The sequence below is a fragment of the Janthinobacterium sp. BHSEK genome (assembly GCF_056174685.1).
The window spans coordinates 56,886-113,102 of record NZ_JBWBYV010000014.1 but is presented as its reverse complement, the minus strand read 5'-3'; the positions used below and the strand labels follow the sequence as shown (position 1 = coordinate 113,102).

Genomic DNA, 56,217 nt, shown 5'->3' with positions numbered 1-56,217 from the left:
GTCGAGGATCAGCACGCGCGGGCGCGTCAGCAGCATCTTGGCCAGCACGGCCTTTTGCTGGTTGCCGCCCGACAGGCTCGTAATGGGCAGCGACGGGCTGGCCGCCTTCAGTTCCAGCTGGGCGATCTCGCCGCGCACGGCCGTCAATTCCGCCTCGCCATCGATGCGCGTGGCACGCGCGAATTGCTCCAGCACGGCCAGGGTGATGTTCTGCCCCACGTCCAGATCCGGCACGATGCCGTGATGCTTGCGGTCTTCCGGCACCATGGCCAGGCCCATGGCGATGGCCTTTTGCGGAGACGAAGTATCGATGCGGCGGCCATCGAGCCACACTTCGGCCTGGCACGGCCCCTGGTAGGCGCCGAACAGGGCCGAGACGAGTTCCGTGCGCCCCGCCCCCACCAGGCCGGCGATGCCGAGTATCTCGCCACGGCGCAGGGTGAACGACACATCGTCGACCCGCTTGCGCTGCGGGTTGTCGGCATCGATGCAGCTCACGTGGCGCGCCTCGAACAGCACTTCGCCGATGGCCGCAGGCGCATTGTTCCCCACTGCGCGCTGCGGATACAGCTGGCTCATTTCGCGGCCCACCATTTGCGCGATGATGCGTTCCACGTTCATCTGCGCCATCGGCGTGGTGGCGATATGCTTGCCGTCGCGGATGACGACGATGGTGTCGCAGATGGCCGCCACCTCATCGAGCTTGTGCGAAATGTAGATACAGGTGACGCCCTTGGCTTTCAGCGCGCGCAGGATATCGAGCAGCACGGCGATTTCCGAGGCCGTCAGCGACGACGACGGCTCGTCGAGGATCAGCAGGCGCGCATTCTTGTTGAGCGCCTTGGCGATTTCCACCAGCTGCTGGTGGCCGCCGCCGTAATTCATCACGGGCTGTGCCACGTTCAATTCGGGTATCTTCAGTTCGCGCAGCAGCTCGTCGGCGCGCTTGTACATGGCCGCGTAATGCATGCGCCCGCCGGGCAGGGTAAGTTCGCGGCCCATGAAGATATTCTCGGCCACGGACAGCTGCGGCACCAGCATCAGTTCCTGGTGGATGATGATGATGCCCGCGTCTTCCGTGTCGCGGATCGATTGCGCGCGCAGGGGCTGGCCATCCCACAGGATCTCGCCGTCCCAGGTGCCGTGCGGGTACACGCCGGACAGCACCTTCATCAGGGTCGACTTGCCGGCGCCATTCTCGCCGCACAGGCCGATGCACTCGCCGGCCCGCACCTGCAGGTCGATGCCGTCGAGCGCGCGGACACCGCCAAACTGTTTGACGATGCCTTTCATTTCAAGCAGATATTCAGACATCTGAGCTCACATTTATTGACCAGGAAGGAGGCGTAGGTCGGGTTAGCGCGCAGCGCGTAACCCGACACCAGCACTTAATTACCCAGCTGCGCCTTGGTATAGAAACCGTCGTCGACGAGAATGTTCACATTCGCCTTGGTCAAGGGCGTGGGTTTGAGCAGCACCGTGCTGACTTTTTTCAGGCCGTTGTCATAGCTGGAGTTGTAGGCCGGCTTTTCATTGCGCGCCAGTTGCACGGCCAGCTTGGCCGCTTCGGCGGCGATGGTTTTCAGGGGTTTGTAGACGGTCATCGATTGCGTGCCGGCGATGACGCGTTTGACCGCCGCCAGATCGGCGTCCTGGCCCGAGACCGGCACCTTGCCGGCCAGTTTTTGCGCGGCCAGGGCCTGGATGGCGCCGCCGGCTGTGCCGTCGTTCGAGGCGACGATGGCGTCGATCTTGTTGCCGTTGGCCGTCAGCGCGTTTTCCACGATGGACAGCGCTTCGGTGGCGCTCCAGTCCTTCACCCACTGCTGGCCGACGATCTTGATATCGCCCTTGTCGATGAACGGTTTGAGCACCTTCATCTGGCCTTCGCGCAGCATCTTGGCGTTGTTGTCGGTCGGCGAACCGCCCAGCAAATAGTAATTACCCTTCGGCTGCAGCTTGGTCACGCCTTCGGCCTGCATCTCTCCCACTTTCTCGTTGTCGAACGAGATATACGCATCGATATCGGCGTTCAGGATCAGGCGGTCATACGACAACACCTTGATGCCGGCCTTTTTCGCTTCCTTGACGGTGTTGTTGAGCACCGTGGCGTTGAACGGCACGATCACCAGCACGTCCACGCCGCGCGAGATCAGGTTTTCGATCTGCGAAATCTGGCGCTGTTCGCTGGCGTCGGCCGACTGCACGAAGACCTTGGCGCCCTGCTTCTCGGCGGCGGCGATGAAGAAATCGCGGTCGCGCGTCCAGCGCTCGACGCGCAAGTCATCGATGGAAAAGCCGATCTTCGGGTTTTTCGCATCGGCCAGGGCGGCGCTGCTGCTCAATGCCAGCATGGCGGTCATGATGGCTGCACTGATGATCTTGTTCATTACGTGTCTCCTTGTTGGATTTTTTAACTACATTTTTTAACTGCGGGGTACTTCTACAATCACGTCGGGTTACGCGCGGAGCGCTAACCCGACCTACATCAATGGTTGTGGCGCGGCAGGGTCTGGCCCACGGCGCGGTATTTCAGCGCCAGTTCCATGCAGGCGCCCGTTTCCAGCTGGCCCACGCTGGCGCGGTAGATTTCCTGCCACGGCGTGGCGCTGTCGTTGACGGGTGGCGGCAGTTCCATGGCGCGGCGCGCCAGTTCCTGTGCCTCGACCAGCATGTCGCACTGCCCCCCGTTCAGGTCCACGCGGATGATGTCGCCCGTGCGCAGCAGCGCCAGGCCGCCGCCGACGGCGCTTTCCGGCGATGCGTTCAGGATCGAGGGGCTGTCCGAGGTGCCCGACTGGCGCCCGTCGCCCAGGGTCGGCAAATTCAGGATGCCGGCCTTGAGCAGCGCGTCGGGCGGCTGCATGTTGACCACTTCGGCCGAACCGGGCCAGCCCACGGGACCCGCGCCGCGCATGACCAGCATGCAGCTGTCGTCGATATTGAGCGCCGGGTCGTTGATGCGCGCGTGATAGTCGCTTGAACCGTCGAAAACGATGGCGCGCGCCTCGAACACGCCCTCGCTGCCGGGACGCGACAGGTAGCGCTCGCGGAAGGCGGGCGAGATCACGCTGGTCTTCATGATGGCGAAGTCGAACAGGTTGCCCCGCAAGGCCATGAAACCGGCCTTTTCCTTCAGCGGTGCGGCAAACGGGCGGATCATCTCGCGGTCCGCGCTCTCCCGGCCTTGCAAGTTGGCCGCCATGCTCTGGCCCGTGACCGTCAACCGGTCCGCGTGCAGCAGGCCCGCCTGCTGCAGCTCCCACATCACGGCCGGCACGCCGCCGGCGCGGTGGAAGCGCTCGCCCAGATACTTCCCGGCCGGCTGCATGTTCAACAGCAGCGGCACGTCGTAGCCGTGCGCCATCCAGTCGCTCGAGTGCAACGCCACGCCCGCATGGCGCGCCATGGCCATCAGGTGCGGCTGGGCGTTGGTGGAGCCGCCGATGGCCGCGTTGACGATGATGGCGTCCAGGAAGGCCTCGCGCGTGAGGATACTCGACGGGCGCACGTCGTCATGCGCCATGCCGACGATGCGGCGCCCCGTTGCATAGGCGATCTGGCCCCGTTCGCGGTACGGCGCGGGGATGGCCGAGCAGCCCGTCAGGGACATGCCCAGCGCTTCGGCCAGCGCATTCATGGTCGATGCCGTGCCCATGGTGTTGCAGTGGCCGGCCGACGGCGCCGAGGCGGCGGCGATCTGCAGGAATTTGTCGTTGTCGATCACGCCGGCGGACAGCTGGCGGCGGCCCTTCCAGATGGCGGCGCCGGAACCGACCAGTTCACCGTCCATCCAGCCGTCGAGCATGGGGCCGCCCGACAGCACGATGGCGGGAATGTCCACCGTGGCCGCCGCCATCAATTGCGCTGGCGTGGTCTTGTCGCAGCCCGTCGTCAGCACCACGGCGTCGATCGGGTAGCCATGCAGGATCTCCACCAGGCCCAGATACGCGAGGTTGCGGTCCAGCGCGGCCGTGGGACGGCGGCAGTTCTCGAAGATCGGGTGCAGCGGGAATTCCATCGGGATGCCGCCCGCGTCGCGGATGCCGTCGCGCACGCGCTGGGCCAGTTCCAGGTGGATGCGGTTGCAGGGACTGATGTCGCTGCCGCTTTGCGCGATGCCGATGATGGGCCGGCCCGAACGCAGCTCCTCGGCCGTGATGCCGTAGTTCATGAAGCGCTCGAGGTACAGCGCCGTCATGTCGATGTGGTCGGGATTGTCGAACCAGTCCTGCGAGCGGAAGCGCCGCGCCTGGCGATTGCCTGGGGTACTCATGCGCCGTACCAGCCCGCGTCGACATAGTATTCGCGTCCCGCGCACTTGGCCGCGTTGTCCGACGCGAGGAACAGCGCCAGCGCCGCCACGTCTTCCGGCTCCACGCGCAGCTGCAGGCATTGTCCCTGCAGGATCACGGCTTCCGCTTCCGGCGTATGCCACAGCCGCTCCTGGCGCGGCGTGCGCACGGCGCCGGGAATGATGCAGTTGACGCGGATGCCGTCGCCCCCCAGGTCGCGCGCCAGGCCGCGCGTCAGGCCCTCGATGCCGGCTTTCGCCGTCATGTAGATCGACAGGTTCGCCTGCGCCAGGTGCCAGGAAATCGAGCCCAGGTTGAGGATCACGCCGCTGCCCTTGGCGCGCATGGCGGGCGCCACTGCCTGGGCGCAGAAATACTGGTGGCGCAGGTTGACGGCCATGCGCTCGTCCCAGTAGGCGGGCGTGACGTCCTGCAACTGGTGGCGGTCGTCATTGGCCGCGTTGTTGACGAGGATATCCGTGGCGCCCGCGCTGTGTTCGATCTCGGCGAAGGTGGCGGCCAGGGCCGCCAGGTCCGTCAGGTCGCAATAGCGGAAAACGGGCGGCTGCGGCAGGTGGGCCAGCCTTTCCTGCAGCGCCAGCGACGCCTCGCGGGCGATGTCGAGAAAGGTGACGCGGGCGCCCTGGCGGGCGAACGCCTCGACGATGGCCACGCCGATGCCGGTGCCGCCGCCCGTGATGACGACGCGTTTATCAGTCAGGCTGGGATAGGTTGCATGCTGCATGGTGTCTCTCTTTTCAAAAAATCGGATCAAAGCAAACCGCGGCGGGCCAGGTTCTGGTACAGCGCGCGCACGCCGAACGTCCAGGGGGCAATCGCATCGCAGCGCTGCACTTCGTTGACCAGCGCGCCCAGCGCGGCGCTGGCAATCGTCACGCGGTCGCCCAGGTGGTGCGTGAAGCCGCCGCCCTGCGCGCCGCGGTCCTTCACGGGCGAGAACATGGTCCCCAGGAACAGCATGAAGCCGTCCGGATACTGGTGATACTGGCCTGCCGTCTGGCGCACCAGGTCGAGCGGGTCGCGGCTGATCTCGCGCATGAAGCTGGCGCCTTCGAGCACAAAGCCGTCGACCGCGCCCTCGATCAGCAGCGACACTTCCGCCTGGCGCACGGTGTCGAGCGTGAAGTGTTCGTCGAACAGGCGGATGAAGGGGCCGATGGCGCAGGAGCCGTTGTTATCCTTGGCCTTGCCCAGCAAGAGGGCGCTGCGCCCTTCGATGTCGCGCAGGTTGACGTCGTTGCCCAGGGTCGCCCCCAGCACCTCGCCACGGCTGTTGACGGCCAGGACGATCTCCGGCTCCGGGTTGTTCCAGGCCGACGATGGCAGCAAGCCCACCTGCGCGCCGCAACCCACCGACGACATCGGCTGCGCCTTGGTAAACACTTCCGCGTCGGGGCCGATGCCTACTTCCATGTATTGCGACCAGGCGCCGCGCTGCTGCAGCTGCTGTTTCAGGCGCTGCGCCGCGTCCGAGCCCGGTTTCAATGCGGACAGGTCGCCGCCCAGCGTCGTTTGCAGGGCGGTGCGCAGGCTCGCCGCGCGTGCCGCGTCGCCGCCCGCCTGTTCCTCGATCACCCGTTCCAGCAGGCTGACGGCGAAGGTCACGCCGCAGGCCTTGACGGCCTGCAGGTCGCACGGCGCCAGCAGCAAAGGCTCGCCGGCAGGCGCGGCCAGCGCCTGCGCCAGCAGCGCCTGCACGGAGCCGAGCGCGATGCCGGGCGCATGGCGGGCGATATCGAGCGCATCGCTGCGTTCGAACAGCTCGGCCACCGTCGCCACCGTCTGCGTGATGTCGACCACCTCGCCGCCGCGCACGGCGACGACGCTGGGGCCGTCACGCCAGATACGGCCGATGAGGAGAGCCTGCGCCAGGTCGGCGGGCAACAGGGAGGCGGGGGAAATCGGCTGCATGGCAAGCTTTCAAAAGGTCGTGACGGGATGGCTGGTCTTCAAGTCCGGACCGATTCTGCGCGCCGCCCTGTGTCGCCGCAATTACGAAAATCACCAAATTGAATGATGATTATTGGTATTGCAGTGCACCAAAAAAAGCCGCCGCTCGTCCTCCGCTCCCGCCCTGTCCGCAGGCGGGAAGGGGCGCTATGGCGCATCGCATCAATTGGCCTATCGATATCGTTTTGGATATCGGCTATGCGAAAAAAGTGATTGGTGAGGGATGGATGGACAAACTAGTATCAGCCGTGGCCCGCAATCGGCCATCCGCACGGAGCCCGCCCGCTGGACGACGGCCCTGGCACATTCAACTATCGAAGACGGTGGAGACCTGAAATGAAAACAACAATGAAAATGCTGACCGCGAGCCTGGCGCTGGCCATCTCCGGCATGGCGGTAATGCCCGTGGCAAGCGCCGCCGACAAGGGCGCGATCGGCATCTCGATGCCGACCAAGTCGTCCATGCGCTGGATCGCCGACGGCGACAACATGGTCAAGGTATTCAAGGAGCGCGGCTACAAGACGGACTTGCAGTTTGCCGACGACGATATCCCGAACCAGCTGGCGCAGGTGGAAAACATGATCACCAAGGGCGCCAAGGTGCTGGTGATCGCCGCCATCGACGGCACCACCTTGTCGAACGTGCTGCAAAAGGCGGCCGACAAGGGCATCAAGGTCATCTCGTATGACCGTCTGATCCGCGGCACGAAAAACATCGATTACTACGCCACCTTCGACAACTTCCAGGTCGGCGTGCTGCAAGCGGGCTATATCGAATCGGCGCTGAAACTCAAGGAAGGCAAAGGGCCGTTCAATATCGAACTGTTCGGCGGCTCGGCCGACGACAACAATGCGCACTTCTTCTACAACGGCGCGCTGTCGGTCCTGAAACCGTACATCGACAGCGGCAAGCTGGTGGTGCGCTCGAAGCAGATGGGCATGGAAAAGGTCGCCACCCTGCGCTGGGACGGCGCCGTGGCGCAGGCCCGCATGGACAACCTGCTCAGCGCCTACTACGGCAATGCGCGCGTCGACGCGGTGCTGTCGCCGTATGACGGCTTGAGCATCGGCATCCTGTCCTCGCTCAAGGGCGTCGGCTACGGCACGCCGAAACAGCCGTTCCCCGTCGTCACGGGCCAGGATGCGGAGATTCCGTCGGTGAAATCGATCATCCGCGGCGAACAGGCATCGACCGTGTTCAAGGACACGCGCGAACTGGCCAAGGTCACGGCCAACATGGTCGACGCGATGATGAGCGGCAAGACGCCGGCCGTCAACGATACCAAGACCTATAACAACGGCGTGAAGGTCGTGCCGTCCTACCTGCTCAAACCCGTCACCGTCGACAAGGCGAACTGGAAGCAGGTGCTCGTCACCGGTAGCGGCTACTACACGGAAGCGCAAGTGAAATAAGCATCCAAGGTACTGAAGGCCCGGCACTGCCGGGCCTTTCGCTTCACGCACGATCAAGAACAAGACTGCCGCACGACCGCTGCCCACCAGCGCGGCCGTGCCAGAGAGGTTATATGACGAACACTATCCTGGAAATGCGCGGGATACGCAAAACATTCCCGGGCGTCGTTGCGCTCGACAATGTCAACCTGCGGGTACGCAGCGGCGAGATCCACGCCATCGTCGGCGAGAACGGCGCCGGCAAATCGACCCTGATGAAAGTGCTGAGCGGCGTCTACGGCCATGGCAGCTATACGGGCGACATCGATTACCTGGGCCAGACGCGGCACTTCCGCGGCATCAAGGACAGCGAGGAAATCGGCATCATCATCATCCACCAGGAACTGGCGCTGGTGCCCCAGTTGTCGATCGCCGAGAATATCTTCCTCGGCAACGAGCCGGCCCGCATGGGCGTCATCGACTGGGAATACGCGCAAGCGAAGACGCGCGAACTGCTGCACAAAGTCGGCCTGAAGGAGTCCCCCGACACCCTGATCACCAACCTGGGCGTGGGCAAGCAGCAGCTGATCGAGATCGCCAAGGCGCTGTGCAAGGACGTCAAGCTGCTGATCCTCGACGAGCCGACGGCCAGCCTGAATGAAAGCGACAGCGCGGCCCTGCTCGACCTGCTGCTGGGCCTGAAAGCCCAGGGCATCGCCTCGATCCTGATTTCGCACAAGCTCAATGAAATCTCGCGGGTCGCCGATGCCATCACGGTGCTGCGCGACGGCAACACGGTCGACAGTTTCGACTGCCGCACGGAGCCCGTCAGCGAAGACCGCATCATCGAAAAAATGGTCGGTCGCGAGATGGCCGACCGTTATCCGCCGCGCACGCCCACCATCGGCGAGACCATTTTCGAAGTGCGCGACTGGCGCGTCTTCCATCCCGAGCATGCCGACCGCCCCGTCATCAAGGGCATCAATCTGCACGCGAAAAAGGGCGAGATCATCGGCATCGCCGGCCTGATGGGTTCCGGGCGCACGGAACTGGCGATGAGCCTGTTCGGCCGCGCCTACGGCCAGCGCATCAGCGGCACGGTGCTCAAGCATGGCCAGGAGATCGACGTCAGCACCATCGGCAAGGCGATCGCCCACGGCCTCGCGTATGTCACGGAAGACCGCAAGGGCCTGGGCCTGATCCTCGAGGAAGACATCCAGAAGAACACCAGCCTGGCCAACCTGGACGCGATTTCGCGGCACATGGTGATCGACGAGCAGCGTGAGTTCAGCGTGGCCGAGGAGTTCCGCCGCAAGCTCAAGACCCGTTGCTCGAGCGTGGCGCAGAAGGTGGTCAACCTGTCCGGCGGCAACCAGCAGAAGGTGGTGCTGGCGAAGTGGCTGTTTTCGCGCCCCGACGTGCTGATCCTCGATGAACCGAGCCGCGGCATCGACGTGGGCGCCAAGTACGAGATCTACAGCATCATCAGCGAGCTGGCCGCCGAAGGCAAATGCATCATCATGATTTCCTCGGAAATGCCGGAACTGCTGGGCATGTGCGACCGGATCTATGTCATGAACGAAGGCCGCTTCGCGGCAGAACTGAGCGCGGCAGAAGCATCGCAGGAGCGCATCATGCGCGCGATCGTTACACACGGAGAAAACAATGGACAATAAACTGACAGCGGGAGCGGCGGCAGGCACCACCCCCGGCACCGCGCCGCAAGCGAAAAGCTATGCCGGCTTTTTGAAGAACAATATGCGCGACTACGGCATGCTGCTCTCCCTGATCGTCATCATGGGCTTTTTCCAGTACATGACGGACGGCACCCTGATGCAGCCGCTGAACCTGACGAACCTGGTGCTGCAAAACAGCTACATCGTCATCATGGCACTGGGCATGCTGATGGTCATCGTGGCCGGCCATATCGATTTGTCCGTCGGCTCGGTGGTGGGCTTCGTCGGCGCGCTGGCCGCCGTCCTGATCGTCAACTACGAGATGAACTTTGTCGCCGCCAGCATCCTCTGCCTGCTGGCCGGCGCCGTCATCGGCGGCGCGCAAGGCTATTTCGTCGCCTTCTTTAAAATCCCATCCTTCATCGTCACCCTGGCCGGCATGCTGGTCTTCAAGGGCCTGACGCTGGCACTGCTGGCAGGCCAGTCGGTCGGTCCCTTCCCGGAAGGCTTCCAGATGCTCAGCTCGGGCTTCCTGCCCGACCCGTTCGGCGGCGACAACCTGCGCGGCCTGTCGCTGCTGCTGGGCGTGATCGCCGCCGCGGCGCTGATCGTCACCTCGCTGCGCAGCCGCGCCAAGCAACTGAAACACGGCATGGAAAACGAGCCGCGCGCCTTCTTCCTGTTGAAAAACGGCGTGTTCGCTGCCGTGATGGTGTATTTCAGCTACCTGCTGGCGTCGTACCGCGGTTTCCCCAACGTGCTGGCCGTGATGTCGCTGCTCATCGTCGCCTACACCTTCATCACCAACCGCACCGTGCTGGGCCGCCGCGTGTACGCCGTGGGCGGCAATGAAAAGGCGGCGCGCCTGTCCGGCATCAAGACGGAACGGGTCAGCTTCTACACCTTCGTCAACATGGGCATGCTGGCCGCGCTGGCCGGCCTGATCTTCGCCGCGCGCCTGAACACGGCCACGCCGAAGGCGGGCACGGGTTTCGAGCTGGACGTGATCGCCGCCTGCTTCATCGGCGGCGCCTCCGCCTCGGGCGGCGTGGGCAAGGTGATGGGAGCCGTCATCGGCGCCTTCATCATGGGCGTGATGAACAACGGCATGTCCATCATGGGCATCGGCATCGACTACCAGCAGGTGATCAAGGGCCTGGTACTGCTGGCGGCCGTGTTCATCGACGTGATCAACAAAAACAAGTAGACCGGTTCGAGCCTTAGGGGGCTCTGGCCGGCGTTCGCGCCGGCCCTTTTTACATATAACGTCGGACAAAAGCGTAGCGAGCGGCAGCAAGTTGTGGCTGAGAAGCGCAGCTGTGCTTTAGCATGGGGCCGCCGAGGCAGTGAGCATCGCAGGCCGCAAATTGCGACGCGCAGTAGCTTATGTCAGACGTTGGCGGCCAATCGCGCCGCGCGATCCCCCCACCACGCCGCCTCCTCGAACACGGAAAAGCCCGATAAATCCGCATGCGCGAACAGGATGGCGCCGTCGTGCTCGCGCAAGGCCTTCAAGCCCGCGTTGCTGCGAAATCCCGGCAAGGGCGCCGCCATGGCGTGACCGCGCACGGTGATGTCGACGCGCTCGACGCAGCTGGCAAAATCGCGTCCATACGCCGTCTTTAAATCGACGCTGGCCAGCGCCAGCAGTTCTTCGGGGCTGGCCGTGTCGAGCCACTTGCGCGCTTGCTGCGGCGTGCGGTCGGACAGGGCCACGTAGGCGCTGAAGACGGTCTTCTCGGGAGGACGCACGCGGATGTCCTGGTGGGTCGAGACGACATAGCCGAGGCCCGGTTCCTGGTACACCACGTTGTCCCAGCACAGGGGCGCATGCGGCAGTTCGTCGGGAAAGCGTTTAAGTAGAAAATTCGCCACCAGCCACGGCGCATACGCGGGCGTATCGCGTTTCGCATCGAAGCCATAGTCGGCGATGTTCTTCACCACGCGCGATGCCACGTACAGCGGCATGGCGCAGATGGCCTTGCGCGCCTTGACCAGGTAGGTGCGCGGCTGCCCGTCGACCAGTTCCAGGCACAGCGCTTCCACGCCGTTGGCCGTCGTCGTGAGGGAAACCACCGTGCCCGCGTGGCGCCGGACCTTGGACGCCTGTTCCATGGCCGTGGCGACCGGTTGCATGCCGCCCGGCCAGGTCAGCCAGGCGCCATTGCCCGCGTTGGCCGCCTGGCCCCAGCGGCTGCAGTAGTAATGCAGGCCGGCCCAGGCCGAGACCTGGTCGTAGCGCGTGCCGTAATCGTCACGGCAGCAGTAGTTCAGATACCAGTGCAGGGTGGGCGAGGTATAGCCTTCGCGCTCCATCCACTGCTTCAAGGTGATGGTGTCGAGCGCCTGCCAGGCCGGATCTTGCGACGACTCCACGGTAGGAAAGACGAAGACGCGCTTGCCATCGTTGCCATGCGCCTGGCGCAGGCGCCGCACCTCGGCAAAGAAGCGCTCATGCTGCGCCAGTTCCGCAGGCGGCACGCCTTCGGTGGGAATGAAGCCGTCCTGCCAGTGGCCGTTGAACAGCAATCGCTCTTCCGGCGCGTGCAGGATGTAGCGCTCGTCGTAATATGGCTTTTCCGCCTGCGGGTCGCGCTCGATGATGCCCAGGTCGAACAAAATCTCTCGCACATGGGTCGATTCGGGCGAAGGCAATGGCAGATAGTGGCCGCCGGTCGGATAGGCCAGGTCGCCGAAATGGCCGCCGGCCGCGTTGCCATACGGCTGCGGGCCATCGATCATGAGAAAGTCCCTGTGCCCCAGCTTGTTCAGCCGCCAGGCGGCCGTCAGGCCCGCGATGCCGGAGCCGAGGATGGCCACGTCGGTCGTCAAGGTGCGTGTAGGCGGCGGCAGCGCCGTGCCCTCGCGCAGCAGCTTGCGCAAATAATGCCCCTCGCTACGGCCCGGATACAGCACGGTCGGCGTGATTTCCTGCCAGCGCAGATACGCGGCGATGCTGCCGATGCCGGCGGCCGCCGCCGCGGTGCCACCCGCGGCCCACAGCATGAAGGAGCGGCGCTGCATCAGCGGATCACCCGGTTCCAGTCCTGCTCGAATTCATGCACGAGCGACTGGGTATTCAAGCGGTTCGGCGCCATGGGCAGCGGCTGCATGTCGGGCGGGAAGATGAACATCTCGCGCGTGGTGTCCGCATTCAGGTAGCGCATGGGCAGGCGGTATTGCGTCGGCGGTGCGTAGTCGAGCTGGGGCGAGGCAAGGATAAAACCCCATTCGCCGAACGAGGGCACGTAGGCGTGGTAGGGCCAGGTGCGCATGCCCACTTCGCGCAGGGTCGAATTGATGGTCCAGTAGGCGTGCGGGGCAAAGAACGGCGACGTCGATTGCACCACCATCAGTCCCTTGGCCGCCAGATGCTTTTTCACCAGGTCGTAGAACGGCACCGAGTACAGTTTGCCGAGCGCGAAGCTGGACGGATCGGGGAAATCGACGATGGCCGCGTCGAACATGTCGCCGTTGTTGCGCAGCCAGACGGCGGCATCGGCATTGACAACGGTGACGCGCTTGTCCGAGAACGAGTTGTTATTTAACTTTGCCAGTTCCGGGCGCGTGGTAAACGCGGCCGTCATGGCGGGATCGAGGTCGACCACGGTGACGTGCTCGATCTGTGGATAACGCAGGATTTCGCGTAGCGCCAGGCCATCGCCGCCGCCCAGCACCAGCACGCGGCGCGCCCACGGCATTGCTTCGAGCACGGGGTGCACCAGCGCCTCGTGGTAGCGGTATTCGTCGCGCGAGGAAAACTGCAGATTGCCGTTGATGTACAGCCGCGTATCGTCCTTCCAGCGCGTGATCACCAGGCGCTGGTAGGGCGTGGTGGTGGAATACACGATCTGGTCGCCGAACAGGCCGTGCTCGCCCCAGGCCACCATGCGGTCGGACATGGCAAAGCCGGCGACCAGCACCAGCATCACGACGCAGGCGCGCAGGAAGCGCCCCGTGAGGTTCTTCAGCTCCGCGCGGAACACGTAAATCGTCCACAGGCCCACGCCCACGTTGAGCATGCCGAACAAAAATCCCGTACGCACCAGGCCCAGGTAGGGCGACAGCACCAGCGGAAACAGCAGGGAGACGGCCAGCGCACCCAGGTAATCGAAGGTGAGCACGCGGCTGACCAGCTCGGAAAACTCCGTCTGGCGCGAGTTCAGGGCGCGCATCACCAGCGGCACTTCCATGCCGACCAGTGCGCCGATCAGGAACACCATCACATACAATAAGGTGCGAAACGGCGCGGCCATCCACGAAAACGTCATGAACAGGATGGCGGCCGACAGGCCGCCGATCAGGCCCACGGCCAGCTCGATGTCGACGAAGCGCGAGAGCACGTCGTCGTCCCGCACATACTTGGAAAAGTGAGCGCCCACCCCCATGGCAAACAGGTAGCAGCCGATGATGGTGGAAAACTGCAGGATGGAGTCGCCGAGCAGGTAGCTGGACATGGCGCCAGCGATCAGTTCATACGCGAGGCCGCAGGAGGCGACCACGAAGACGGACAAAATCAGAATCTTTTTGTTCATTGGACTTTTTTTTGTTCTAATATGCGTTGACGTTATCAAATACTCATTGCGAGGAAAGCCGTGCCCGCCATCCTAAACTATCTGATCCATCTTATACTGGCCGCCGCGCTGCTAATTGCCTTTTTTATCATCTACACGCGCGTCACGCCGTATAACGAAGTGCTGCTGATCCGCCAGGGCAACCAGGCGGCGGCCCTGTCGCTGGGCGGCGCATTGCTGGGCTTTTCCGCCACTATCGCCTCATCCCTGATGCACACGGCCGACTACCAGCAATTCTTCGCCTGGGCCTTCGGCGCCATGGTGGTGCAATTGCTCGCCTATGTGGTCACCACGCGCCTGCTGCGCATGTCGAAGGACCAGATCGAATCGAACAACAGCGCCTTCGGCGGCCTGCTGGGCGCCATTTCGCTGTCGATCGGCGCCATCAACGCCGCCTGCATTTCCTGACACCGCTTTATCTTATTCAAGGATATCCATCATGAGCCTCGGCAGCTTTATCAAGAAGCAGTTTATCGACGTACTGCAGTGGAACGAAGAGACGGAAGGCGTGCTGGCCTGGCGCTTCCCCATGCAGGATTTCGAGATCCAGAACGGCGCCATCCTGAATGTGCGCGAATCGCAGGTCGCCGTCTTCGTCAATGAAGGCAAGATCGCCGACGTCTTCGGTCCCGGCACGCACAAGCTGACGACGCAGACGTTACCGTTGCTGACCAACCTGAAAAACTGGGACAAGCTGTTCGACTCGCCCTTCAAGTCGGACGTGTATTACTTCAGCACGCGCGTGCAGACCGGCCGCAAGTGGGGCACGCCGCAGCCGATCACCATCCGCGACAAGGATTTCGACATGATCCGCGTGCGCGCCTTCGGCATGTATTCGTACCGCATCGCCGACGCCCGCACCTTCTTCACCGAGATCAGCGGCACGCGCGAAGTCTATACGCGCGACGAGGTGGAAGATCAGTTGCGCGGCATTCTGATGTCGAGCATGGCCAGCTCGCTGGGCGGCGCGAATGTCCCCTTCCTCGACATGGCGGCCAACCAGGCGCTGATGGCGCAGGAAGTCAAGGATGGCCTGGCGCAGGCGTTTGCCCGCTACGGCGTGGGCCTCGATGAATTCAACGTGGCCAGCATCAGCCTGCCCGAGGAATTGCAGGCGGCGCTCGACGAGCGCATCTCCGCCGGCATGAAGGGCGGCCTGGGTGCCGACAAGATGAGCGGCTACACCAAATTCCAGGTGGCCAACGCGATCCCGCTGGCGGCGCAGAACGAGGGCGGCATGGCCGGCATCGGCGCCGGTCTCGGCGCCGGGCTGTCGATCGGCCAGGTGATGGCGCAAAGCATGGGCGGTGCGCTGCAGCAGCCCGCCCCGGCACCCGCTCCGGCGGCGCCACCCGCACCCGCGGAAGAACCGGTCGAGGCGCGCCTGGAGAAACTCAAGGGTTTATTGGACAAGGGACTCATTTCGCCCGCCGACTACGATGGCGCCAAGGCTGAACTGCTGAAAAAACTGATCGGCTGATTAGGGCGAAATACGACTGCATGCAAACTGTTTCCTGTCCCAGCTGCGGCGCGGAAGTGCATTTCCGCTCGCATGCTTCCGTGCTCGCCGTGTGCGAGTACTGCCACAGCACCATCCTCAAGGACGCCGATGCCGTCAGGGACCTGGGCAAGATGTCGGCCGTCCTGGAAGACTATACACCGATCCAGATCGGCACGGCCGGCGTGCACGACGGCGTGCACTTCACCGTCGTCGGGCGCATCCAGCAGCGCTACAGCGCCGGCACGTGGAACGAGTGGTATCTGCTGTTCGACGACGCCAGCACGGCGTGGCTGGGCGACTCGTCCGGCCTGTACACGCTGACGCGCGAGCGCGGCACGCAGGATGCCCTGCCCGCCTTTGGCGAGCTGGCGCCGGGCAGGCGCTACACGATCTGCGGCGAGCCCTACACGGCGGCCGAGATCCGCAATGCCGAATGCATCGCCGGCCAGGGCGAGCTGCCCTTCAAGGTGGGCGCCGGCTGGCGCATCCAGGTGGCGGACTTCCGCAACTACGCCAGCTTCGTCACGCTCGACTACACGGATGGCCCGCAACCGGTCGTCTACCAGGGCGTCGCCGTCACCCTGGACAGTTTGAAGTGCCAACTGCTGCGCGACGACGAGGCCATCGCCAGGAGCGCCGGCAAGTACCGCGGCAAGCTCGATGCGCTCGACTGCCCCTCCTGCGGCAGCGGCATTCAATATGTGCCGGGTGCGGCGGCGCAGCTGGTGTGTCCCGCCTGCCACGCGCAGCTCGACGCCAGCGGCCCGGAAGCGCAGGTGCTGGCCATCGGCAAGCAGGTGCACGAGAACGCCGACATCACGCTGGAACTGGGCGCCAGTGCGAAGATCAGCAATGTGGATTTCACGGTGATCGGCATGATGCGCCGCGCCGACGACGAAGGCAGCGAGTGGAACGAATACCTGCTGTACAACGCGCGCGCCGGCTTCTTCTGGCTGGTGGAAACGGACGAGGGCTGGTCGCGCTCGAACGTGCTGCCGAACTGGCCCAACTGGGCCTCGCTGGACGCCGCCAGCTGCACGCTCGATGGCGCCACCTACCGCAAACTGTATGACTACGGCTCGCAGGTCGTGTACGCAGCGGGCGCCTTCAACTGGAAGGTGGCCGTCGGCGACAGCACGCGCGTGTTTGAATTCGAACAGGGACAGACCAAGCTGGCGGCGGAGCTCACGGGCGAGGAGATGACCTGGTCGCGCTCCGTGCCCGTCGCCTATGACCAGATGGCCGCCTGGTTCGGCGCCGCCTTCCATGGCGGCGCCAAGGCGCAGAATATCCAGCTGAGCCACCGCGGCATCGCCAAGGTCTTCATGGTCATCGTGCTGGTCTTGAACGCGATCCCCATGTTCGTCTCGTTCTCCAGCACCTTGATGTGGAGTTTGCTGGGCTGCCTGGCGCTGTTCCTGCCCGCCGTTTTCCTCGACAAGAATGCAAAGAATCCCCCATGAGTAAATACGTGATCTATGCCCTGATGGTGACGTTTTCCGTCACGGCCGCCAACTGGGTGCGCATGTTCAAGGTGGCCGGCAGCGGCAGTGGCAGCAGCTGGAGTTCGCGCACGGGCGGCGGCGGCGGCAGCTATGGCGGCGGCTCCAGCGGCGGCAGCCACAAATAAGCATGGCGTCCACACCGCATCTGCCCCTGGGCACCCATCTGCTGGCCGACCTGCCGGGCATCGCGCCGGAGCGCCTGCGCGATTGCGCCGCGCTCGAAGGCCTGCTGCGCGCGGCGGCGCTGGCCGCCGGGGCGCAGGTACTGCACGGCCATTTCCACAGCTTTGGCCCCGGCCAGGGCGTCACGGGCGTGCTGCTGCTGGCCGAGTCGCACATCTCCATCCACACCTGGCCGGAATGCGGCTTTGCCGCCGTCGACATCTTCATGTGCGGCGCGGCCCGGCCGCAGTTGGCGCTGGACATCATCCAGGCGGCGCTGCAACCGGCGCATTGCCAGCTGCAGTCCGTGCGCCGTGCCCCGCCCGGGTAGACCTGGCGTCGCTGGTGGATCGCGCGGGGATCGCTTACACTGTCGGCTGATCCCCCAACCGTGACTCCCATGCGCCGTTCCGCCCTCCTTGCCCTGCCCCTGCTGCTGCTGGTTTCCGCCTGCGATGACTACACGGCGCCCAGCCTGTATCAGGCCACCACGCCCGAGTGCAAGACGTGGACGGATGGCTCGCGTTTCGAACTGCCGCGCGGTATCAGCATCTACGCCACGCCGCCCGTCACCTTGAAGGAAGGCGGCACGGAGCTGGCGCTGATCTTTACCTTGCCCGTCGGCACGCAAGCCAGTTTTACGCGCCTGTCCTTCCTGCTGGAAGAACCGAAAAAGCCGCCTTTCGCGGAAGCCAAGATACTCACCATTTACCAGCGCGGCATGAACCAGAAGGCGGAGATCGTCGACGTCATCGAGCAGCTGCCCATCATGTTTGCCGCCGTCGGCAACAGCAAGGAAACCCAGTGGCGCCTGCGTCTGCAACTGCCGCGCCAGCTGCCGCAGCGCTTTGATCTGTCCATGCCCGACATGCTCGTCGGCGGCAAGCGCTATCCGGTGCGCACGTTTACGTACCGTTATTTCCCCGAACGCCAGGCATACGGCATGTGCAGCTGAGCCACACCGTCCATTGACGGCGGCGCGTGCCGCTGGCACACTGGCGTTTTCCATCACACAACAGGAGTAGACAACATGCGCCATTCGGATACTGCCGTGCTGTCGGCTGCCTGATCACTGTTTCCCCAGCTAAGCCTTTTTAGCCCGCCATTCCCCATACGCGTGATCGCGTAGCCGACTTCCCTTCTTTCGTGCCAGTCATTGCGACTGGCGGTGCCTGCACGCGCAGGCTACACGTCCGCACGCGGACGACAGAATCTGGAATAACGCTACCATGATCGCATTCGATTTTGCGCAACTACGCCTTATCGGGCTGCAGCAGGCCATCGCCGGCGCAGCCACCCAACTCGACTTATCTTCCCCCGCCACGCAGCTGATGCGCGTTTGCGCCGTCCACCGCGACAGCCTGCTCGTGCACGACGGCAGCCTGGAACAGCCGGCGCAGATCCTGCCGCGCCTGCTGCACGCGCTGCTGGAACACGACACCATCCTCGCGGTCGGCGACTGGGTCGCCGCCGAACCCGATGGTCACGGCACGCTGTGGATAACGGCGCACTTATCCCCGGTCACGCAGATCGCGCGGCGCGGCAATGACGGCCGGCGCCTGGTGCTGGCCAGCAATGTCGACACGGCCCTGCTGGTGATGGGACTCGATGGGGATTTCAATCCGCGCCGCCTGGAGCGTTATCTGGCCATCGTGCTGGCGGCCCAGGTCAGCCCCGTGGTGGTGCTGAGCAAGGCCGACGTGGCCGACGATGTGGCGCGCAAGCTGGCGCTGCTGAAACAGCGTCTGCCGCCCCACGTACCGTTGTTTGCCATCGATACGCGCCATGCGTATGACGTGGCCATCCTGGAACCCTGGCTGGGTGCCGGCCAGACCCTGGTGCTGCTCGGCTCATCGGGCGCGGGCAAGTCCAGCCTGACCAATACCTTGTGCGCGGCGGATCAAGCGACCAATGGCGTGCGCCATGGCGACGGCCGCGGCCGGCATACGACGACGGCCCGCTCGCTGCACCTGTGTGCGGATGGCGCCTGCATCATCGACACGCCGGGCTTGCGCAGCTGGCGCGCCGATGCCGATGCGCAGACCCTGGCCGCCACCTTTGACGACATCGCGGCGCTGGCAGCGACGTGCCAGTTCCGCGATTGCCAGCATGCCAGCGAACCCGGTTGCCAGGTCCGTGGCGCCGTCGATGCGGACCGCCTGCGCAACTATCACAAGCTGCTGCGCGACGCCCGCCGCAGCGAGGAGACGCCGCTCGAGCGCATTGCCGCGCGCGCCAAGTGGAAGACGGTCTTGAAAGCGGGGCTGGAAAGGGGGAAGGACAAGCGCCGCTAGTTTTTACTGACATCCGTTTGCTGAAAAAAAAGGCAGCCCGCAGGCTGCCTTTTGTATTACTGCATGCGCGCAAATTAATGCTTGCGCAGCTTCTGGATCGCTGCCAGCTGCGCAATCGCGCTGGCCAGCTCGGCTTGCGCTTGCGCGTAGTCGATGCCCGAATCCTTGTTGTGGATATTTTCTTCCGCCAACTTCTTCGCTTCCAGCGCTTTCGCTTCGTCGAGGTCGTGACCGCGGATCGCGGTATCGGCCAGGACGGTCACGGTATCCGGTTGCACTTCCAGCAAGCCGCCGGCAACGAAGACGAACTCTTCTTCAGCCTGGCCGACTACCTTGATGCGGACCGCGCCCGGACGGATGCGGGTAATCAAAGGCGTGTGGCGTGGGTAGATACCCAGCTCGCCCTGTTCACCCGGCAACGCGACGAATTCTGCTTCGCCTGAAAAAATCAGTTCTTCAGCGGAAACCACGTCAACGTGAATTGTGTGTGCCATGTGTGTCCTATCGGGTTGAAGAACCCCGCCGTGTAAGGGGCGGGGTTAGGCCCAGACTTAACTTAGTTAAGTTTCTTGGCTTTTTCGATTGCTTCTTCGATCGTGCCGACCATGTAGAACGCTTGTTCCGGCAGGTGATCGAGTTCGCCCGAAGCGATCATTTTGAAGCCCTTGATCGTGTCTTTGAGCGAAACGTATTTACCAGGCGCGCCGGTAAAGACTTCAGCGACGTGGAAAGGCTGCGACAGGAAACGCTGCATCTTACGTGCACGGGCAACCAGCAGTTTGTCTTCCGGTGCCAGCTCGTCCATACCCAGAATCGCGATAATGTCGCGCAATTCCTTGTAGCGTTGCAGGGTCGTTTGCACGGCACGCGCGGTGTCATAGTGCTCTTGACCAACGATCAACGGATCGAGCTGACGCGAGGTCGAATCCAGCGGGTCCACGGCTGGGTAGATACCCAGGGAAGCGATGTCACGCGACAGCGCAACGGTCGAATCCAAGTGAGCAAACGTGGTAGCAGGCGACGGATCGGTGTAATCATCGGCTGGAACGTAGACGGCCTGGATCGAGGTGATCGAACCGGTCTTGGTCGACGTGATACGCTCTTGCAGACGGCCCATTTCTTCCGCCAGGGTCGGTTGGTAACCCACAGCCGACGGCATACGGCCCAGCAGTGCCGACACTTCGGTACCGGCCAGCGTGAAGCGGTAGATGTTGTCGACGAAGAACAGAACGTCCTTGCCTTCATCACGGAACGATTCAGCGATCGTCAGGCCGGTCAGCGCGACGCGCAGACGGTTACCTGGCGGTTCATTCATCTGACCGTAGACCATCGCGACCTTGGAGTTCTCTGGATTTTCCAGATCGACCACTTTCGCGTCAGCCATCTCGTGGTAGAAGTCGTTACCTTCACGGGTACGCTCACCCACACCGGCGAACACGGACACGCCGCTGTGCGCCTTGGCGATGTTGTTAATCAGTTCCATCATGTTCACGGTCTTGCCTACGCCAGCGCCGCCGAACAGACCAACTTTACCGCCTTTTGCAAACGGGCACACCAGATCGATCACCTTGATGCCGGTTTCCAGCAGTTCTTGCGATGGCGACAGTTCGTCGTATGCAGGAGCGGTGCGGTGGATCGACGCGATCTGCTCGTGCGACACGGGGCCGCATTCGTCGATCGGGTTGCCCAGCACGTCCATGATGCGACCCAGGGTTGCTTTACCGACTGGCACCATGATAGGTTTGCCGGTATTTTGAATCATCATGCCGCGACGCAGGCCATCGGACGAGCCGAGTGCAATGGTACGGACAATGCCGTCGCCCAACTGCTGTTGTACTTCCAGGGTCAGTTCCGAGCCTGCCATCTTCAAGGCATCAAATACCTTAGGCATCGCGTTGCGGGGAAACTCAACGTCCACCACAGCGCCGATACACTGAACGATTTTGCCATCAGCCATGTTCGTTCCTTCAATATAGTTAAATTCGTTTAAACCGCAGCCGCACCGGCGACGATTTCGGAGAGTTCTTTGGTAATCGCAGCTTGGCGGGTCTTGTTGTAGATCAGCTTCAATTCGCCGATCACACTACCCGCGTTGTCGCTTGCAGCTTTCATCGCGACCATCCGTGCCGATTGCTCGGACGCCAGATTCTCCGCGACTGCCTGGTACACCAGCGCTTCTACATAGCGCTCCAGCAATTCGTCGATCACGCTTTGCGCGTCCGGCTCGTAGATGTAATCCCACGAGTGGGCACCCTTGTCGGCGACCATCTTGTCGGCCGTCAGGGGCAGCAACTGCTCCACGACTGGTTCCTGTTTCATCGTGTTGATGAATTTGGTGTAGCACAGGTACACTGCATCGATCTTGCCTGCCTGGAACTCTTCGAGCATGACCTTGACAGGTCCGATCAATTTGTCCAGGTGGGGCGTATCACCGGTTTGAATGGCGTGCGCAATGATCTTGACGCCGATGCGATTCAAAAAACCCAAACCCTTGTTACCGATGGCAACAGCTTCAACCCGGTTGCCAGCTGCTTCCAGCTCGCGCGACTTCGACGTCACCTGGCGCAGGATGTTGGTGTTCATGCCGCCGCACAGACCCTTGTCGGTCGTGACAACGATGAAACCCACTGCCTTCGCTTGCGTACCCTGGGCAGCTGCCAGGAACGGGTGCGTGTATTCCGGATTGGCGGTCGCCAGATTGGCGGCGATATTCCGAATCTTGTCACTGTAGGGACGGGCGGCGCGCATACGGTCCTGCGCTTTGCGCATTTTCGATGCGGCAACCATTTCCATCGCCTTGGTGATCTTCTTCGTATTCTCTACGCTCTTGATCTTGCCACGTATCTCTTTGCTTGATGCCATGAGTCCTTACTCCTTCTGCGCGTAGGGCGGCGCCTCACTCGAGGTGGGCGCCGCCTGGCCGCTTAATATGCGCCGGATTTCTTGAAATCAGCAATGGCCGCCGACAGAGTTGCTTCGCTGTCTTTGTCGAGTTGCTTGGTTTCTTCGATCTTGGCCAGCAGAGCAGCTTGCTTGGTCTTCATGTAAGCGTGGACACCAGCTTCGAACGACAGCACTTGCTTGACTGGCACGTCGTCCATGAAGCCTTTGTTCACCGAGAACAGCGATACGGCCATCAGCGAGATCGACAGTGGCGAGTACTGGGCTTGCTTGAGCAATTCCGTCACGCGGGCACCACGGTCCAGCTGCTTGCGGGTCGATTCATCCAGGTCCGAAGCGAACTGCGCAAACGCAGCCAGTTCACGGTACTGCGCCAAGTCGGTACGGATACCGCCGGACAGGTTTTTGATGACCTTGGTCTGGGCGGCGCCACCGACGCGCGATACGGAAATACCGGCGTTAATCGCAGGACGGATACCGGCGTTGAACAGCGAGGTTTCCAGGAAGATCTGACCATCGGTAATCGAAATCACGTTGGTTGGCACGAAGGCGGATACGTCGCCAGCTTGCGTTTCAATGATCGGCAGTGCCGTCAGGGAACCGGTCTTGCCTTTGACGGCGCCGTCGGTGAACTTCTCGACGTAGTCGGCGTTCACGCGTGCTGCGCGTTCCAGCAGGCGGCTGTGCAGGTAGAACACGTCGCCTGGGTACGCTTCGCGACCTGGTGGACGGCGCAGCAGCAGCGAGATTTGACGGTATGCAACAGCTTGTTTGGACAGATCATCGTAGACGATCAGTGCATCTTCACCGCGGTCACGGAAGTATTCGCCCATGGCGCAACCGGAGTACGGCGAGATGTATTGCATGGCGGCCGATTCCGAAGCGGAAGCGGCGACAACGATGGTGTATTCCATCGCGCCGTGCTGTTCCAGCGAGCGCACGATGTTCTTGATCGACGAGGCTTTTTGGCCAATCGCGACGTAGATACATTTCATGCCCTGGCCTTTTTGATTGATGATCGCATCAATCGCCACGGCCGACTTGCCGGTTTGACGGTCGCCGATAATCAGTTCGCGCTGGCCGCGGCCAACGGGAACCATCGCATCGATCGACTTCAGGCCGGTTTGCATCGGTTGCGAAACGGATTCACGGGCGATCACGCCCGGGGCGATTTTTTCAATCGCGGCCGTCAGTTTGGTTTCGATGGCGCCTTTGCCGTCGATCGGCTGGCCCAGCGCGTTGACTACGCGGCCGAGCAGCTCAGGACCGACTGGCACTTCCAGAATGCGGCCGGTGCATTTCACCGTGTCGCCTTCGGAGATGTGCTCGTAGGCACCCAGAATCACGGAACCGACGGAGTCGCGTTCCAGATTCATTGCCAGGCCAAACGTGTTGCCTGGGAATTCCAGCATCTCGCCTTGCATCACGTCCGACAAACCGTGGATGCGGCAGATACCGTCGGCGACGGAAATAACCGTGCCTTGATTACGCACTTCAGCGCCGCCGTCAAGACCTTGGATCCGGCTCTTGATCAACTCGCTGATTTCAGATGGGTTGAGTTGCATACTAACTCCTAAAAGTGTTTCTCTCAGCTTGCGCGAGGGGTAAGGGTCTGTCTAAGCTGGCCTGCCGAAGCGCGTGTCTTACGACACCAGTGCAGCGTGCAGTTGCTGCAGCTTGGCGCGCACCGAGGTATCGAGCACTTGGTCGCCAACAACCACGCGCACGCCGCCGAGCAGCGATGGATCCACTGTGACGGCAGGGTTGAGCTTACGACTGAATTTCTTTTCCAGCGTTGCGACCAGCTCGGCCGTTTGGCCTTCGCTCAGATCGAAAGCGCTCGTGATCTCGGCGTCAGCCGCACCTTCCACACTGTTTTTCAACGTATGGAATTGCGCGCCGATTTCCGGCAGCAGGCTGATGCGGCCATTTTCGATCAACATGGTGACGAAGTTTTTCACTTCCTCATTGAGCGGCGATTTCAACAACGACAGGATGGTGGCGGCGACGTCGCTTTCCGAGACTTTCGGATTGCGCGCGTACGCCTGTACCTCGGGGTGGCTACCGATCTGTGCCAGTTCGGACACCAGTTCGGACCACGCCGCGAGGTTGCTTGACTCCTTACCAGCTTGGGCTACGCGGAACAAAGCTTCCGCGTAGGGACGGGCGACGGTTGCGAGTTCTGCCATGATTACAGCTCGACAGCAAGACGCTGCAACATTTCGGCATGAGCCGTAGCGTTGACTTCACGCTTCAAGATCTGCTCGGCACCCTTGACAGCCAGGTCAGCCACCTGAGCGCGCAATTGTTCGCGTGCTTTCGACAGTTGCTGTTCGGCGTCCGACTGGGCTTGCGCAATGATACGCGCAGCTTCAGCTTGTGCATTTTGCTTGATCTCTTCAGCAACCAGCTGCGCGCGCTTTTCAGCGTCCGCAACGCGTTGCGACGCTTCTTCACGTGCACTGTTCAATGCCTCTTGCGCACGCTTTTCAGCGACAGCCATCGAAGCCTGACCTTGATCGGCCGCAGCCAATCCATCCGCGATTCGTTTGGCACGCTCATCCAGCGCATTGTTCAGCGCTGGAAATACGAACTTCATCGAGAACCAGACCAACACCGCGAAGGTGATCATCTGGCCGATGAGCGACATATTGATGTCCATACCTTTGCTCCTAACTAAAAGTTTCTCCTAGGGTTGGAGCGAATTACTGAGCAACAGCCGTCAGAGCGGACAGGAACGGGTTAGCGAACGTGTACAGCAGAGCAACACCAACGCCGATCATCGAGATAGCATCCAGCAGACCAGCGATAACGAACAGTTTGGTTTGCAGTTGTGGCATCAGTTCTGGTTGACGTGCCGAAGCTTCCAGGAATTTGCCACCCAAGATAGCGAAGCCCAGAGCGGTGCCGATTGCGGCCAGGCCGATGATGATTGCTGCTGCCAGAACGGTCATGCTTTGTACTTGTGCGATCAGAGCTTGCATAAAATTCTCCTAAATTTAAAAACGAAAGATACTAAAAAAACAAAATATAAAGTTAATGATTAATGTTTCTCAACCGCGAGGCTCAGATACACAACCGTCAACGCCATAAACACAAAAGCTTGCAAAGTTACAATCAAGATATGGAAAATTGCCCATGGACCACCCAACGCCCACTGTGCCCACCAAGGCAACAACGCGATCAAGATGAAAATCAGTTCGCCGGCATACATATTGCCGAACAGTCGCAGCGACAGGGAGATCAGTTTTGCAACCAGCTCAACCATTTGCAGCAAGAAATTGACAGGTGCCAGGGCGATCGTGCCGATCAGGCCGCTCGCATGGAACGGTGCCGTGAACAGTTCCTTGATCCAGCCGCCCAGGCCCTTGGCCTTGATCGAGAAGGCGATCACGCACAGCACCACCGACAGCGACATGGCGAAGGTGTGGTTGACGTCGGCGGTCGGCACGGCGCGCAGTTTATGCACGCCAAACCAGCTCAGGATCTTCGGCAACAGGTCAACCGGCAGGAAGTCCATCGCGTTCAACAACCAGACCCACACAAAAATAGTGATGGCCAGCGGCGCGATGACCTTGCTTTTCGCGTGGAAGGCCCCATTAATAGTGTCATTGACGATTTCCATGACCATTTCGACGAAGTTTTGCAACTTGCCAGGGACACCAGCCGTCGCGCGGCGCGACGCCATATAGAAAACAGCCAGGAAAACAAAGCCCAGAATGGCCGAAATCCAGAACGTATCCAGATTGATCATGCCGTCGGCACTTCTCAGGTGGGCCAGATGGTGACTGATGTATTCTGTGGCGTTGGCCGGGGCAGCATGGCCCGCTTCAATAGCGTGTTCTGTGGTCATAATGAATTTAGATTTGTCGTTTCAGAGCTCAACAGGCCCCAAAACCAATGATTAAACAGCGAGCAATGAAAACCAGTATGCTAAGGTTGCCACCGCGAAACCCAAGATCAGCCATAACCAGGCGGCCGACTGAAACAACACCAGTGCCAATATAAACAGCACCGCTGTGATAAATATTTTCACCACTTCTGCGCGCAAATGCGCCCGGAATGCCTTGTTGGCGTCGCTAGAACCGCGAACCACCAACAGGGCATACACCAGGCTACCGATGACTGCGATAGCGCCGCCGTATGCGGCGGACCAGCCTCTGACACTGCCACCAAAAAACAGGGTAACCGTGGCAAAACTGATAGCGATTGCTAGCTGCAATGCAACTACTTTGTAGACTGGCTTGGCAATACTTTGTTGTGAATCACTCAATTGCCAAGTTCCCAGAAAAATCTACACACGCAAAGACACGGGATTATAGTTGGCTTTGATCTATAGAGTCAAACGTTGCTGCACCGCAGCAGGGCAATTGCTGCGTGAAACTGACGCTTTACCGACTATTCGCCGCCATTTGCACCACTATATGGCAAAGTCGCTTGTCTGGCCGCTTCCAGCCGTGTTATCAAGGAATCACGTGGTGCATCCGGAAAGCATGGCCGGATCGGCCATACCCGCATGGCCCCTGTCTTTGCAGCTTGCTATTTAACCACGCAAGCGGGTCAACAAACCATCCAGTACGTCAAGATCGGCAAAATCAATCACCAATTGGCCACGGCCCTTGTTGCCCATTTTGAACACCACGGGCGTGGCCAGCGCATCGGACAGCTCTTCTTCCAGGCGCGCGATGTCGCCGGACTTTTCCTTTTGCCGCGGCTCGACCGGATTGGCCGCTTCCTCGACCGTGCGGGTGACGAGCTTTTCCGTTTCGCGCACCGACAGGCGCTTGGCCACGACCTGGTTGGCCAGGGTGATCTGGCTGGCCGCATCGACGGCCAGCAGCGCGCGCGCATGGCCCATGTCGATATCGCCGGCCATCAGCATGGTCTGCACGGGTGCGGCCAGGTTCATCAAACGCAACAGGTTCGACACGGCGCTGCGCGAGCGTCCCAGCGCAGTGGCCGCTTGCTCATGCGTAAAATTGAAGTCGGCGATCAGGCGGTGGATGCCCTGCGCCTCTTCCAGGGGATTGAGGTCTTCGCGCTGGATGTTTTCGATCAACGCCATGGCCGCGGCGGCCAGGTCGTCCACATCGCGCACCAGCACCGGTACTTCCGTCAGGCCGGCCAGCTGCGAGGCGCGGAAACGGCGCTCGCCCGCAATGATTTCATATTTGACAAGTCCGCTCAGGGTGTCCTGCCCGATCGGGCGCACCAGGATCGGCTGCATCAGTCCTTGCGCCTTGATCGAGGCGGCCAGTTCATTCAAGGCCCCCTCGTCCATGCGCGTGCGCGGCTGGTACTTGCCGGCTTGCATTTGCGACACTGGCAAGTTCGACGGTTGATGCGTGTCCGGACTGGCGAAGTCGCCGCCGCCGCCGCCCAACAGGGCGTCGAGTCCGCGACCCAGTCCTTTTAATTTTTTCGTAGCCATGCTGTCCTAATCGTGTTTTCAGAGTAAGCGCTCACATCAAACCGTGCAGGCGCCCGCCCCTTGTTTACATATGTTTGATGCGTTCGACCATCTCGGCGCCGAAGGCGATATACGCCTGGGCACCTTTCGAGCTGGGGTCGAAGGTCACGCCGGGCAAGCCGTACGACGGCGCCTCGGCCAGACGCACGTTGCGCGGGATGATGGTATTGAAGACCTTGTCGCCGAAGTGCTGTTCCAGCTGCGCCGACACTTGTTGCGATAATGTCATGCGCGGATCGAACATCACGCGCAGCAAACCGATGATCTTCAAGTCCGGGTTCAGGTTCGCATGCACCTTCTTGATGGTGTTGACCAGGTCGGACAAGCCTTCCAATGCGTAGTACTCGCACTGCATCGGGATGATCACGCCATGCGCGGCGCACAGGCCATTCAGGGTCAGCATCGACAATGCCGGTGGGCAATCGACCAGGATGAAGTCATATTCACTGTCGACTTCGGCCAGCGCATCCTTCAGGCGGCGTTCGCGGTTGTCGAGTTCGACCATCTCCACTTCGGCGCCGGCCAGCTCGCGGTTCGACGGCAGCACATCGAAGCGCCCCGCTTCCGAACGCTGGCGTGCCGTCTTGACATCGGACTCGCCCAGCATGACCTCATAGGTCGACGCCTTCAGGCCGGCCTTGTTGATGCCGGCGCCCATGGTCGCATTGCCCTGCGGGTCGAGGTCGACCAGCAGCACGCGCTGGTTCAACTTGGCCAGACCGGCGGAGAGGTTGACGCTTGTTGTGGTTTTACCAACACCACCCTTTTGATTTGCTACACAAAAAATTTTGGCCATGTATCTTCTAGTTGTAAAGAGATGCAAACTTCATCGTGCGCCCCGGCATCCGACCGAAACGATTTATACTGTTTATTTCATTTATACGATATAAATCGTTTATACGGTTTATATTATTTATACCGTATAAACTGTTTATATGATTTATACCGTTAATTCAGCGACCTTTAAATTCTTGCTATAAAGACCAGATGACGCTCTGCATTTAGCCCTGGCACCTGGATCGCCCGTAATTCCGTCACTTTCCAGTCTGCCGGCAGTCGCTCGCGCTCGTCTGGCGGTGCCACCCCTTTCAAGGCGATGAATTGCCCGCCCTCGGCCAGCACGTGGTGCGACCAGTTGACGAAATCGGACAGGTCGGCAAAGGCGCGCGAGGTGATCACGTCGAATTTCTGCGCCACTTCCAGCTGTTCCACCCGCTTCGTGTACACGGTGACGTTGGCCAGCCCCAGTTCCGCCTTCACTTGCGTCAGAAAAGCCGTCTTTTTATGCACGGTGTCGATCATCGACACCTTCACGTCGGGCCGCGCGATGGCCAGGACCATGCCCGGCAAACCGCCGCCGGCTCCCACGTCAAGCACATTCTTTGCATCCGCGAACGCCGGCACGGCGGCCAGCGAATCGAGCACGTGCAGGGTCAGCATCTGCATCGGATCGCGCACCGACGTCAGGTTGTACACGCTGTTCCATTTGGCCAGCAAGGCCAGGTAATCGAGCAGTTTTTCCGTCTGATCCGCGCTCAGGTCCAGCCCCAGCGCGGCGACGCCTTCATCCAAAATCTGGGCCAATGCGGCCCGGTCAAACTGCTTCATTCAACAACCTCGTCCTTTAAAGTGGTGGTCTGCGCGGCGCCGAAGCCGCGCTTTTTCAGGTGTACCAGCAGCAGCGAAATCGCCGCCGGCGTCACGCCGGAAATGCGCGAGGCCTGGCCCAGGGTTTCAGGGCGCTGCTTGTCCAGTTTTTGCCGCACTTCGACCGACAACGCGCCGATATCCAGGTAATTGAAACCTTCCGGCAAGGCCAGGTTTTCATAGTGTTCATGGCGCTCGATTTCCTTGCTCTGGCGCTCGATGTAGCCCGCATATTTGAGCTGGATTTCCACCTGCTCGCGCACGGCGGGGTCTTCCACGCCGGGGCCGGCCAGGGCCTGGCCTTCGATGCCCGTCATGCTCATCAGGGTGTCGTAGGCGACGTTCGGGCGGCGCAGCAGGTCCGCCAGCGAGTATTCGCGCTCGAGGGCCTGGCCGACGATGCGTTCCGATTCGGCGGCCGCCAGGATGCGCGGATTGACCCACGTGGAACGCAGGCGCTCGAGCTCGCGCGCCACCGCTTCGCGCTTGGTCTCGAACGCTTGCCACTGGGCGTCGCCCACGCAGCCCAAGGCGCGGCCGATTTCCGTCAGGCGCATGTCGGCATTGTCTTCGCGCAGGCTCAAACGATACTCGGCGCGGCTGGTGAACATGCGGTACGGTTCCTGCACGCCCTGGGTGATCAGATCGTCGACCAGCACGCCCAGATAGGCCTCGGAGCGGCCCGGTACCCAGGCTTCCTTGTCCTGCGTCAGCAAGGCCGCATTCAGGCCCGCCAGCATGCCTTGCGCGGCCGCTTCCTCGTAGCCCGTGGTGCCGTTGATCTGGCCGGCGAAGAACAGGCCCGCGACGGCCTTCGTTTCCAGCGACGCTTTCAAGCCGCGCGGGTCGAAATAATCGTATTCGATGGCGTAGCCGGGACGCAGGATATGGGCGTTTTCCATGCCCTTCATCGATTGCACCAGGGCGATCTGCACGTCGAACGGCAAGCTCGTGGAGATGCCGTTCGGATAGAACTCGTGCGTCGTCAAGCCTTCCGGCTCGAGGAATATCTGGTGCGATTCCTTGCCCGAGAAGCGGTGGATCTTGTCTTCGATCGAGGGGCAGTAACGCGGGCCGACACCCTCGATCACGCCCGTGTACATGGGGCTGCGGTCCAGGCCGGCGCGGATGATGTCGTGCGTCTGGCTATTCGTGTGCGTGACCCAGCACGGCACCTGGCGCGGGTGCATGGCCGTGTTGCCCATCACTGAAAACACGGGCACGGGATCGAGGTCGCCCGGCTGTTCCTGCATCACGGAAAAGTCGATCGTGCGGCCATCGATGCGTGGCGGCGTGCCCGTTTTCAGGCGGCCTTGCGGCAGTTTCAACTCTTTCAGGCGGGCGGACAAGGAGATGGCGGGCGGGTCGCCGGCGCGGCCGGCCGAGTAGTTATTCAGGCCCACGTGGATCTTGCCGTCGAGGAAAGTACCGGCCGTCAGCACGACGGCGCGCGCGAGAAACTTCAGGCCGATCTGCGTCACGGCGCCGACGACCCGGTCGCCTTCGACGATCAGGTCGTCGACCGCTTGCTGGAACAGCCACAGGTTGGTTTGGTTTTCCAGACGCGTACGGATGGCGGCCTTGTACAAAATACGGTCGGCCTGGGCGCGCGTGGCGCGGACTGCCGGGCCTTTCGAGGAATTCAGGATGCGGAACTGGATGCCGGACTCGTCGGTGGCAATCGCCATCGCGCCGCCCATGGCATCGACCTCCTTGACCAGGTGGCCCTTGCCGATGCCGCCGATGGAGGGATTGCACGACATCTGGCCCAGTGTCTCAATATTATGCGTGAGCAATAGCGTCTTCTGCCCCATGCGGGCGGAAGCGAGGGCCGCCTCGGTACCGGCGTGACCACCACCGACAACGATGACGTCGAATTCTGTAGGAAATAACATGATAAATAGGTAACAGTGCAAGTAAAAATGCGGGAAGAGAGCTCCGATTATAGAGTCTTTTTGCGAGCGCAACCTTCCACGGGCCAATTTTTGCTTAATTTTTACTCAGCAAGGGCAAGTCAACGGCGATTTTTGTTTCACGTGGAACACGCAGCGGTGCCAGGACAGGGGCCTGCATGGGGCTGCGGCAGGGTGAAATGTTTGCTACAATTGCCCATCGTCCACTACCGTGGTCACGCCAGTGACCATCGCGACGATCATCCAGGAGGACGGCCTCCCCCATCATGGGAACACACCGGGACGGCCCGCTCTGTATAAGGAGCCGCCATGGCCTGGATACTTTTAATGATTGCCGGCATGCTTGAAGTCGTGTGGGCATACTCGATGAAACTCTCCGCGGGTTTCACCAGACTCACTCCCTCCGTTGTCACCGTCGTCATGATGATCGCCAGCTTCGGCTTGCTGTCGCTGGCCATGCGCACCCTGCCCTTGGGCACGGCCTACACCATCTGGACGGGCATCGGCGCCGTCGGCGCCTTTGTCGTCGGCATCGTCTTTCTGGGCGAGCAAGTCAACACCATGCGCGTGTGCGCCGCCGTGCTCATCGTGTGCGGCATCGTGCTGATGAAACTGTCATCGAGCCACTGAGAGGAACCCCCATGCTCCTCGAAAACTATTTTCCCGTCCTGCTGTTCATTCTGATCGGCATCCTGGTCGGCATCGTGCCCATGCTGCTGGGACGCGTACTGGGGCCGCACAAGCCCGATCCGCAAAAACTGTCCCAGTACGAATGCGGCTTCGAAGCGTTCGGCGATGCGCGCATGAAGTTCGACATCCGCTTCTACCTGGTCGCCATCCTCTTCATCCTGTTCGATATCGAGGTGATCTTCCTGATGCCCTGGGCGGCCAACGTCAACGCACTGGGACTTGCCGGCTTCTGGGCCGTCATGGGGTTTCTGGCCGTGCTGGCCATCGGCCTGGCCTATGAGTGGAAACGCGGCGCGCTGGAGTGGGAGTGAACAAGCTGCTGTTTCTCAACCTGCTCATGGGAGTTGGCCTGGCCTATGCGGCCGTGCGCGAATATCGAAAAGATGCGCGCACGTTCCGCCTGCTGGCCGTCGTGGCCAGCCTGTCGCTCGCCGTGACTCTGGCGCTGGCCATCCAGCGGTCAGGCATAAACGGTTCCACGTGAAACATGCGCGGGGCGGGAAAGCGGAGTAAGCTGGGCTTCTGTCTTTCTGTCAGGAGTCCGCATGTCCGCCTTCCAGTTCCGCACCGTGCCGCATCTGATCGTGGAAGCGGGCGCCGCCGCCCAACTGGGCGCGCACATCGCCCACCACTTCCCTGCCGTGCGCCGTGCCCTGCTCGTCACCGACGCGGGCTTTTTGCGCACCGGCCTGGCCAATGCCTCTCTGCACAGCTTGCAAGCGGCGGGCATCGAGGTCCATGTCTTTTCCGATGTGCAAGCCGATCCGCCCGAAGCCGTCGTGCTGGCCGGCGTGACCCAGGCCCAGATGTTTCACGTGGAACTGATAATCGGCCTTGGAGGCGGCAGTTCGCTGGACGTGGCCAAGCTGATCGCCGTGCTGGCACCGGGCCGCCAGGAACTGGCCCAGCTGTATGGCATCGGCAATGTGCACGGCCAGCGCCTGCCCCTGGTGCAATTGCCGACGACGGCCGGCACGGGTTCGGAGGTGACGCATATCGCCATCGTCACCACGGGTGCCACCAGCAAGATGGGCGTGGTCGCGCCGCAGCTGTATGCGGACCTGGCCATCCTCGACGCCAGCCTGACCCTGGGCTTGCCGCCCGCCGTGACGGCCGCCACCGGCATCGACGCCATGGTGCATGCGATCGAAGCCTACACCAGCCGCCTGCAGAAAAATCCCTTGTCCGACATGCTGGCCACCCAGGCGCTGTCGCTGCTGTACGCCAATCTCGTCACCGCCTGCCGCGATGGCAGCAACTTGCCGGCGCGGCAAGCCATGCTGCTGGGCGCCATGCTGGCCGGCCAGGCGTTTGCCAATGCGCCCGTGGCCGCCGTACATGCGCTCGCCTATCCCATCGGCGGCCTGTTCCACGTGCCACACGGCCTGTCGAATGCGCTGGTGCTGCCCCACGTGCTGCGTTTTAATTTGTCCCATGCAGCACCGCTGTATGCGCAACTGGCCACCATCCTGCAGCCCGGCATTGTCGGCAGCGACGAAGCGCGGGCCGTGGCCCTGATCGACGCCATGCAGGCCATTGCCCAGGCCACGGGCATCGCGCGCACCCTGCGCGAAGTGGGCATCGCATTCAGCGACCTGGACCGTCTGGCCGATGAAGCCATGCTGCAAACGCGCCTGCTGGGCAACAATCCGCGGCCCCTCACGCGCGGCGATGCACGCGCCATCTATGCGGCCGCACTGTGAACCAGCAGACGGAGTCTGCCAACCCGCCCTGCTACACTGCCGCCATGACGCCTCCCGATCTCCCCATTCATCCCGACAGCACCAGTTTTCCCTACGGCGCCTGTGCCGGCTGCCATGACAGCGCGCCGCTGCCGTTTGCTTTCGAGTATGCCTATCAGCCCATCGTCGACCTGGCCACGCGCAGCATCTATGCGCACGAGGCGCTGGTGCGCGGCCCCAACGGCGAAAGCGCGGCCAGCGTGCTGGCGCAAGTCAACGACGCCAACCGCTACCGCTTCGACCAGGCGTGCCGCGTCAAGGCCGTGGCCGGCGCCGCCCGGCTGGGCATGCAGGGCTTCCTGTCGATCAACTTCCTGCCCAATGCCGTCTACCGCCCGGAAGTGTGCATCCGCAGCACCCTGGAAGCGGCCAGGCTGCACCGCTTCCCTACTGACAAGATCATCTTTGAAGTGACGGAAGGCGAACGGGTGCAAGACCGTCCCCACCTGGTCGATATCTTCCGCGCCTACCGGCGCTTCGGTTTCCAGACGGCCATCGATGATTTCGGCGCCGGCCATGCGGGCTTGAACCTGCTGGCCGAATACCAGCCCGACATCATCAAGATCGACATGGACCTGGTGCGCGGCATCGATACGCTGGTGCCGCGCCAGGCGATCGTGCGGGCCATCGCCAGCCTGTGCAGTGAACTCGGTATCCGCGTGCTGGCCGAAGGCATCGAGACACGCGCCGAACGCGACTTCCTGGCCAGCTGCGGCATTTCCCTGATGCAGGGCTACTGGTTTTCCAAGCCGGTCTTCCAGGGACTGGGCCGGATCGCCGATACGGCCTGGGAGTAATAAAAAAGGCCACGTGAAACGTGGCCTTAGGTTCCACAGGCATTACCGCCTAGTTGGGAATATCGACCTGCGTCCCCGTCACGCTGATGGCATTAGCGGGCGCCGGCGTTGCCGCAATCGCCGGCACGTTGACGTTCGTGATCAAGGTCGACGCATCGGCACGCGTCACCGTGCGCACCACCTGCGATGGCGGCAAGGCTTGCTTGGCGTTCAAGTGCGCATACATGGCGTCGAGCGCCCGGTTCAGGTACACGTGCAGCGGCACGATCAGGGTCGGCAAGGCGCTGCTGAAGGAATCGAAGTGGTTGGCATTGGTCACCTCGATATAGCGCAGCCGGCTATTTGCCCCTTCCACGGCGGCGTTCAGGCCCAGGTAGGCGCGCGTAGCGTGGTTGACGGGAATCAAGGTATCGCTGCGGCCGTGCACGATGAGGGCCGGCTTGCCCTGCAATTTGCCGCTGGCCGCTACCTCGGCGATGCCCGCCCGCACGCGCACGCTCTGCCCGGCCAGGGTGCCCTGCAAGTTGGCGCCGCTGACGGCGTCGCGCCCCGTCGCCAGGCTGCGCAGGCACAGGAAGCCATCGAGCGACTGGTCCGCCAGGCTGGTCGATGGCGACACGCCGGCCGTGTAGACCTTGGCGCCGCCCACGCTGTTCTCGTACACGACATTACCAGGGATGCCGTTTTGCGCGGCAAAGCTGACCGCCTTTTGCGCCGATGTGAACGCGATCGGATTGCCGCTGCCATCCGTCTGCGCAAACGTGAAACCGCACACTTTATCGGTCACGGAGAATTTTCCGTAGGCATACGCATACGTGACGGCCACGAGGATGTTCGTGCCCGCGTGCGAAGCCTGCAGCGGATCGGAATCGACCAGCCAGCCATACGCGCGCAAGCGCTGCTTCGCGTCCGCCTGCTGCGCCGCCAGGTCGGCACCGTTTAGTAAGCCCTTCGCCACGAGCGCCGTGCAGCGTCCCGCATTGCCGGCCACGGAAGCGATGCACGGCTGATACAGGGCCGCATAGGTGGCGTAGTCGAACAGCGCGCGGCCCGGATTGGCGACCACCACCCCGCCCTGGCGCACGCTGTAGGCGCTCGATGCCGCCGGCTGGATTTGCGGCTCGCTGGCCGCCACGCCGCTGATCAAGCCTTTCGTATCCTGTTCCGCCGCCAGCAGGGCCGAGCCGGCGCCGTTGGAAATGCTCGAGGCGATCGTGATCGTGTTCTTCGGCGTCAGCCGCACGATGCGCGAACTGCCGTCGCGGGCCAGCACGCCGTAGCGCTCGTTCAACACGTAATACGCCATCTCGACCGCCTGCAAGGTGACCTTGCCCCAGTCCTTCTCCGGATTCTGCTGCGAGTGCGCATGCTTGAAGGCGACGCGGTTCGGGTAGGCGCCAGCCCAGGCCAGCCGGTCGGCATCGCCCAGGTCCGGCGCGAAGAGCGCGTTCTTGCCGGCGGCGACTCTTCCCGCGCGCAGGCCGTTCTGCAGGTTGACGCTGTCGTCCTCGAACACATACAAGCCCGTGCCGGAACCCTTGTCGGCATACGCCACGGCGCAGCCCTTCTTCAAACCCCATTCGCCCGAGCTGCCGATGGCGCCGTAGATGCCGCGCGAACCGCTGGACGTGCCCGTGACGATGCAGGCATGGTCCGGGTCGAAGCTGGCCGGCACCTGCACCATCAGGGTGACATTCTTCTTGCCCGTGCCATCGTCGGCATAGGCGAGGTATTCGCTGCCCGCCACCAGGCCCTCGCCGCTGCCCACGTTGCCGGCCGCATCCACGTTCGGTCCGTACAGGGTGCCGTAGCCGCTGTTGGCGGCGATGTCGAGCACGGCGCGGTAATTGGCGTAGATCGCATTGCGGCGCAGCTCGAGCGGCGTCGGCTGTTCAGCATTCGCATACGCGGGCGTGGCGCCCGCCAGCCCCGTCTTGCCCAGCCCTGCCGTCAGCAGATCGTTCGTCTTGCCGTCGTAGTCGGCGCGCGTGATGGTGCCCAGGTAGCTGGGCATCTGGTTCAGTTCTTCCGGCGCATGGTTGCTGCCGCAGGCTGCCAACGCCAGCAGGGTGCACAGGCTCGTGCCAACAGTGCCCGCGCGCGTGATCGTCATTTGCATGGTGGTTCTCTCCGTTGAAGTAACAGTGGACGCACAATGAAAAACGCCGGACGATCCGTCCGGCGTTGCTTGAAAATCAGACAGCGGCTTTGGCCGCCCTGCCGCCGAAACGCGCGATGGCTTCGCCGACGATGCCGCGCCGGAACAGCAGCACGCAGATGACGAAGATCACGCCCGTGACCATGCCCACCGATTCGCCCAGGGTGCCGAACCATTCGATGCCCGTGTGCGTGGCCAGGTAGGTGCCAACATCGCCCAGCTTGTTTTCCAGCGCGATGATCAGCACGGCGCCGAGGATGGGGCCGGACAAGGTGCCCATGCCGCCCACCAAGGTCATCAGCACGACCAGGCCCGACATGCCCCAGTACACGTCGGTCAGGGTTTCAAAGCCCAGCACCAGGGTCTTGGTGGCGCCGGCCAGCGCGGCCAAGGAAGCCGACAGGACGATGGCCATCAGCTTGTACTTGTTGACGTCGTAACCGAGCGAGATGGCGCGCGGCTCGTTTTCCTTGATCGCCTTGAGGACCTGACCGAAAGGCGAGTGGATGGTGCGTACGATCAGGGCGAAGCCAGCGACAAAAATGGCCAGCACGACGTAGTACAACACCGTGTCATTGCCCAGGTCTATCGTGCCCAGCAAGGTTCCACGTGGAACACCCTGCAAGCCATCCTCGCCGCCCGTGAACGGCAGGCGCAAGGCCAGGAAGTACACCATCTGCGCCAGCGCCAGGGTGATCATCGTAAAGTAGATGCCCTGGCGGCGGATCGCCAGGCCGCCGATCACCAGCCCCAGCAAGGCGCCCGTGGCGACGCCGGCCAGCAAGCCCAGTTCCGTCGGCCAGCCCCAGGTGCGCAGCGCATAGCCGGTGACATAGCCGGCGCCGCCGAAGAAGGCCGCGTGGCCGAACGACAGCAAGCCCGTGTAGCCGATCAGCAAGTTGAACGCGCAGGCAAACAGGGCAAAGCACAGCAACTTCATCAGGAAGACGGGATAGCCGTAAAACGGGGCCGCCAACGCCAGCAGCAGGGCAATGGCGTAGCCTACATTCTTATTCATCGTGGTAGCTCCAATACATGACTGATGAGGATTACTTTTCTTTGCCGAACAGGCCGGCGGGACGCAGCAACAGCACGATGACCATCACCACGAACACCACGGTGGCCGAGCCTTCCGGGTAGAACACGCGGGTCAGGCCCTCGATCACGCCCAGGCCGAGGCCCGTCAGGATGGAGCCCATGATGGAACCCATGCCGCCGATCACCACCACGGCAAACACGACGATGATCAGGTTCGAGCCCATCAGCGGCGAGACCTGGATGATCGGCGCCGCCAGCACGCCGGCGAACCCGGCCAGCGCCACGCCGAAGCCGAACGTCAGCGTCACCATCAGCGGCACGTTAATGCCGAACGCTTCCACCAGTTTCGGGTTTTCCGTGCCGGCCCGCAGGTAGGCCCCTAATTTGGTTTTCTCGATGACGAACCAGGTGGCCAGGCACACGGAGAGCGAGGCGATCACCACCCAGGCGCGGTAGTTCGGCAAGATCATGAAACCGAGGTCCGTCGCGCCGGCCAGCGCTTCGGGCACGGCATACGGCTGGCCCGAGACGCCATAGAAGGAGCGGAACACGCCTTCCATGATCAGGGTGATGCCGAACGTCAGCAGCAAGCCATACAGGTGGTCGAGTTTGTACAGCCAGCGCAGCATGGTTTTCTCGATCAGGATGCCGACCAGGCCGACGAGAATCGGGGCGACGACCAGCATGACCCAGTAACTGATGTCGAAATAGCTGAGGCCCATCCAGGCCAGGAAGGCGCCCATCATGTACATGGCGCCATGCGAGAAGTTAATAACGTTAAGCAAGCCGAAGATGACGGCCAGACCGAGGGACAACATGGCATAGAACGAGCCGTTGACGAGACCCAGCAGCAGCTGGCTCATCATCGCTTGTAATGGAACGCCGAAAATTTCCATGGCATCACAGTATAAAAAGCACCGCCGCAAGACGGTGTGGTATCAAGGGAAACGCGCCACCGCAAACGGGTACGGCGGCGCAAGGCGAACCCTGCGAGCGAAGCGCATGCAGGACGGAGCGCCCGCGCGGCGGCGGGCGCTCCGCGGATGTGGCTACAGCGTTATTTCCACAGCGAACACTTCGATTCAGCCTTGGTCACATACGCTTGCGCACCGGGTACGGTGGCCACCACCTTGTAGTAATCCCATGGGTATTTCGACTCGGACGGTTTCTTGACTTCCATCAGGTACATATCGTGCACCATGCGGCCATCGGGACGCACTTCGCCATTCTGGGTGAACATGTCGTTGATCTTGGTCTTTTTCAGATACGCCATGACTTTCTCGGTATCATCCGTGCCGATCGCCTTGACGGCTTTCAGGTAGTTCGCCGCGGCCGAATAATCGGCCGCCTGCAGCATCGACGGTTCCTTCTTCATCTTGGCAAAATAGCGTTTCGACCAGGCGCGCGTTTCCGCATTCAAGTCCCAGTACCAGCCATCGGTCAGGTACATGCCTTGCGTCAGGTTCAAGCCCAGCGAGTGGATGTCATTGATGAAGATCAGCAAGCCGGCCAGTTTCATCGATTTGGTCAGGCCGAACTCATTGGCCGCCTTGATACTGTTGATGGCGTCGCCGCCCGCATTGGCCAGGCCGAGGATCTGCGGTTTGGCCGCTTGCGCCTGCAGCAGGAAGGACGAGAAATCGGACGCGCCCAGCGGATGCTTGACGCTGCCCAGCACCTTGCCGCCGGCCGCCTTGACGACCTCGGCCGTGTCTTTTTCCAGCGAATGGCCAAACGCATAGTCGGCCGTCATGAAATACCAGTTCTTGCCGCCCTGTTTGACGATGGTGCCGCCCGTGCCGCGCGCCAGCGCCACCGTGTCATAGGCGTAATGCACGGTGTACGGCGTGCACTCTTCATTCGTCAGGCGCGAGGAGCCGGCGCCGATGGCAATAAAAATTTTCTTCTTTTCCGCCGCGACCTTGGCCATGGCCAGGCTGGCGCCGGAATTGGTGCCGCCGATCAGCATGTCGACGCCTTGCTGGTCGAACCATTCGCGCGCCTTCGAGGCGGCGATGTCGGCCTTGTTTTGATGGTCGGCGGAAATAAACTCCACCTTCTTGCCGGCCAGTACCACGCCGGCATCGGCGATCGCCATCTTGATGGCTTCCGCGCCGCCGAGGCCGTCGACGTCGGAATACACGCCCGACATGTCGGAAATAAAACCGATCTTGATGGTGTCGCCCGATACCTGGGCATGTGCGGCAGCGGAAAAACCCAGGGCGCACAGGGTGGCGGTGGCAATGGCGATAGCGTTACGTTTCATAGTGTCTCCGTTGGGATTATTGTTTGCTATTTAAACGATTGCTCGACGACGATACGGAACTACATGGGCATTACACGCCAAGCAGCTCGGTCAATACCGGCATCTTGGCTTCCAGTTCGGATGCAGCAAAAGTCTCGACGATCTGACCGTGCTCCATCACATAAAACCGGTCCGCCAGCGGCGCGGCAAACCGGAAATTCTGTTCCACCATGACGATGGTGTACCCCTTCGCCTTCAGGGTGGTGATCATGCGCGCCAGCCCCTGCACGATGACGGGCGCCAGGCCTTCGGAAATTTCATCGAGCAGCAGCAATCGCGCGCCCGTGCGCAGGATGCGGGCCACGGCCAGCATCTGCTGTTCCCCGCCCGACAGGCGCGTGCCCTGGCTGTGACGGCGTTCCTGCAAATTCGGGAACATGGCGTAGATTTCCTCCACCGACATGCCCTTCTCTCCGCTGGCCAGGGTCGGCGGCAGCAACAGGTTTTCCTCGGTCGACAGCGACGAGAAAATACCGCGCTCTTCAGGACAGTAACCGATACCCAGGTGGGCGATTTTGTGCGTGGCCAAACCTATCGCTTCGCTGCCATTGACTTTGATGGAGCCCGTGCGCGCGCCCGTCAGTCCCATGATGGCGCGCAAGGTGGTCGTGCGGCCGGCGCCGTTGCGGCCCAGCAAAGTCACCACTTCGCCCTGCTCCACTTTCAGATTGACGTCGTGCAGGATGTGCGATTCGCCATACCAGGTGTGCAGTTGCGTAATTTCCAGCGCGGGTGCGCCGCCATTCACTTGTGTCGCCATCAATGCGCCCCTTCCAGTTCGGCGTGGGTGGTGCCCATGTACGCTTCCATCACCTGCGGATTGCGCGACACTTCCGCGTAACTGCCCTCGGCCAGCATGGCACCGCGCTGCAGGACGGAAATCTTGTCGCAGATGCCAGACACCACGCTCATATTGTGTTCCACCATCAAAATCGTGCGGCCGGCCGACACTTTCTTGATCAGCTCGGTGACGCGGTGCACGTCTTCGTGGCCCATGCCTTGCGTCGGTTCATCGAGCAGCATCATTTCCGGCTCCATCGCCAGGGTCGTGGCGATCTCCAGCGCCCGCTTGCGCCCGTAGGGCATATCGACCGTAATGGTGTCGGCAAACTCCGTCAGGTCGACTTCGGCCAGCAAGGCCATGGCTCGGTCGTTGAGCTGGTTCAAGGCACGTTCGCTTTGCCAGAAGTGGAACGAGGTACCGAGCTGGCGCTGCAAGCCGATGCGTACATTCTGCAGCACGGACAAATGCGGGAAGACGGCGGAAATCTGGAAGGAACGGATCACGCCCATGCGCGCGATCTGGGCCGGTTTGGCGGCCGTGATATCTTTCCCATTGAACAGGATCTGTCCGGATGTGGGGACCAGGAATTTGGTGAGCAAGTTGAAACACGTGGTCTTGCCGGCGCCGTTAGGACCGATCAAGGCGTGGATATGGCCCCGCTCTACCTTCAGGTTCACCTCGCTCACAGCGGTGAACCCCTTGAATTCCTTGGTCAAATTTCTTGTTTCCAAGATTACGTTTGACATCGTGTCTCCTAGTTGTACTTTTTGTACTACTTAGTCATTTTTATAATACACAACTTAAATTTAACGCACAATACAGTATAACTACGGGGATTTTTCGCCATCCCGAATGGCGCAAACCCGCGCTTTTACGCGGTCATTTCCAGGCTGCATGTATCATTTGCGCCGCTTTTTCCGCGATCATCACGGTGGGCGAGTTCGTGTTACCAGAAGTAATGTACGGCATGATCGAGGCATCGACGACGCGTAAACCAGCCACGCCGATCACGCGCAAGGAACTGTCGACCACGCTCGCGGCATCGCCTGTCACGCCCATGCGGCAGGTGCCTACGGGATGAAAGATGGTGGTGCCGATCTGGCTGGCCGCCTGCGCCAGCTCTTCCTGGCTCTGGAATTGCACGCCAGGCTTGTATTCCTGCGGCGCAAATTTTTTCAGGGCCGGCGCGGCGGCGATGGCCCGCGTCAGGCGCAAGGCGTCGGCCGCCACGGCGCGGTCCTGCTCGGTACTCAGGTAATTAGGCACGATCTTCGGCGCCGCATAGCTGTCGGCCGACGCGATGTGCACATGCCCGCGCGAGGTGGGGCGCAGATTGCAGACGCTGGCCGTAAACGCGGGAAAGGCGTGCAAGGGTTCGCCGAATTTGTCGAGCGACAGCGGCTGCACGTGGTATTGCAGGTTCGGCGTGGCTTGCTGCGGATCGGACTTGGCGAACGCCCCCAGCTGCGACGGCGCCATCGACATGGGCCCGCTCTGGAACAGCGCATATTGCAAGCCGATCTGCATTTTTCCAACGATATTGCTGGCCATCACATTCAAGGTCTTGACGCCCTGCACCTTGAAAACCATGCGCAGCTGCAAATGGTCTTGCAAATTGCCGCCCACGCCAGGCGAGTCCAGCACGGGCGTGATGCCGTGTTCGCGCAGCAAGGCGGCCGGGCCGATGCCGGACAGTTGCAGCAATTGGGGCGAACCGATGGCACCCGCCGTCAGCAAGGTTTCCCGTTTCGCCGTCGCCTGCCACTGCGTGCCGCCGCCCGTAAACACGATGCCCGTGCAACGGGGTCCCGTTTCCGTGGCCTCGAGCAAAAGACGTTCCACGTGACAACCCGTCATGATGGTCAGGTTCGGGCGGCGCGCAGCCGGTTTCAAGAACGCTTTCGAGGTATTCCAGCGGATGCCGCGGCGCTGATTGACGTCGAAATACGCGCTGCCGCTGTTGTCGCCGCCATTGAAATCGCTGGTTTTCGGGATGCCCACCTGCTGCGCCGCGTCGCGGAACGCGTTCAGGATATCCCACGACAGGCGCTGTTTTTCCACGCGCCATTCGCCGCCCACGCCATGGTTTTCCGAGGCGCCGCCGTAATAATCCTCGCTTTGCTTAAACAGCGGCAAGACCTTGTCCCAGCGCCAGGAAGCGTCGTCCGTCAGGTCGGCCCAGTGATCGTAATCGCCGGCCTGGCCCCGCATGTAGATCATGCCGTTGATGGACGAGCTGCCGCCCAGGACTTTGCCGCGTGGATAGATCAGGCTGCGCCCGCCCAGGCCCGCATCCGCCTGTGTGGTATATAACCAGTCCGTGCGGGGATTGCCGATGCAATGCAGATAGCCGACGGGGATGTGGATCCACACGTAATCATCCTTGCCGCCCGCTTCCACGAGCAAAACGTTGGCATCCTTGTCGCGCGTGAGCCGGTTGGCCAGCACGCAACCTGCCGTGCCGCCGCCCACGATGATGTAGTCGTATTCGCCTGCCGATTCCAATGAAGCTCCTTTCGGTATGCCATCAAGCTGTCGCGCGGCGTGTCTCCCCACCGCGTCCCGTTACCAGAGTCTGTCTTTCTTCATGCATGCATGCATGGCTGCTGAGCCACATTGAGATTACCACCAGTGCCGGGCCAGGGCGACATTAATCGCATGACCTGCGTGATCACCGCGTAAACGAGCTCGTCTGACAGCTAAAAACCCGTTCCAAACAGGGTCTGCCAGCTGTGGATAACCATATGGATATCCACAGGTACGATATGTGAGTAAACGAAAATTTTTTTGGACGAGTTTTTTTTATCCCAAAACCATCCCAGGCAGATACAACGCTTACTCAGCGTTTATCCGTACGCCAAGCGATTGTTTACAAGGATAAATCAGGACTTATCCACAGAAGTTGTCGCCGTTAACTACTATTACTATTCTTGTATACGATCTTGTTAAGGTAAACCCGACAACGCGCGCTTTGCCTGCCCTTGCTACGAAGGAAAGCCCTGCAGCCTTCTCCTGCAAAAAAAACCGCAAGCGGCTTCTGTACGCAAAAAAAATCCAGTCAACAACTGAGCGACGAAAACCGGCACGGCCAGCGTCATGCAAGCAGCACTGCCAAACCGTTTTGCAAAATGGAAGCGTCAACCGACCTGGCCAGGTACGCGGCAAGAAACGGTGCGATGTCGAAAAGAGGGATAATTTGAGACGATTGTGGATAAGTAACTTGATATCCACAGGATGACTTGTGAGTAAACACGAAGTTATGCGCAGGCCCGCATTTTATACAATTTTGCTCCTCGCGTGATACAGCGATTATGCACGCTTTATTTTGCGCGTAAACGATTGATCCTGTTGAAAAAAAGCGACTTATCCACAGAAAAAAACGCGTTTACTATTACTACTATTTTTATATATAGATCTATTGTAAACCGACAAAAAAAGCGGAAGTGCGGGGATATTTCCCAAAAGCATGCAAAAAACGCCCAAAAAAAAGACAACGGCGACAGCACGACCCACTGCCAAACCGTCTTCAGGAATCACCTGGATGCCGATGTTCGTGAAAGAAGCGCGTTCCTGATCACTCAGCTTGGATTGCCAGACAGGGATCCGTGCACGCAAATCCCGTCAAACATGTCACTGCAGCAAGAAAAACGGCGATTTTTGCTTGCTGGTGTGGATAAGTGCCTGCATATCCACAGGATGAGATGTGGGAAAAGTCGATCTTTGTCCACAAGCCAATTTTTATCCCAAACAAGTCCTCCGTAGATACAATGCTTGTGCGCCTACTTTTTTGTGTGCTAAGTCGATGATTTTTCGATGGTATACCGACTTATCCACAAAAAAATGGCCGTTTACTATCACTACTATTTTTATGTATACATCTTTATTTAAAACACAGAGACAAACGCGCACGGTGGAAAAGTCGCCGAAACGGCTGTTTTCACCCTATAAACCGTTTTGCAATGCAAAAAACCTGTAAAAACAGCATGAATTCACACAAAAAAATGCGATTAGGCATCATCAGTGCCTTGCACGAAGAACAGCAGGGGCTGGTAGAAGCCATGCAAGGCCCCCAGAGGCGTTCGCACGGCATGCGCGACTACACCCTGGGAACCCTGTGGAATATCGACGCTGTGTGCGTTCTGTCGCGTCTGGGCAAGGTTGCCGCTGCCATGACAGCTTCTATCCTTGTGGAAAAGTACGGAGTTACCCACATCGTCTTCACCGGCGTGGCCGGCAGTGGGGATAAACACGTCAAAGTGGGCGATATCGTGGTGGCGGAAGCGCTGCTGCAGCACGATATGGATGCCCGTCCTTTGTTTCCCCGCTTTGAAGTGCCGCTGACGGGGCTGCAGCGCTTCGCCACGGACCTGGAACTGAGCACGCAACTGGCAGCTGCCGCGGAAGATTTTTTGCGTGACGATGTTTCCAGTGTGCTCAAGGCGGCCGATATCGCGGCATTTGGCTTGCAGCACGCGCAAGTGCACCGGGGCCTGATCGCCAGCGGCGACCAATTCATCAGCAGCGCCGCGCATATCAACCAGCTCAAAGTGGATATCCCCGACCTGCTGGCCGTCGAAATGGAAGGCGCCGCCGTGGCGCAAGTGTGTTTTGAACTCGGTGTGCCGTTTACGGTCATGCGCACCATTTCCGACAACGCGAATGAGGAGGCCGCCGTCGACTTCATGCGTTTCGTGCAATCCGTCGCCTCGCCGTACGCGTTGACGGTGATTCAGCAATTGTGCCAGCGCCTGGCCGGCTGATTTTTCAGTTAGCGTGCATAAAAAAAGGGCAGAACCACTGGTTCTGCCCTTTTTGCGTTGATGACCTGCTTAAATATTAGACACTCAGCATCATTAAACTCGCGTTACCGCCCGCTGCCGTCGTATTCACGCACAGCGCCCGCTCAGCAACGAGGCGCCACAGGGGGATGACATCGTCCTGCGTGGTGGTGATGGTGCCCACCAGGGCCCCTTCCCGTGCCGCCAGCAGCGGTTTGAGCTGGCCATCGAGGCTCGGTTCGATCATGGCGATCTGGAAATCATGCTTGACCGACTCCAGGTTGCTGACGACCTGGATGCGGTCCTTCAGCGCCGCCGGCAAGTCGGCCGGGATCAGGTCCGGCGCTTGCGCCAGCACCAGGGCCTGGTTACCGGTGGCCAGCACGGCTGCCAGCTGGTTCATCAAGGTGCCGGAAGTGGCTGCCGCGCACAGAATCGTGCCCCGTGCCGCAAAGCTCAGGGTATTGCGCTCGCCCGTCGGGCCTGGCAAGACGGTGGTGCTGCCCAGCAAGGTGGTGCGCGCGTATTCCTGCGCCAGTTGCTCGACCTTGTCGTGGCCATGCATCTTCGCCCACACGGTCAGCGCATCGAGCGCCGGCGGCGCCTGGCGCTGGTGCTGCGCGCCGGCCGGCGCATGGCGCTGCAGGCGTTTCAGGTACAGGGGGCCGCCTGCCTTCGGACCGGTGCCCGATTTGCCTTCGCCGCCGAACGGCTGCACGCCGACGACGGCGCCGACGATGTTGCGGTTCACATAAATATTGCCCACGTGCGCGCGTTTGGTGATGAAGTCGATGGTTTCATCGATGCGCGTATGGATGCCCAGGGTCAAGCCGTAACCGCTGTCGTTGATCGATTGCACCAGTTGCGGCAGTTCGGATCGCTTGTAGCGGATCACGTGCAGCACGGGGCCGAAGACTTCCTGCGTCAATTGCGCCAGCGACTTGATTTCCAGCACGGTCGGGGCGACGAACGTGCCTTTGACGGTCGGTAAATCGAGCGAATAATGGTCGATGGCCATGGTTTTCATCTTGTTGATGTGCGCCAGCAAGTTGCTTTGCGCTTCCGCATCGATGACGGGACCGATATCGGTGGCCAGGCGGTCAGGATTGCCAACGCGCAATTCCTGCATGGCGCCTTTCAGCATGTGGATGGTCTTGTCGGCGATTTCCGTTTGCAGGAACAGCACGCGCAAGGCCGAGCAGCGCTGGCCGGCGCTATCGAAAGCGGACGACATCACGTCCTGCACCACTTGCTCCGGCAAGGCCGACGAATCGACGATCAGCGCGTTCTGGCCGCCCGTTTCGGCGATCAGGGGAATGTCGATGCCTTCGGTCACGGCGCGCGCAGCCAGGTTGCGGTTGATCAATTGCGCCACTTCCGTCGAGCCCGTGAAAATCACGCCTTTGACGCGCGCGTCATTGCACAGGCCGGCGCCGACGACTTCTCCGCTGCCGGGCAAGAATTGCAGCGCACCGCGCGGCACGCCCGCCGCGTGCAGCAGCTGCACGGCGCGGTGGGCGATCAGCGGCGTTTGCTCGGCCGGCTTGGCCAGCACTACGTTGCCCGCTGCCAGGGCGGCGGCCAGTTGGCCCGTAAAGATGGCCAATGGAAAATTCCACGGGCTGATGCAGGTGACGGGACCGAGCGCCAGGGTAGCCGGCGCGTGTTCCACCTGCGCCGCGTAGTAGCGCAGGAAGTCGACGGCTTCGCGGATTTCCGCGATCGCGTTCGGCAGCGACTTGCCCGCTTCGCGCACGGCCAGGGCCATCAGCTCGATATGGTGTTCTTCGAACAGGTCGGCCGCGCGTTGCAACGCTTGCGCGCGCAGCGATGGTTGCGTGGTTTGCCAATCCATGGCGTAGGCGCTGGCGCTGGCCAGCGCCGTTTCCACGTCGGCCGGACCGGCTTCCATGACCTTGCCCACGACATCGTCGTGCTGGGCCGGATTGTGCAGCATGTACGTGGGGCCGTTCAGGCTGACGGCGCCATCGATCAGCGGCGCCGCCTGCCATTGTTGCTGCTGCGCCAGGCCGGTGGCCAGCGTGCGCAAGGTGTCTTCATTCGACAGGTCCAGGCCGGCCGAGTTCCTGCGCTCGTTGCCAAACATGTCCAGCGGCAGCGGAATCGATGGGTGCGGCAAGCCGCCCTGCAGGCGCGCCTGTTCCAGGGGATCGCGGATCAGGCTATCGATGGCCACGCTTTCGTCGACGATCTGGTTGACGAACGACGAGTTGGCGCCGTTTTCCAGCAGGCGGCGCACCAGGTAGGCCAGCAGGGTTTCATGCGAGCCGACGGGCGCGTAGATGCGGCACGGCTTGTCCAGATTGTCGGGGCCGACGACCTGGTCGTACAGGGTTTCGCCCATGCCGTGCAGGCACTGGAATTCGTAGTCGGTGATGCCGTCGCGTTTTGCCCAGGTATAGATGGTCGCCAGGGTTTGCGCGTTGTGCGTGGCAAATTGCGGATAGATCAGGCTGCTGGCGGCCAGCAGTTTTTGCGCACACACAAGGTAAGACACGTCCGTGTAGACCTTGCGCGTGTAGACGGGATAGCCTTCCTGGCCATCGACTTGCGCGCGTTTGACTTCCGCATCCCAATACGCGCCCTTGACCAGGCGCACCATGAACTTGCGGCCGCTGCGGTGCGCCAGGTCGACCAGGAAATCGATGGCGTAGGGGCAGCGCTTCTGATACGCCTGCACCACGTAGCCGATGCCGTCGAAACCGGCCAGGTCCGCATCGAAAGCCAGTGCTTCCATCAGGTCCAGCGACAGTTCCAGGCGATCCGTTTCTTCCGCATCGATATTGAAGCCGATGTTGTACTGTTTTGCCAGCAACAGCAGCGCTTTGACCTTTGGCAGCAATTCTTCCATGACGCGGGCGCGCTGGGCGCGGCTGTAGCGCGCGTGCAGGGCCGACAGTTTCACGGAAATGCCGGGGCCGTTGCGGATGCCGCGCCCGTTCGATGCCTTGCCGATCGCATGGATCGCCGTTTCGTACGAGGCGTAATAGTTGGCCGCGTCGGCTTGCGTCAGGGCCGCCTCGCCCAGCATGTCGTACGAGTAACGGTAGCCGCGCGTCTCATTCTCGCGGCTGTTCTTCAGCGCTTCCTCGATGGTCTGGCCCGTCACGAACTGGTTGCCCAGCATGCGCATGGCCAGGTCGACGCCCTTGCGGATCAGCGGTTCGCCGCCTTTGGCGATGAGCTTGGTCATGGCCGAACCGAGGCCCGATTCGCTGCTGGTACTGACCAGTTTTCCCGTAATCAGCAAACCCCAGGTGGCCGCGTTGACGAACAGCGACGGCGATTCGCCCAGATGCTTGCGCCAGTCGCCCTTGCTGATTTTGTCGGCGATCAAACGGTCGGCCGTTTGACTGTCGGGTATACGCAACAGCGCTTCCGCCAGACACATCAATGCAACACCCTCTTCCGACGACAGCGAGAACTCGTGCATCAGTGCATCGACGCCGGACGCGCGTGTGCGTTTTTGGCGCACGTTCGAGACCAGGCGGTGCGCCAGCGCTTGTCCTTCGGCCGTCGTTTCGGTGCTGCTGGGGCGGACTTGTTGCAACAGCCACTGCACGGCGGAAACCTCGTCGCGCCTATAGGCGGCAGTGATGGCGGCGCGTTGGGGTGTCGCTTCGGGCAGGATTTCTGCCTGGAACGCAGCAAAAGGAATCGGGGTAAAAGCCGAGGGGCCTGCAGGGTGCATAAGTGCTCTTTACAAGGAAAAAGGGGACGAAAACTGACGTAATTCTTGCTCTTTTTTGGTGCAAAAAAATACAGAAAGTCGGACGTTAAGATGATTCGATTGTAAAGGGGATTCTTATGGATTAATTCTGGTAATACAGGGGGCTAGCAATAGATAGTTTTTGATGCGACAATTTAACCAAATAATATTAATTTGGGGGTGATAGGAATGCTGGACAAGATCAGTAAGAAAATCTTGATGGAATTGCAGAGCGATGGACGCATCAGCAATGTGGAGCTGGCCGCGCGCGTGAACCTGTCGCCTGCCGCCTGCCTGGAGCGCGTGCGCAAGCTGCACGAATCCGGTTACATCATGGGCTATACGGCCCAGTTGAACCCGCAGCTGCTCGACGTCTCGCTGCTGGTATTCATCGAAGTGGTGCTCGATCGCACGACACCGGAAGTGTTCGACGCCTTCAAGCATAGCGTACAAATCATTCCAGAGGTACTGGAATGTCATATGGTGGCCGGCGGTTTCGATTACCTGGTCAAGGCGCGCGTCAAGGACATGGCGGCCTACCGCGAATTCCTGGGCAAGACCTTGCTGCAAAAAGGTGTGCGGGAAACCCACACTTATGCCGTCATGGAAGAGGTCAAAAACACCACCAAATTGCCAATTAAGTGACCCCGGTGTAGCGGCCCCACTTTTCTGATTGAGCTATCGGAACAAATGTTGTAGGGTAGAACTACAATTCTGCTATCCGGTAGCCGCCTGAAACGCCGCGCAGACGGTAACTTCAGGGTGCAAGGTTGGGCAATCGTGCCCACCCGCATACGGTTACAGCACGTCCCCTCAACGGGGCGTGGCGGGTTCGCGCAGCGGGGGACAAATGAAGCAGTTGCAGCATCAGCTGGTGCGTTTCTTTGTATTCACGATCCTGGCCATGGCCATGGCCTGTTGCCTGGCCTACCTGCTGCTGCTCTCGGGCGGCGACCATCCGTATCTGATCGCCTGCGTGGCCGCCGCCATCGGTGCCGCGCTGCTGGCATTTGCCGGCCGTCCGCGCGGCGAGCCGGGCTTGCACGAGTTCGCCGACACGGTGGGCAACGCCATCGATGCCATTATGATCGGCGCGGCGGAAACCTCGTATTTTGTCGATTCCGTCAAACAGAAGGTGGAACTCGACGTGCGCACGGCCAGCGAGATCGCCGACAGCTCCGTGCAAAATGCCGCGATGACGGAAAAGATCGCCGCCAATGCGGAACGGGCCGCCAAGGTGGCCGCCGGCGTGCGCGTGGAAAGCGTGGCGGCGCGCGCCGAAGTGGATCAGGGCTTGCGCCGCATCAATCATGCGCGCGAAGAAGCGCAAGGCGCCTCGACCACCATGCTGAGCCTGCAGGAAAAATCCAAACGCATCACGGGCTTTACGGAAGCTATTTCCGATATTTCCGCGCGCACCAACTTGCTGGCGCTGAACGCCGCCATCGAAGCGGCGCGCGCCGGCGAACACGGGCGCGGTTTTGCTGTGGTGGCCGGCGAAGTACGGCAATTGGCGCAGCGCACCAAGGAAGCTTCCGATGAAATCAGCGTGATGGTGCGCGAAATCAATGAACAGTCGGAAAAAGCGGCGCGCGGCATGAGTTCGCTCGCTACCGGTGTCACGGAAGCGGCGCGCAATGTGGAAAGCGTGCATGCCTCATTGAGCCATATCGAGGAATCGTCGGGCGAGTCCGAAGACGAGATCGGGCAAATCGCCCGCGCCTCGCGCGAACACGTCGACACGACGCAGCTGATCGCCGACGCCATCCTGCAAATCCGCGACAGCATGCTGTCGACGAATGCGGAATTGCCGCGGGCCACGCAGTCGGCCATGGCCCTGGCCGAGCGGGCCGAAGTGATCGCCGGCGCCCTGGGCGAATCGAGCGTGGCCACGCCGCACGACGAGATCCGCGAGGCGGCCCAGCGCGCCGCGCGCGAGGTGGGCAAACTGTTCGAGCAGGCGATCGCCTCGGGGCGCATCACGCGCGAAGCCCTGTTCGACCGCCACTACCGCCCCATCCCGAACACGAATCCACCCAAGCACAACACGAAGTTCGACGCGTTTACAGACAAGGTGCTGCCCGAGCTGCAGGAAGGCGTGCTGGCGGCATTGCCCCATCTGGCGTATGCGGGCGCCGTCGACAACAATGGCTATTTTCCAACGCACAACAAGAAGTTTTCCCAGCCGTTGACGGGCGACTACGCCACCGATATGGTGAATAACCGCACCAAGCGCATCTTCAGCGACCGCACGGGCAAGCGCTGCGGCAGCAATACCAAGCCCTTCCTGTTGCAAACCTATAAACGCGACACGGGCGAGGTCATGCACGATTTATCCGTGCCCATCCACGTCGAGGGCAAGCACTGGGGCGGTTTCAGGATCGGTTATCGCTCCAGCAGTCACGCATAAAAAAAACGCCTGATGAGAGATCATCAGGCGTTTTTTCTTGGGCCGGCTACGGTTACTCAATATGCGGCTTCGGTGCCACGCCGCCGCCGGCCGCCGTCGCCGTGCGTAACGTGGGCGTGTTCATGCTTTCCAGGTGATTGCGCAGCCATTTATGGGCGGGGCTGCGGGCGTCGCGCTCGTGCCACAGCATGTCCAGGTGGACGGCCGGCAAGGTCAAGGGCAAATCCTTGTACAGCAGGGACTCCGTCATGCCCGTCGAGGCGATCAGATGGCGCGGCAAGACGGTGATCAGGTCGGAATTGGCGACGACTCGCCCGGCCGTGAAGAACTGGTTGACCGTCAACAAGATGCGCCGTTCGCGGTGGATCTGCGACAGCGCTTCGTCGATCAAGCCATGCGCGCGGCCGGAAAAGCTCACCAATAAATGGTTGGCCGCGCAATAGTTATCCAGAGTCAATTCCTTGTCGGCCAGCGGATGGCCGCGCCGCATCACGCATACATATTTGCCGGAATACAGGCGCTCGTGGCGGATGGGCGAACCCGTCTCGCTCGACAATTGCGCCGCCACGCCGGGAAAGAAGCCCACGGCCAGGTCGATATCGCCGCGCAGCAGCATGGGCCGCGGTTCGCGCGTCGTCAGCGGCATCATGCGCACGTTGACGCCCGGCGCTTCCCGTTCGATCGAGCGCATCAGCGAAGGCAGCCAGAACGCGGCCGTCGCATCGGCCATGGCCATACGGAAGGTGGCGTGGGTTTTCGACACGTCGAAGGTTTCCGGCGTGACGGCCGCTTCCAGGCTGGCCAGAGCCGAGCGCACGGACGGCCACAGCGCTTCGGCGCGGGGCGTGGGTTTCACGCCATATGCCGTGCGGATCAGCAATTCGTCACCGAGGCTCTCGCGCAGGCGTTTGATGGCGTTCGATACCGCCGGCTGCGTCATCGCCAGGTGGCCCGCTGCGCGCGTCAGGTTTTGTTCCGTCATGACGGCGTCGAAAACACGCAGCAAGTTCAGATCCAGCGTCAGAAAACTCATGGAAAGCCCAAGATAAAAGTTGAATTGATTACTTAAGAGTGTAAACCGCGCCGGGCACGAATATTTTCACTCGTAAAAAAATATTACAGTTTTCCATTCACGATTCATATAATTGGTATCAAGAAATGGAATTAGATTTATATGTTGCACTGCACTATAGTACTGGCAAATTCTATAATGCACTGGAACAGTATGTCTACCTTCGCCTCCGCCCTGTACGCAGTATCCGCACCCGTGCTGGAGATTTCCCTGCTGAACGCCCTGCAACTCGTGCTGGTGATCGTCGCCGTGGGCGCCTTCGCCCTGCTGTTCAAGCCTTTGCTGGTGGGCATCGCCCGCGCCATGGTGCTGGTGGTGCGTCCCAAGCTGAGCCGCGAAGAGCGTTTGGCGCGCCAGCAGATGCGCGAAGCGCAAGCCTTGCAGCGTACCTTGGGCAAGATGGATGGCGTGTCGCCAAGCAATGCCGCCGAATTGCGCGCCCTGTCGACGCGCGCCTGAGCGATCAACTGTTGCAAATGACAAGCCGGCGTGAGCCGGCTTTTTTACGCCCGCGTTTTCGTTCAGGCCGCTTTAGGCCATATCGCCCAGCAAATGCGCGCGCAACAAGGTGTCGGCCGGATGGGCGCCGATCCAGATTTTCAGCAGCGCATTGTAAAAGGCCAGGTCCGGCACCGTGTCGCCCACCTGTTTGCCGTTCAGCTTGCACAACGTCCCCTCTTCCGGCAGCCAGTCCACGGTGAGGATATCGCCCTTTTTCAGGCCGGGCACCATTTCGAACATGGCGCCGAACTGCATCGTCTGGCTCAGCAGGCGCGTGCGGTCGGCCTGGTCGGAACTGCGCTTCAAGCCCTGCATGAAGGCCAGACCCAGCTCGTCGGACGTGATGTCGCGCAGCATGACGATTTCCAGGCGGCGCGGCCCGGGCAGCGCCAGGATCTCGGCCAGCTGGGTTTTCTTTTCCGGCAGGTACAGCGCAATCGTGTAGACCTTGAAGATGACCTTGTAGCGCACGCCGGCGCCGTTGAGTTTCAACTCGCGGCTGGCCAGCTGCACCGTGTCGTCCAGCTTGACGCCGCCCACCTCGACGGCCAGCGCAGGTTGCGCCAAGGCGGCGCACAGGCCCGCGCACAGGCAGGCGGCGGCCAGGGAGCGGCCCAGACGGGATGTGCGTATTTGCATCTTCTGCCTCCGTGGAGAAACATGTGCTGTGGATAAGTCCGCACAAGCACACAGTGTAGAACAGTTGGCAGAAGCTGGCGCCACGCAGAAGTGGCGAGGAAGAAATGCTTAGGGTTTGGCGGCAGGCAGTTCCGCCTGCAGGCGTTCGTATTTGGCCATCAATTGCTCCGGGCTTTCGCGCCAGGCGGGATTGAAGGGGATGCAGCTGACGGGGCACACTTGCTGGCATTGCGGCTCGTCAAAGTGGCCCACGCATTCGGTGCACTTGTTGGGATCGATTTCGTAGATTTCCGCGCCCATGTAGATCGCGTCATTCGGGCACTCGGGCTCGCAAATGTCGCAATTGATGCATTCGTCGGTGATCAGTAATGCCATGATTTCACTCTTACTTATTGCGATGATGCAGCGTTGGCGGCAATCTTGTTTTGCAGCCAGCGGTTCACCGAGGGGAAGACAAACTTGGAGACGTCGCCGCCCAGCGCCGCGATTTCGCGCACGATGGTGCCCGAAATGAACTGGTACTGGTCGGATGGCGTCAGGAACATGGTTTCGACATCGGGCAGCAGGTAGCGGTTCATGCCCGCCATCTGGAATTCGTATTCGAAGTCGGAGACGGCACGCAAGCCGCGCACGATGACCCGCGCTTCATGCTTGCGCACGAAATCCTTGAGCAGGCCGGAAAAGCTTTCCACTTGCACATTCGGGTAGTGGCCAAGCACTTCGTTGGCGATTTCCAGGCGTTCGTCGAGCGAGAAAAACGGTTGCTTGTTCTTGCTGTCGGCCACACCGACGATCAGCTTGTCAAACAGGCCCGATGCGCGGCGCACCAAATCTTCATGACCGCGCGTGAGCGGATCGAATGTTCCTGGATAAACGGCTACAACCATTGCGGCTCCCTGATGATGCACCAATATAGACGCGCATTATGCCTGAAATTGGTGACTACCTTGGTGCTGCGCCTCGGGCCAGGGAGCTTTTTTGCCTCATTTATAGGCAGATTCAGGCAGTTGCCGGCACTTTGTTGTAAGTTAGCAAATGATAATAAACGGTGCCCGCCTTGTCGGCGCGGATGACTTCCCATGGCGTCATCCACTCGGGCTTTTCCAGTGCGCTGGCTTCATCGAAGACCAGCGGCAAGCCCGATTCCGCGTACACGATGCCGCCCTCCTTGAGCAGGTTGGCGCACAGCGGCAACACTTTCGCCAGGAAATCCTGCTGGTAAGGCGGGTCGAGGAAGATCAGGTCGTAACGCTGGCCGCGCGCTGCCAGGCCTTGCGCTGTCAGCAGGGCGTCGCCGCGCAGCAGCTGGACATTGTCGGCGCGCAATTTCACCTTGTTTTCTTCCAGCTGGCGGATCACGGGCGTATGCGTGTCGACCATGGTGACGGAGGCGGCACCGCGGCTGGCCGCTTCGAAGCCCAGCGCGCCGCTGCCGGCGAACAGGTCCAGCACCTGGGCGTTGGCCCAGTCGCCGTCGCGCAGGTGGTTGATCCAGTTGAACACGGTTTCGCGCACGCGGTCCGGCGTCGGGCGCAAGCCCAGTGCCTGCAAAACAGGCAGCACGGAGCGCTTCCACTGGCCGCCGATGATGCGTACCTGGTTCGGTGGCGGCGCGTGGTGGACGGGGACTTTGGCGGGTTTCTTGATCTTTTTTTGCATGGGGATTTCTTCAATTCGATGGCGGCCACTATAGCATATGGCCCCCATCCCCCCTGCTGGCGCTGCCTGCCTATTTGACTTGCGTGGCCAGGGAATTGAAATCGTCGATCCAGCCCTGCATGCGCTTGACGGCATGGGCTTTTTGCGCCGGCGTGGCGATCTTGATCACCGTCATGACCATCTGCGCCGTGCTGCTTTTGTAGGCATCGAAGAAGGCTTTGCGTTCCGAATGTTCCAGGCGCTCGAAACTGTCCTTGATCAGGGTCGTGATCAAGGCCGCGGTGGCTTCCTTGCCGAGTTTTTCTTGGTGGACTTTCTTGACCAGGGTCAACACATTCTGCTGGCGCCGCATGCGTTCGTCGAGCCAGATGTCATTGTTCAGCGGACGCGCGTCGGACGCCTTGCGGATGATGGCTTCCTGCTCGCTGCTGAAGCTGCCGAACCACAGTTCGAATTGCTCCATGGCTTTCTTGTAGCGCAATTTCTGACGCTTCTCCTCGTCGCCGCTCAGGTATTTCTTGCGATAATCGTCATTGTTCGACTTGAACTTCTTTTCCATCTGCGCGATCTGCTCGGGCTTGAGCGAGCGGGCCAGGTCGGCCAAGTCGGGCGC

General features: G+C 61.3%; 53 protein-coding genes (2 of these 53 running past the window's edge). 19 read left to right on the top strand and 34 right to left on the bottom strand.

The features are described from left to right. From xylG to AC0V2Y_RS07020, 5 genes are all read right to left on the bottom strand, one after another. Nucleotides 1-1,314: the 5' portion of a D-xylose ABC transporter ATP-binding protein gene (gene xylG / locus AC0V2Y_RS07040; protein ID WP_475415767.1), read on the bottom strand. 270 nt of this gene lie to the left of the window's left edge; the window shows 1,314 of its 1,584 coding nt (coding positions 1-1,314); its start codon is at nt 1,312-1,314; its stop codon lies off the left edge, out of view. A 74-nt stretch (nt 1,315-1,388) separates the two neighbouring features. Then, the gene (gene xylF, locus AC0V2Y_RS07035) at nt 1,389-2,363 is read right to left on the bottom strand and encodes a D-xylose ABC transporter substrate-binding protein (protein WP_099377905.1); all 975 of its coding nucleotides are present in this window, start codon (nt 2,361-2,363) and stop codon (nt 1,389-1,391) included. A 125-nt stretch (nt 2,364-2,488) separates the two neighbouring features. After that, nucleotides 2,489-4,276 carry an IlvD/Edd family dehydratase gene (locus tag AC0V2Y_RS07030; RefSeq protein WP_475415768.1) on the bottom strand — a complete coding sequence of 596 codons (1,788 nt, stop codon included), beginning with the start codon at nt 4,274-4,276 and terminating at the stop codon, nt 2,489-2,491. Beyond that, the gene (gene xylB, locus AC0V2Y_RS07025; protein WP_475415769.1) at nt 4,273-5,040 is read right to left on the bottom strand and encodes a D-xylose 1-dehydrogenase; all 768 of its coding nucleotides are present in this window, start codon (nt 5,038-5,040) and stop codon (nt 4,273-4,275) included. The genes AC0V2Y_RS07030 and xylB overlap by 4 nt, the downstream gene beginning before the upstream one ends. Before the next feature lie 26 nt (nt 5,041-5,066). Continuing rightward, complete coding sequence (locus AC0V2Y_RS07020) at nt 5,067-6,227, bottom strand: fumarylacetoacetate hydrolase family protein (protein WP_475415770.1); 1,161 nt, start codon at nt 6,225-6,227, stop codon at nt 5,067-5,069. Between the two features lie 429 nt (nt 6,228-6,656). Here AC0V2Y_RS07020 and chvE point away from each other — a divergent pair, with 429 nt between their 5' ends. The 3 genes from chvE to mmsB all read left to right on the top strand — a co-directional run bounded on the left by chvE (nt 6,657) and on the right by mmsB (nt 10,541). After that, entirely contained in the window at nt 6,657-7,679 is a 1,023-nt protein-coding gene (gene chvE, locus AC0V2Y_RS07015; protein ID WP_225243237.1) for a multiple monosaccharide ABC transporter substrate-binding protein, read from the top strand. 113 nt (nt 7,680-7,792) lie between these two features. Next, nucleotides 7,793-9,334, top strand: a complete 1,542-nt coding sequence (gene mmsA, locus AC0V2Y_RS07010) for a multiple monosaccharide ABC transporter ATP-binding protein (protein ID WP_475415771.1) — start codon at nt 7,793-7,795, stop codon at nt 9,332-9,334. Beyond that, a complete protein-coding gene (gene mmsB, locus AC0V2Y_RS07005; protein ID WP_475415772.1) occupies nt 9,324-10,541 on the top strand; it encodes a multiple monosaccharide ABC transporter permease in 1,218 nt (405 codons plus the stop codon). The genes mmsA and mmsB overlap by 11 nt, the downstream gene beginning before the upstream one ends. A gap of 182 nt (nt 10,542-10,723) precedes the next feature. Here the strand turns inward: mmsB and AC0V2Y_RS07000 are convergent, their stop codons facing one another. Both AC0V2Y_RS07000 and AC0V2Y_RS06995 read right to left on the bottom strand, forming a co-directional pair. Further along, nucleotides 10,724-12,358: an NAD(P)-binding protein gene (locus AC0V2Y_RS07000; protein WP_475415773.1), complete on the bottom strand. Its 1,635-nt coding sequence runs from the start codon at nt 12,356-12,358 to the stop codon at nt 10,724-10,726. Continuing rightward, complete coding sequence (locus AC0V2Y_RS06995; RefSeq protein ID WP_475415774.1) at nt 12,358-13,869, bottom strand: polyamine aminopropyltransferase; 1,512 nt, start codon at nt 13,867-13,869, stop codon at nt 12,358-12,360. Before AC0V2Y_RS06995 ends, AC0V2Y_RS07000 begins: the two co-directional genes overlap by 1 nt. A gap of 60 nt (nt 13,870-13,929) precedes the next feature. On the opposite strand from AC0V2Y_RS06995, the gene AC0V2Y_RS06990 reads away from it, so the two are divergent. From AC0V2Y_RS06990 to rsgA, 7 genes are all read left to right on the top strand, one after another. Continuing rightward, nucleotides 13,930-14,316, top strand: coding sequence for a DUF350 domain-containing protein (locus AC0V2Y_RS06990; RefSeq protein WP_070288892.1), 387 nt, complete (start codon nt 13,930-13,932; stop codon nt 14,314-14,316). Nucleotides 14,317-14,347: 31 nt separating this feature from the next. Beyond that, a complete protein-coding gene (locus AC0V2Y_RS06985; RefSeq protein WP_436498156.1) occupies nt 14,348-15,388 on the top strand; it encodes an SPFH domain-containing protein in 1,041 nt (346 codons plus the stop codon). Nucleotides 15,389-15,408: 20 nt separating this feature from the next. Further along, nucleotides 15,409-16,872, top strand: coding sequence for a DUF4178 domain-containing protein (locus AC0V2Y_RS06980; protein WP_475415775.1), 1,464 nt, complete (start codon nt 15,409-15,411; stop codon nt 16,870-16,872). Beyond that, complete coding sequence (locus AC0V2Y_RS06975; RefSeq protein ID WP_475415776.1) at nt 16,869-17,039, top strand: hypothetical protein; 171 nt, start codon at nt 16,869-16,871, stop codon at nt 17,037-17,039. The genes AC0V2Y_RS06980 and AC0V2Y_RS06975 overlap by 4 nt, the downstream gene beginning before the upstream one ends. A 2-nt stretch (nt 17,040-17,041) precedes the next feature. Further along, nucleotides 17,042-17,407 carry an adenosylmethionine decarboxylase gene (gene speD / locus AC0V2Y_RS06970; RefSeq protein ID WP_475415777.1) on the top strand — a complete coding sequence of 122 codons (366 nt, stop codon included), beginning with the start codon at nt 17,042-17,044 and terminating at the stop codon, nt 17,405-17,407. Between the two features lie 69 nt (nt 17,408-17,476). Further along, nucleotides 17,477-18,031, top strand: a complete 555-nt coding sequence (locus AC0V2Y_RS06965; protein WP_070218932.1) for a hypothetical protein — start codon at nt 17,477-17,479, stop codon at nt 18,029-18,031. Between the two features lie 274 nt (nt 18,032-18,305). Then, on the top strand, nt 18,306-19,370 hold the full coding sequence (rsgA, locus tag AC0V2Y_RS06960; protein WP_475415778.1) for a ribosome small subunit-dependent GTPase A: 1,065 nt from the start codon (nt 18,306-18,308) through the stop codon (nt 19,368-19,370). 74 nt (nt 19,371-19,444) lie between these two features. On the opposite strand, the gene AC0V2Y_RS06955 is transcribed toward rsgA, so the two are convergent. From AC0V2Y_RS06955 to mnmG, 13 genes are all read right to left on the bottom strand, one after another. Beyond that, on the bottom strand, nt 19,445-19,864 hold the full coding sequence (locus AC0V2Y_RS06955; protein ID WP_065307860.1) for a F0F1 ATP synthase subunit epsilon: 420 nt from the start codon (nt 19,862-19,864) through the stop codon (nt 19,445-19,447). Nucleotides 19,865-19,926: 62 nt separating this feature from the next. Then, on the bottom strand, nt 19,927-21,327 hold the full coding sequence (gene atpD, locus AC0V2Y_RS06950) for a F0F1 ATP synthase subunit beta (RefSeq protein WP_034752705.1): 1,401 nt from the start codon (nt 21,325-21,327) through the stop codon (nt 19,927-19,929). Between the two features lie 29 nt (nt 21,328-21,356). Beyond that, nucleotides 21,357-22,232 (bottom strand): F0F1 ATP synthase subunit gamma, encoded by an 876-nt coding sequence (gene atpG / locus AC0V2Y_RS06945; protein ID WP_034783836.1) that lies wholly within the window; start codon nt 22,230-22,232, stop codon nt 21,357-21,359. Nucleotides 22,233-22,294: 62 nt separating this feature from the next. Beyond that, the gene (gene atpA / locus AC0V2Y_RS06940; protein WP_034752701.1) at nt 22,295-23,836 is read right to left on the bottom strand and encodes a F0F1 ATP synthase subunit alpha; all 1,542 of its coding nucleotides are present in this window, start codon (nt 23,834-23,836) and stop codon (nt 22,295-22,297) included. A 78-nt stretch (nt 23,837-23,914) separates the two neighbouring features. Further along, nucleotides 23,915-24,460: a F0F1 ATP synthase subunit delta gene (locus tag AC0V2Y_RS06935; protein WP_076564768.1), complete on the bottom strand. Its 546-nt coding sequence runs from the start codon at nt 24,458-24,460 to the stop codon at nt 23,915-23,917. A gap of 2 nt (nt 24,461-24,462) precedes the next feature. Then, on the bottom strand, nt 24,463-24,933 hold the full coding sequence (locus tag AC0V2Y_RS06930; RefSeq protein WP_034752697.1) for a F0F1 ATP synthase subunit B: 471 nt from the start codon (nt 24,931-24,933) through the stop codon (nt 24,463-24,465). Between the two features lie 43 nt (nt 24,934-24,976). Then, a complete protein-coding gene (atpE, locus tag AC0V2Y_RS06925) occupies nt 24,977-25,255 on the bottom strand; it encodes a F0F1 ATP synthase subunit C (RefSeq protein ID WP_034752695.1) in 279 nt (92 codons plus the stop codon). A gap of 59 nt (nt 25,256-25,314) precedes the next feature. Then, entirely contained in the window at nt 25,315-26,124 is an 810-nt protein-coding gene (gene atpB / locus AC0V2Y_RS06920) for a F0F1 ATP synthase subunit A (RefSeq protein WP_046681851.1), read from the bottom strand. A gap of 51 nt (nt 26,125-26,175) precedes the next feature. Then, the gene (locus AC0V2Y_RS06915; protein WP_034752692.1) at nt 26,176-26,544 is read right to left on the bottom strand and encodes an ATP synthase subunit I; all 369 of its coding nucleotides are present in this window, start codon (nt 26,542-26,544) and stop codon (nt 26,176-26,178) included. A gap of 270 nt (nt 26,545-26,814) precedes the next feature. Then, nucleotides 26,815-27,702 carry a ParB/RepB/Spo0J family partition protein gene (locus AC0V2Y_RS06910; RefSeq protein WP_475415779.1) on the bottom strand — a complete coding sequence of 296 codons (888 nt, stop codon included), beginning with the start codon at nt 27,700-27,702 and terminating at the stop codon, nt 26,815-26,817. Between the two features lie 64 nt (nt 27,703-27,766). Continuing rightward, nucleotides 27,767-28,537: a ParA family protein gene (locus tag AC0V2Y_RS06905; protein WP_046681849.1), complete on the bottom strand. Its 771-nt coding sequence runs from the start codon at nt 28,535-28,537 to the stop codon at nt 27,767-27,769. Between the two features lie 167 nt (nt 28,538-28,704). Then, a complete protein-coding gene (gene rsmG / locus AC0V2Y_RS06900) occupies nt 28,705-29,349 on the bottom strand; it encodes a 16S rRNA (guanine(527)-N(7))-methyltransferase RsmG (protein ID WP_475415780.1) in 645 nt (214 codons plus the stop codon). Further along, on the bottom strand, nt 29,346-31,283 hold the full coding sequence (gene mnmG, locus AC0V2Y_RS06895) for a tRNA uridine-5-carboxymethylaminomethyl(34) synthesis enzyme MnmG (RefSeq protein ID WP_475415781.1): 1,938 nt from the start codon (nt 31,281-31,283) through the stop codon (nt 29,346-29,348). Before mnmG ends, rsmG begins: the two co-directional genes overlap by 4 nt. A gap of 327 nt (nt 31,284-31,610) precedes the next feature. Between mnmG and sugE the strand changes: the two genes are divergently transcribed. The 5 genes from sugE (at nt 31,611) to AC0V2Y_RS06870 (ending at nt 34,530) form a co-directional block, all read left to right on the top strand. Next, nucleotides 31,611-31,931, top strand: coding sequence for a quaternary ammonium compound efflux SMR transporter SugE (sugE, locus tag AC0V2Y_RS06890; RefSeq protein WP_475415782.1), 321 nt, complete (start codon nt 31,611-31,613; stop codon nt 31,929-31,931). A gap of 11 nt (nt 31,932-31,942) precedes the next feature. After that, the gene (locus AC0V2Y_RS06885; RefSeq protein ID WP_475415783.1) at nt 31,943-32,302 is read left to right on the top strand and encodes an NADH-quinone oxidoreductase subunit A; all 360 of its coding nucleotides are present in this window, start codon (nt 31,943-31,945) and stop codon (nt 32,300-32,302) included. Next, complete coding sequence (locus AC0V2Y_RS06880) at nt 32,299-32,475, top strand: hypothetical protein (RefSeq protein ID WP_475415784.1); 177 nt, start codon at nt 32,299-32,301, stop codon at nt 32,473-32,475. The genes AC0V2Y_RS06885 and AC0V2Y_RS06880 overlap by 4 nt, the downstream gene beginning before the upstream one ends. 61 nt (nt 32,476-32,536) lie before the next feature. Next, the gene (locus AC0V2Y_RS06875) at nt 32,537-33,694 is read left to right on the top strand and encodes an iron-containing alcohol dehydrogenase (RefSeq protein ID WP_475415785.1); all 1,158 of its coding nucleotides are present in this window, start codon (nt 32,537-32,539) and stop codon (nt 33,692-33,694) included. A 44-nt stretch (nt 33,695-33,738) separates the two neighbouring features. Next, complete coding sequence (locus AC0V2Y_RS06870) at nt 33,739-34,530, top strand: EAL domain-containing protein (RefSeq protein WP_475415786.1); 792 nt, start codon at nt 33,739-33,741, stop codon at nt 34,528-34,530. A gap of 49 nt (nt 34,531-34,579) precedes the next feature. Here the strand turns inward: AC0V2Y_RS06870 and AC0V2Y_RS06865 are convergent, their stop codons facing one another. The 7 genes from AC0V2Y_RS06865 to AC0V2Y_RS06835 form a co-directional block, all read right to left on the bottom strand. Beyond that, nucleotides 34,580-36,643, bottom strand: a complete 2,064-nt coding sequence (locus tag AC0V2Y_RS06865; RefSeq protein ID WP_475415799.1) for a 3-hydroxybutyrate oligomer hydrolase family protein — start codon at nt 36,641-36,643, stop codon at nt 34,580-34,582. An 82-nt stretch (nt 36,644-36,725) separates the two neighbouring features. Further along, a complete protein-coding gene (locus tag AC0V2Y_RS06860; protein WP_230540106.1) occupies nt 36,726-37,706 on the bottom strand; it encodes a branched-chain amino acid ABC transporter permease in 981 nt (326 codons plus the stop codon). Between the two features lie 31 nt (nt 37,707-37,737). Next, nucleotides 37,738-38,622, bottom strand: a complete 885-nt coding sequence (locus AC0V2Y_RS06855; RefSeq protein WP_475415787.1) for a branched-chain amino acid ABC transporter permease — start codon at nt 38,620-38,622, stop codon at nt 37,738-37,740. A gap of 161 nt (nt 38,623-38,783) precedes the next feature. Then, nucleotides 38,784-39,992 (bottom strand): ABC transporter substrate-binding protein, encoded by a 1,209-nt coding sequence (locus AC0V2Y_RS06850; protein WP_475415788.1) that lies wholly within the window; start codon nt 39,990-39,992, stop codon nt 38,784-38,786. Between the two features lie 70 nt (nt 39,993-40,062). Further along, complete coding sequence (locus AC0V2Y_RS06845; RefSeq protein ID WP_070218917.1) at nt 40,063-40,791, bottom strand: ABC transporter ATP-binding protein; 729 nt, start codon at nt 40,789-40,791, stop codon at nt 40,063-40,065. Continuing rightward, nucleotides 40,791-41,561, bottom strand: coding sequence for an ABC transporter ATP-binding protein (locus AC0V2Y_RS06840; RefSeq protein WP_035823437.1), 771 nt, complete (start codon nt 41,559-41,561; stop codon nt 40,791-40,793). Before AC0V2Y_RS06840 ends, AC0V2Y_RS06845 begins: the two co-directional genes overlap by 1 nt. A gap of 133 nt (nt 41,562-41,694) precedes the next feature. Next, nucleotides 41,695-43,320: a GMC family oxidoreductase gene (locus AC0V2Y_RS06835; RefSeq protein ID WP_475415789.1), complete on the bottom strand. Its 1,626-nt coding sequence runs from the start codon at nt 43,318-43,320 to the stop codon at nt 41,695-41,697. Between the two features lie 1,478 nt (nt 43,321-44,798). Between AC0V2Y_RS06835 and AC0V2Y_RS06830 the strand changes: the two genes are divergently transcribed. Then, nucleotides 44,799-45,575, top strand: a complete 777-nt coding sequence (locus AC0V2Y_RS06830; protein ID WP_475415790.1) for a 5'-methylthioadenosine/adenosylhomocysteine nucleosidase — start codon at nt 44,799-44,801, stop codon at nt 45,573-45,575. A 76-nt stretch (nt 45,576-45,651) separates the two neighbouring features. On the opposite strand, the gene putA is transcribed toward AC0V2Y_RS06830, so the two are convergent. After that, entirely contained in the window at nt 45,652-49,305 is a 3,654-nt protein-coding gene (gene putA / locus AC0V2Y_RS06825) for a trifunctional transcriptional regulator/proline dehydrogenase/L-glutamate gamma-semialdehyde dehydrogenase (RefSeq protein WP_475415791.1), read from the bottom strand. Nucleotides 49,306-49,512: 207 nt separating this feature from the next. Between putA and AC0V2Y_RS06820 the strand changes: the two genes are divergently transcribed. Both AC0V2Y_RS06820 and AC0V2Y_RS06815 read left to right on the top strand, forming a co-directional pair. Then, nucleotides 49,513-49,968: an Lrp/AsnC ligand binding domain-containing protein gene (locus tag AC0V2Y_RS06820; protein WP_010393827.1), complete on the top strand. Its 456-nt coding sequence runs from the start codon at nt 49,513-49,515 to the stop codon at nt 49,966-49,968. Nucleotides 49,969-50,173: 205 nt separating this feature from the next. Further along, nucleotides 50,174-51,733 (top strand): methyl-accepting chemotaxis protein, encoded by a 1,560-nt coding sequence (locus AC0V2Y_RS06815; RefSeq protein WP_475415792.1) that lies wholly within the window; start codon nt 50,174-50,176, stop codon nt 51,731-51,733. A 52-nt stretch (nt 51,734-51,785) separates the two neighbouring features. Here AC0V2Y_RS06815 and AC0V2Y_RS06810 read toward each other — a convergent pair whose 3' ends face one another. Continuing rightward, nucleotides 51,786-52,766 carry a LysR family transcriptional regulator gene (locus AC0V2Y_RS06810; RefSeq protein WP_034752642.1) on the bottom strand — a complete coding sequence of 327 codons (981 nt, stop codon included), beginning with the start codon at nt 52,764-52,766 and terminating at the stop codon, nt 51,786-51,788. 192 nt (nt 52,767-52,958) lie between these two features. Here AC0V2Y_RS06810 and AC0V2Y_RS06805 point away from each other — a divergent pair, with 192 nt between their 5' ends. Further along, nucleotides 52,959-53,264, top strand: coding sequence for a hypothetical protein (locus AC0V2Y_RS06805; protein WP_070218913.1), 306 nt, complete (start codon nt 52,959-52,961; stop codon nt 53,262-53,264). Between the two features lie 72 nt (nt 53,265-53,336). Here AC0V2Y_RS06805 and AC0V2Y_RS06800 read toward each other — a convergent pair whose 3' ends face one another. The 5 genes from AC0V2Y_RS06800 to AC0V2Y_RS06780 form a co-directional block, all read right to left on the bottom strand. Next, nucleotides 53,337-53,945: a chalcone isomerase family protein gene (locus tag AC0V2Y_RS06800; protein WP_475415793.1), complete on the bottom strand. Its 609-nt coding sequence runs from the start codon at nt 53,943-53,945 to the stop codon at nt 53,337-53,339. A gap of 108 nt (nt 53,946-54,053) precedes the next feature. Next, the gene (locus AC0V2Y_RS06795; protein ID WP_070218911.1) at nt 54,054-54,320 is read right to left on the bottom strand and encodes a YfhL family 4Fe-4S dicluster ferredoxin; all 267 of its coding nucleotides are present in this window, start codon (nt 54,318-54,320) and stop codon (nt 54,054-54,056) included. Nucleotides 54,321-54,334: 14 nt separating this feature from the next. Beyond that, on the bottom strand, nt 54,335-54,832 hold the full coding sequence (gene coaD, locus AC0V2Y_RS06790; protein WP_034752633.1) for a pantetheine-phosphate adenylyltransferase: 498 nt from the start codon (nt 54,830-54,832) through the stop codon (nt 54,335-54,337). Nucleotides 54,833-54,944: 112 nt separating this feature from the next. Then, a complete protein-coding gene (gene rsmD / locus AC0V2Y_RS06785) occupies nt 54,945-55,604 on the bottom strand; it encodes a 16S rRNA (guanine(966)-N(2))-methyltransferase RsmD (protein WP_475415794.1) in 660 nt (219 codons plus the stop codon). A 70-nt stretch (nt 55,605-55,674) separates the two neighbouring features. Further along, nucleotides 55,675-56,217: the 3' portion of a DUF6279 family lipoprotein gene (locus AC0V2Y_RS06780; RefSeq protein ID WP_475415795.1), read on the bottom strand. 363 nt of this gene lie beyond the right edge of the window; only the last 543 of its 906 coding nucleotides appear in the window; the start codon falls outside the window, past its right edge; it ends in the stop codon at nt 55,675-55,677.

Excerpts from the sequence above, each read along its gene's own strand:
- xylF (WP_099377905.1), bottom strand. The coding sequence starts at position 2,363 with ATGACCGCCATGCTGGCATTGAGCAGCAGCGCCGCCCTGGCCGATGCG.
- AC0V2Y_RS07030 (WP_475415768.1), bottom strand. The coding sequence starts at position 4,276 with ATGAGTACCCCAGGCAATCGCCAGGCGCGGCGCTTCCGCTCGCAGGAC.
- xylB (WP_475415769.1), bottom strand. The coding sequence starts at position 5,040 with ATGCAGCATGCAACCTATCCCAGCCTGACTGATAAACGCGTCGTCATC.
- AC0V2Y_RS07020 (WP_475415770.1), bottom strand. The coding sequence starts at position 6,227 with ATGCAGCCGATTTCCCCCGCCTCCCTGTTGCCCGCCGACCTGGCGCAG.
- chvE (WP_225243237.1), top strand. The coding sequence starts at position 6,657 with ATGGCGGTAATGCCCGTGGCAAGCGCCGCCGACAAGGGCGCGATCGGC.
- mmsA (WP_475415771.1), top strand. The coding sequence starts at position 7,793 with ATGACGAACACTATCCTGGAAATGCGCGGGATACGCAAAACATTCCCG.
- mmsB (WP_475415772.1), top strand. The coding sequence starts at position 9,324 with ATGGACAATAAACTGACAGCGGGAGCGGCGGCAGGCACCACCCCCGGC.
- AC0V2Y_RS07000 (WP_475415773.1), bottom strand. The coding sequence starts at position 12,358 with ATGCAGCGCCGCTCCTTCATGCTGTGGGCCGCGGGTGGCACCGCGGCG.
- AC0V2Y_RS06995 (WP_475415774.1), bottom strand. The coding sequence starts at position 13,869 with ATGAACAAAAAGATTCTGATTTTGTCCGTCTTCGTGGTCGCCTCCTGC.
- AC0V2Y_RS06985 (WP_436498156.1), top strand. The coding sequence starts at position 14,348 with ATGAGCCTCGGCAGCTTTATCAAGAAGCAGTTTATCGACGTACTGCAG.
- AC0V2Y_RS06980 (WP_475415775.1), top strand. The coding sequence starts at position 15,409 with ATGCAAACTGTTTCCTGTCCCAGCTGCGGCGCGGAAGTGCATTTCCGC.
- AC0V2Y_RS06975 (WP_475415776.1), top strand. The coding sequence starts at position 16,869 with ATGAGTAAATACGTGATCTATGCCCTGATGGTGACGTTTTCCGTCACG.
- speD (WP_475415777.1), top strand. The coding sequence starts at position 17,042 with ATGGCGTCCACACCGCATCTGCCCCTGGGCACCCATCTGCTGGCCGAC.
- AC0V2Y_RS06965 (WP_070218932.1), top strand. The coding sequence starts at position 17,477 with ATGCGCCGTTCCGCCCTCCTTGCCCTGCCCCTGCTGCTGCTGGTTTCC.
- rsgA (WP_475415778.1), top strand. The coding sequence starts at position 18,306 with ATGATCGCATTCGATTTTGCGCAACTACGCCTTATCGGGCTGCAGCAG.
- AC0V2Y_RS06955 (WP_065307860.1), bottom strand. The coding sequence starts at position 19,864 with ATGGCACACACAATTCACGTTGACGTGGTTTCCGCTGAAGAACTGATT.
- atpD (WP_034752705.1), bottom strand. The coding sequence starts at position 21,327 with ATGGCTGATGGCAAAATCGTTCAGTGTATCGGCGCTGTGGTGGACGTT.
- atpG (WP_034783836.1), bottom strand. The coding sequence starts at position 22,232 with ATGGCATCAAGCAAAGAGATACGTGGCAAGATCAAGAGCGTAGAGAAT.
- atpA (WP_034752701.1), bottom strand. The coding sequence starts at position 23,836 with ATGCAACTCAACCCATCTGAAATCAGCGAGTTGATCAAGAGCCGGATC.
- AC0V2Y_RS06935 (WP_076564768.1), bottom strand. The coding sequence starts at position 24,460 with ATGGCAGAACTCGCAACCGTCGCCCGTCCCTACGCGGAAGCTTTGTTC.
- AC0V2Y_RS06930 (WP_034752697.1), bottom strand. The coding sequence starts at position 24,933 with ATGGACATCAATATGTCGCTCATCGGCCAGATGATCACCTTCGCGGTG.
- atpE (WP_034752695.1), bottom strand. The coding sequence starts at position 25,255 with ATGCAAGCTCTGATCGCACAAGTACAAAGCATGACCGTTCTGGCAGCA.
- atpB (WP_046681851.1), bottom strand. The coding sequence starts at position 26,124 with ATGACCACAGAACACGCTATTGAAGCGGGCCATGCTGCCCCGGCCAAC.
- AC0V2Y_RS06910 (WP_475415779.1), bottom strand. The coding sequence starts at position 27,702 with ATGGCTACGAAAAAATTAAAAGGACTGGGTCGCGGACTCGACGCCCTG.
- AC0V2Y_RS06905 (WP_046681849.1), bottom strand. The coding sequence starts at position 28,537 with ATGGCCAAAATTTTTTGTGTAGCAAATCAAAAGGGTGGTGTTGGTAAA.
- rsmG (WP_475415780.1), bottom strand. The coding sequence starts at position 29,349 with ATGAAGCAGTTTGACCGGGCCGCATTGGCCCAGATTTTGGATGAAGGC.
- mnmG (WP_475415781.1), bottom strand. The coding sequence starts at position 31,283 with ATGTTATTTCCTACAGAATTCGACGTCATCGTTGTCGGTGGTGGTCAC.
- sugE (WP_475415782.1), top strand. The coding sequence starts at position 31,611 with ATGGCCTGGATACTTTTAATGATTGCCGGCATGCTTGAAGTCGTGTGG.
- AC0V2Y_RS06885 (WP_475415783.1), top strand. The coding sequence starts at position 31,943 with ATGCTCCTCGAAAACTATTTTCCCGTCCTGCTGTTCATTCTGATCGGC.
- AC0V2Y_RS06875 (WP_475415785.1), top strand. The coding sequence starts at position 32,537 with ATGTCCGCCTTCCAGTTCCGCACCGTGCCGCATCTGATCGTGGAAGCG.
- AC0V2Y_RS06870 (WP_475415786.1), top strand. The coding sequence starts at position 33,739 with ATGACGCCTCCCGATCTCCCCATTCATCCCGACAGCACCAGTTTTCCC.
- AC0V2Y_RS06865 (WP_475415799.1), bottom strand. The coding sequence starts at position 36,643 with ATGACGATCACGCGCGCGGGCACTGTTGGCACGAGCCTGTGCACCCTG.
- AC0V2Y_RS06860 (WP_230540106.1), bottom strand. The coding sequence starts at position 37,706 with ATGAATAAGAATGTAGGCTACGCCATTGCCCTGCTGCTGGCGTTGGCG.
- AC0V2Y_RS06855 (WP_475415787.1), bottom strand. The coding sequence starts at position 38,622 with ATGGAAATTTTCGGCGTTCCATTACAAGCGATGATGAGCCAGCTGCTG.
- AC0V2Y_RS06850 (WP_475415788.1), bottom strand. The coding sequence starts at position 39,992 with ATGAAACGTAACGCTATCGCCATTGCCACCGCCACCCTGTGCGCCCTG.
- AC0V2Y_RS06845 (WP_070218917.1), bottom strand. The coding sequence starts at position 40,791 with ATGGCGACACAAGTGAATGGCGGCGCACCCGCGCTGGAAATTACGCAA.
- AC0V2Y_RS06840 (WP_035823437.1), bottom strand. The coding sequence starts at position 41,561 with ATGTCAAACGTAATCTTGGAAACAAGAAATTTGACCAAGGAATTCAAG.
- AC0V2Y_RS06830 (WP_475415790.1), top strand. The coding sequence starts at position 44,799 with ATGAATTCACACAAAAAAATGCGATTAGGCATCATCAGTGCCTTGCAC.
- putA (WP_475415791.1), bottom strand. The coding sequence starts at position 49,305 with ATGCACCCTGCAGGCCCCTCGGCTTTTACCCCGATTCCTTTTGCTGCG.
- AC0V2Y_RS06820 (WP_010393827.1), top strand. The coding sequence starts at position 49,513 with ATGCTGGACAAGATCAGTAAGAAAATCTTGATGGAATTGCAGAGCGAT.
- AC0V2Y_RS06815 (WP_475415792.1), top strand. The coding sequence starts at position 50,174 with ATGAAGCAGTTGCAGCATCAGCTGGTGCGTTTCTTTGTATTCACGATC.
- AC0V2Y_RS06810 (WP_034752642.1), bottom strand. The coding sequence starts at position 52,766 with ATGAGTTTTCTGACGCTGGATCTGAACTTGCTGCGTGTTTTCGACGCC.
- AC0V2Y_RS06805 (WP_070218913.1), top strand. The coding sequence starts at position 52,959 with ATGTCTACCTTCGCCTCCGCCCTGTACGCAGTATCCGCACCCGTGCTG.
- AC0V2Y_RS06800 (WP_475415793.1), bottom strand. The coding sequence starts at position 53,945 with ATGCAAATACGCACATCCCGTCTGGGCCGCTCCCTGGCCGCCGCCTGC.
- AC0V2Y_RS06795 (WP_070218911.1), bottom strand. The coding sequence starts at position 54,320 with ATGGCATTACTGATCACCGACGAATGCATCAATTGCGACATTTGCGAG.
- coaD (WP_034752633.1), bottom strand. The coding sequence starts at position 54,832 with ATGGTTGTAGCCGTTTATCCAGGAACATTCGATCCGCTCACGCGCGGT.
- rsmD (WP_475415794.1), bottom strand. The coding sequence starts at position 55,604 with ATGCAAAAAAAGATCAAGAAACCCGCCAAAGTCCCCGTCCACCACGCG.